General features: G+C 63.4%; 55 protein-coding genes and 1 pseudogene (1 of these 56 only partly in view). 22 read left to right on the forward strand and 34 right to left on the reverse strand.

The annotated features are described in order from the left end of the window. From SJI03_RS20260 to SJI03_RS20275, 4 genes and pseudogenes are all read left to right on the forward strand, one after another. A pseudogene (locus SJI03_RS20260) lies at nucleotides 1-456 on the forward strand (hypothetical protein); the annotation flags it as partial. A 38-nt stretch (nucleotides 457-494) separates the two neighbouring features. After that, nucleotides 495-947: a DUF3304 domain-containing protein gene (locus SJI03_RS20265; RefSeq protein WP_322428356.1), complete on the forward strand. Its 453-nt coding sequence runs from the start codon at nucleotides 495-497 to the stop codon at nucleotides 945-947. Nucleotides 948-1,218: 271 nt separating this feature from the next. Then, nucleotides 1,219-1,671, forward strand: a complete 453-nt coding sequence (locus SJI03_RS20270) for a DUF3304 domain-containing protein (protein WP_225242238.1) — start codon at nucleotides 1,219-1,221, stop codon at nucleotides 1,669-1,671. 87 nt (nucleotides 1,672-1,758) lie between these two features. Continuing rightward, complete coding sequence (locus tag SJI03_RS20275) at nucleotides 1,759-2,247, forward strand: DUF3304 domain-containing protein (RefSeq protein WP_322428357.1); 489 nt, start codon at nucleotides 1,759-1,761, stop codon at nucleotides 2,245-2,247. Nucleotides 2,248-2,387: 140 nt separating this feature from the next. Here the strand turns inward: SJI03_RS20275 and SJI03_RS20280 are convergent, their stop codons facing one another. The 3 genes from SJI03_RS20280 to SJI03_RS20290 form a co-directional block, all read right to left on the reverse strand. Then, a complete protein-coding gene (locus tag SJI03_RS20280) occupies nucleotides 2,388-3,242 on the reverse strand; it encodes an SIS domain-containing protein (protein WP_034750862.1) in 855 nt (284 codons plus the stop codon). 111 nt (nucleotides 3,243-3,353) lie between these two features. Then, on the reverse strand, nucleotides 3,354-4,826 hold the full coding sequence (gene zwf, locus SJI03_RS20285) for a glucose-6-phosphate dehydrogenase (RefSeq protein ID WP_034750861.1): 1,473 nt from the start codon (nucleotides 4,824-4,826) through the stop codon (nucleotides 3,354-3,356). A 193-nt stretch (nucleotides 4,827-5,019) separates the two neighbouring features. Further along, nucleotides 5,020-5,217: a hypothetical protein gene (locus tag SJI03_RS20290; RefSeq protein WP_158301271.1), complete on the reverse strand. Its 198-nt coding sequence runs from the start codon at nucleotides 5,215-5,217 to the stop codon at nucleotides 5,020-5,022. Between the two features lie 172 nt (nucleotides 5,218-5,389). On the opposite strand from SJI03_RS20290, the gene SJI03_RS20295 reads away from it, so the two are divergent. Continuing rightward, nucleotides 5,390-6,343 (forward strand): chemotaxis protein, encoded by a 954-nt coding sequence (locus SJI03_RS20295; protein ID WP_099379036.1) that lies wholly within the window; start codon nucleotides 5,390-5,392, stop codon nucleotides 6,341-6,343. Nucleotides 6,344-6,413: 70 nt separating this feature from the next. On the opposite strand, the gene SJI03_RS20300 is transcribed toward SJI03_RS20295, so the two are convergent. Next, entirely contained in the window at nucleotides 6,414-7,310 is an 897-nt protein-coding gene (locus SJI03_RS20300) for an SMP-30/gluconolactonase/LRE family protein (protein WP_099379037.1), read from the reverse strand. Between the two features lie 10 nt (nucleotides 7,311-7,320). Continuing rightward, the gene (pgi, locus tag SJI03_RS20305) at nucleotides 7,321-8,985 is read right to left on the reverse strand and encodes a glucose-6-phosphate isomerase (RefSeq protein ID WP_322428358.1); all 1,665 of its coding nucleotides are present in this window, start codon (nucleotides 8,983-8,985) and stop codon (nucleotides 7,321-7,323) included. A gap of 334 nt (nucleotides 8,986-9,319) precedes the next feature. Between pgi and edd the strand changes: the two genes are divergently transcribed. From edd to SJI03_RS20320, 3 genes are all read left to right on the forward strand, one after another. Then, nucleotides 9,320-11,233 (forward strand): phosphogluconate dehydratase, encoded by a 1,914-nt coding sequence (gene edd / locus SJI03_RS20310; protein ID WP_322428359.1) that lies wholly within the window; start codon nucleotides 9,320-9,322, stop codon nucleotides 11,231-11,233. Between the two features lie 3 nt (nucleotides 11,234-11,236). Continuing rightward, nucleotides 11,237-11,866, forward strand: a complete 630-nt coding sequence (gene eda / locus SJI03_RS20315) for a bifunctional 4-hydroxy-2-oxoglutarate aldolase/2-dehydro-3-deoxy-phosphogluconate aldolase (RefSeq protein WP_289903953.1) — start codon at nucleotides 11,237-11,239, stop codon at nucleotides 11,864-11,866. 62 nt (nucleotides 11,867-11,928) lie between these two features. Further along, nucleotides 11,929-12,441 (forward strand): Rhs element Vgr protein, encoded by a 513-nt coding sequence (locus tag SJI03_RS20320; RefSeq protein ID WP_322428360.1) that lies wholly within the window; start codon nucleotides 11,929-11,931, stop codon nucleotides 12,439-12,441. 8 nt (nucleotides 12,442-12,449) lie between these two features. On the opposite strand, the gene SJI03_RS20325 is transcribed toward SJI03_RS20320, so the two are convergent. From SJI03_RS20325 to SJI03_RS20435, 23 genes are all read right to left on the reverse strand, one after another. Then, nucleotides 12,450-13,481, reverse strand: a complete 1,032-nt coding sequence (locus SJI03_RS20325; protein WP_322428361.1) for a LytR C-terminal domain-containing protein — start codon at nucleotides 13,479-13,481, stop codon at nucleotides 12,450-12,452. Between the two features lie 13 nt (nucleotides 13,482-13,494). Continuing rightward, nucleotides 13,495-14,442: a type II secretion system F family protein gene (locus SJI03_RS20330; RefSeq protein ID WP_099379043.1), complete on the reverse strand. Its 948-nt coding sequence runs from the start codon at nucleotides 14,440-14,442 to the stop codon at nucleotides 13,495-13,497. Nucleotides 14,443-14,461: 19 nt separating this feature from the next. After that, a complete protein-coding gene (locus tag SJI03_RS20335) occupies nucleotides 14,462-15,436 on the reverse strand; it encodes a type II secretion system F family protein (protein WP_099379044.1) in 975 nt (324 codons plus the stop codon). A gap of 10 nt (nucleotides 15,437-15,446) precedes the next feature. Further along, on the reverse strand, nucleotides 15,447-16,814 hold the full coding sequence (locus SJI03_RS20340; RefSeq protein WP_077407738.1) for a CpaF family protein: 1,368 nt from the start codon (nucleotides 16,812-16,814) through the stop codon (nucleotides 15,447-15,449). A 64-nt stretch (nucleotides 16,815-16,878) separates the two neighbouring features. After that, entirely contained in the window at nucleotides 16,879-18,030 is a 1,152-nt protein-coding gene (locus SJI03_RS20345; protein WP_099379046.1) for an AAA family ATPase, read from the reverse strand. Between the two features lie 36 nt (nucleotides 18,031-18,066). Continuing rightward, a complete protein-coding gene (locus SJI03_RS20350) occupies nucleotides 18,067-18,585 on the reverse strand; it encodes a TadE/TadG family type IV pilus assembly protein (protein ID WP_099379047.1) in 519 nt (172 codons plus the stop codon). A 10-nt stretch (nucleotides 18,586-18,595) separates the two neighbouring features. Then, nucleotides 18,596-19,063 (reverse strand): TadE/TadG family type IV pilus assembly protein, encoded by a 468-nt coding sequence (locus SJI03_RS20355; protein WP_099379048.1) that lies wholly within the window; start codon nucleotides 19,061-19,063, stop codon nucleotides 18,596-18,598. 7 nt (nucleotides 19,064-19,070) lie between these two features. Further along, entirely contained in the window at nucleotides 19,071-20,618 is a 1,548-nt protein-coding gene (locus SJI03_RS20360) for a Tad domain-containing protein (RefSeq protein WP_322428362.1), read from the reverse strand. Between the two features lie 45 nt (nucleotides 20,619-20,663). Continuing rightward, on the reverse strand, nucleotides 20,664-20,951 hold the full coding sequence (locus SJI03_RS20365) for a hypothetical protein (RefSeq protein ID WP_035821256.1): 288 nt from the start codon (nucleotides 20,949-20,951) through the stop codon (nucleotides 20,664-20,666). Nucleotides 20,952-20,960: 9 nt separating this feature from the next. Further along, a complete protein-coding gene (locus SJI03_RS20370) occupies nucleotides 20,961-22,562 on the reverse strand; it encodes a type II and III secretion system protein family protein (protein ID WP_322428363.1) in 1,602 nt (533 codons plus the stop codon). Nucleotides 22,563-22,584: 22 nt separating this feature from the next. Continuing rightward, complete coding sequence (cpaB, locus tag SJI03_RS20375; protein WP_077407723.1) at nucleotides 22,585-23,433, reverse strand: Flp pilus assembly protein CpaB; 849 nt, start codon at nucleotides 23,431-23,433, stop codon at nucleotides 22,585-22,587. Further along, nucleotides 23,430-24,776, reverse strand: coding sequence for an ATP-binding protein (locus SJI03_RS20380; protein WP_199534438.1), 1,347 nt, complete (start codon nucleotides 24,774-24,776; stop codon nucleotides 23,430-23,432). The genes cpaB and SJI03_RS20380 overlap by 4 nt, the downstream gene beginning before the upstream one ends. A 31-nt stretch (nucleotides 24,777-24,807) precedes the next feature. Further along, nucleotides 24,808-25,428: a methyltransferase family protein gene (locus tag SJI03_RS20385; RefSeq protein WP_322428364.1), complete on the reverse strand. Its 621-nt coding sequence runs from the start codon at nucleotides 25,426-25,428 to the stop codon at nucleotides 24,808-24,810. 40 nt (nucleotides 25,429-25,468) lie between these two features. Continuing rightward, nucleotides 25,469-26,056, reverse strand: coding sequence for an A24 family peptidase (locus tag SJI03_RS20390; RefSeq protein ID WP_322428365.1), 588 nt, complete (start codon nucleotides 26,054-26,056; stop codon nucleotides 25,469-25,471). Continuing rightward, nucleotides 26,053-27,123: a phosphatase PAP2 family protein gene (locus SJI03_RS20395; protein WP_322428366.1), complete on the reverse strand. Its 1,071-nt coding sequence runs from the start codon at nucleotides 27,121-27,123 to the stop codon at nucleotides 26,053-26,055. The genes SJI03_RS20390 and SJI03_RS20395 overlap by 4 nt, the downstream gene beginning before the upstream one ends. After that, entirely contained in the window at nucleotides 27,120-27,293 is a 174-nt protein-coding gene (locus tag SJI03_RS20400; protein WP_081922552.1) for a Flp family type IVb pilin, read from the reverse strand. The genes SJI03_RS20395 and SJI03_RS20400 overlap by 4 nt, the downstream gene beginning before the upstream one ends. A 93-nt stretch (nucleotides 27,294-27,386) precedes the next feature. Beyond that, nucleotides 27,387-27,569: a Flp family type IVb pilin gene (locus tag SJI03_RS20405; RefSeq protein ID WP_035821247.1), complete on the reverse strand. Its 183-nt coding sequence runs from the start codon at nucleotides 27,567-27,569 to the stop codon at nucleotides 27,387-27,389. Between the two features lie 70 nt (nucleotides 27,570-27,639). Beyond that, on the reverse strand, nucleotides 27,640-27,786 hold the full coding sequence (locus SJI03_RS20410) for a hypothetical protein (protein ID WP_158300249.1): 147 nt from the start codon (nucleotides 27,784-27,786) through the stop codon (nucleotides 27,640-27,642). A gap of 254 nt (nucleotides 27,787-28,040) precedes the next feature. Further along, nucleotides 28,041-28,742 carry a response regulator transcription factor gene (locus tag SJI03_RS20415; protein ID WP_322428367.1) on the reverse strand — a complete coding sequence of 234 codons (702 nt, stop codon included), beginning with the start codon at nucleotides 28,740-28,742 and terminating at the stop codon, nucleotides 28,041-28,043. Continuing rightward, entirely contained in the window at nucleotides 28,739-30,406 is a 1,668-nt protein-coding gene (locus SJI03_RS20420) for a sensor histidine kinase (protein WP_322428368.1), read from the reverse strand. The genes SJI03_RS20415 and SJI03_RS20420 overlap by 4 nt, the downstream gene beginning before the upstream one ends. A gap of 150 nt (nucleotides 30,407-30,556) precedes the next feature. Then, nucleotides 30,557-31,537: a diguanylate cyclase gene (locus SJI03_RS20425; protein WP_416208775.1), complete on the reverse strand. Its 981-nt coding sequence runs from the start codon at nucleotides 31,535-31,537 to the stop codon at nucleotides 30,557-30,559. Next, nucleotides 31,534-32,160: a chemotaxis protein CheC gene (locus SJI03_RS20430; protein WP_099379055.1), complete on the reverse strand. Its 627-nt coding sequence runs from the start codon at nucleotides 32,158-32,160 to the stop codon at nucleotides 31,534-31,536. The genes SJI03_RS20425 and SJI03_RS20430 overlap by 4 nt, the downstream gene beginning before the upstream one ends. A gap of 2 nt (nucleotides 32,161-32,162) precedes the next feature. After that, nucleotides 32,163-32,531, reverse strand: coding sequence for a response regulator (locus tag SJI03_RS20435; protein WP_322428369.1), 369 nt, complete (start codon nucleotides 32,529-32,531; stop codon nucleotides 32,163-32,165). A gap of 206 nt (nucleotides 32,532-32,737) precedes the next feature. Here SJI03_RS20435 and rpiA point away from each other — a divergent pair, with 206 nt between their 5' ends. Then, nucleotides 32,738-33,415 carry a ribose-5-phosphate isomerase RpiA gene (rpiA, locus tag SJI03_RS20440; protein ID WP_322428370.1) on the forward strand — a complete coding sequence of 226 codons (678 nt, stop codon included), beginning with the start codon at nucleotides 32,738-32,740 and terminating at the stop codon, nucleotides 33,413-33,415. A gap of 36 nt (nucleotides 33,416-33,451) precedes the next feature. Here rpiA and SJI03_RS20445 read toward each other — a convergent pair whose 3' ends face one another. Both SJI03_RS20445 and SJI03_RS20450 read right to left on the reverse strand, forming a co-directional pair. Then, nucleotides 33,452-33,976 (reverse strand): DUF6622 family protein, encoded by a 525-nt coding sequence (locus tag SJI03_RS20445; protein WP_322428371.1) that lies wholly within the window; start codon nucleotides 33,974-33,976, stop codon nucleotides 33,452-33,454. Between the two features lie 178 nt (nucleotides 33,977-34,154). Then, a complete protein-coding gene (locus SJI03_RS20450; protein WP_034750797.1) occupies nucleotides 34,155-34,427 on the reverse strand; it encodes an oxidative damage protection protein in 273 nt (90 codons plus the stop codon). Nucleotides 34,428-34,647: 220 nt separating this feature from the next. Here SJI03_RS20450 and kdsA point away from each other — a divergent pair, with 220 nt between their 5' ends. Beyond that, a complete protein-coding gene (gene kdsA, locus SJI03_RS20455) occupies nucleotides 34,648-35,493 on the forward strand; it encodes a 3-deoxy-8-phosphooctulonate synthase (protein WP_071322452.1) in 846 nt (281 codons plus the stop codon). Between the two features lie 47 nt (nucleotides 35,494-35,540). Here kdsA and argA read toward each other — a convergent pair whose 3' ends face one another. Continuing rightward, entirely contained in the window at nucleotides 35,541-36,851 is a 1,311-nt protein-coding gene (argA, locus tag SJI03_RS20460; protein WP_046685875.1) for an amino-acid N-acetyltransferase, read from the reverse strand. Nucleotides 36,852-36,907: 56 nt separating this feature from the next. Between argA and hrpA the strand changes: the two genes are divergently transcribed. After that, nucleotides 36,908-41,128: an ATP-dependent RNA helicase HrpA gene (gene hrpA / locus SJI03_RS20465; protein WP_322428372.1), complete on the forward strand. Its 4,221-nt coding sequence runs from the start codon at nucleotides 36,908-36,910 to the stop codon at nucleotides 41,126-41,128. Nucleotides 41,129-41,332: 204 nt separating this feature from the next. On the opposite strand, the gene SJI03_RS20470 is transcribed toward hrpA, so the two are convergent. Then, complete coding sequence (locus tag SJI03_RS20470; RefSeq protein WP_099379061.1) at nucleotides 41,333-41,920, reverse strand: PRC-barrel domain-containing protein; 588 nt, start codon at nucleotides 41,918-41,920, stop codon at nucleotides 41,333-41,335. A 398-nt stretch (nucleotides 41,921-42,318) separates the two neighbouring features. On the opposite strand from SJI03_RS20470, the gene SJI03_RS20475 reads away from it, so the two are divergent. From SJI03_RS20475 to SJI03_RS20485, 3 genes are all read left to right on the forward strand, one after another. Further along, the gene (locus SJI03_RS20475) at nucleotides 42,319-43,524 is read left to right on the forward strand and encodes a PHB depolymerase family esterase (protein ID WP_322428373.1); all 1,206 of its coding nucleotides are present in this window, start codon (nucleotides 42,319-42,321) and stop codon (nucleotides 43,522-43,524) included. Between the two features lie 305 nt (nucleotides 43,525-43,829). Beyond that, nucleotides 43,830-45,044, forward strand: a complete 1,215-nt coding sequence (locus SJI03_RS20480; protein ID WP_322428374.1) for an MFS transporter — start codon at nucleotides 43,830-43,832, stop codon at nucleotides 45,042-45,044. A gap of 83 nt (nucleotides 45,045-45,127) precedes the next feature. Beyond that, nucleotides 45,128-47,161, forward strand: a complete 2,034-nt coding sequence (locus SJI03_RS20485) for a GNAT family N-acetyltransferase (protein ID WP_322428375.1) — start codon at nucleotides 45,128-45,130, stop codon at nucleotides 47,159-47,161. A gap of 52 nt (nucleotides 47,162-47,213) precedes the next feature. On the opposite strand, the gene SJI03_RS20490 is transcribed toward SJI03_RS20485, so the two are convergent. Continuing rightward, nucleotides 47,214-48,479, reverse strand: a complete 1,266-nt coding sequence (locus tag SJI03_RS20490; RefSeq protein ID WP_322428376.1) for a putative Na+/H+ antiporter — start codon at nucleotides 48,477-48,479, stop codon at nucleotides 47,214-47,216. Between the two features lie 206 nt (nucleotides 48,480-48,685). Between SJI03_RS20490 and imuA the strand changes: the two genes are divergently transcribed. The 4 genes from imuA to SJI03_RS20510 all read left to right on the forward strand — a co-directional run bounded on the left by imuA (nucleotide 48,686) and on the right by SJI03_RS20510 (nucleotide 52,426). Beyond that, nucleotides 48,686-49,396 carry a translesion DNA synthesis-associated protein ImuA gene (imuA, locus tag SJI03_RS20495; protein WP_322428377.1) on the forward strand — a complete coding sequence of 237 codons (711 nt, stop codon included), beginning with the start codon at nucleotides 48,686-48,688 and terminating at the stop codon, nucleotides 49,394-49,396. Next, nucleotides 49,326-50,813 (forward strand): DNA polymerase Y family protein, encoded by a 1,488-nt coding sequence (locus SJI03_RS20500; protein ID WP_322428378.1) that lies wholly within the window; start codon nucleotides 49,326-49,328, stop codon nucleotides 50,811-50,813. The genes imuA and SJI03_RS20500 overlap by 71 nt, the downstream gene beginning before the upstream one ends. Before the next feature lie 80 nt (nucleotides 50,814-50,893). Continuing rightward, nucleotides 50,894-51,598: a glutathione S-transferase N-terminal domain-containing protein gene (locus SJI03_RS20505; protein ID WP_322428379.1), complete on the forward strand. Its 705-nt coding sequence runs from the start codon at nucleotides 50,894-50,896 to the stop codon at nucleotides 51,596-51,598. Nucleotides 51,599-51,667: 69 nt separating this feature from the next. Continuing rightward, nucleotides 51,668-52,426 carry an alpha/beta hydrolase gene (locus SJI03_RS20510; protein WP_322428380.1) on the forward strand — a complete coding sequence of 253 codons (759 nt, stop codon included), beginning with the start codon at nucleotides 51,668-51,670 and terminating at the stop codon, nucleotides 52,424-52,426. Between the two features lie 76 nt (nucleotides 52,427-52,502). Here SJI03_RS20510 and SJI03_RS20515 read toward each other — a convergent pair whose 3' ends face one another. After that, the gene (locus SJI03_RS20515; RefSeq protein WP_035827997.1) at nucleotides 52,503-52,853 is read right to left on the reverse strand and encodes a hypothetical protein; all 351 of its coding nucleotides are present in this window, start codon (nucleotides 52,851-52,853) and stop codon (nucleotides 52,503-52,505) included. 222 nt (nucleotides 52,854-53,075) lie between these two features. On the opposite strand from SJI03_RS20515, the gene SJI03_RS20520 reads away from it, so the two are divergent. From SJI03_RS20520 to SJI03_RS20535, 4 genes are all read left to right on the forward strand, one after another. Then, nucleotides 53,076-53,534, forward strand: coding sequence for an Hsp20 family protein (locus tag SJI03_RS20520; RefSeq protein ID WP_035821223.1), 459 nt, complete (start codon nucleotides 53,076-53,078; stop codon nucleotides 53,532-53,534). A 268-nt stretch (nucleotides 53,535-53,802) separates the two neighbouring features. Beyond that, complete coding sequence (locus SJI03_RS20525) at nucleotides 53,803-55,317, forward strand: Do family serine endopeptidase (RefSeq protein ID WP_322428381.1); 1,515 nt, start codon at nucleotides 53,803-53,805, stop codon at nucleotides 55,315-55,317. Between the two features lie 31 nt (nucleotides 55,318-55,348). Then, on the forward strand, nucleotides 55,349-56,008 hold the full coding sequence (locus SJI03_RS20530; RefSeq protein ID WP_010400558.1) for a response regulator transcription factor: 660 nt from the start codon (nucleotides 55,349-55,351) through the stop codon (nucleotides 56,006-56,008). Nucleotides 56,009-56,010: 2 nt separating this feature from the next. Next, on the forward strand, nucleotides 56,011-56,016 hold the start of the coding sequence (locus SJI03_RS20535; protein ID WP_099379071.1) for an ATP-binding protein. The gene runs 1,329 nt beyond the window's last position; only the first 6 of its 1,335 coding nucleotides appear in the window; it begins with the start codon at nucleotides 56,011-56,013; the stop codon falls past the right edge of the window.

A 56,016-nucleotide genomic window follows, 5' to 3' on the forward strand; every position in this document is an offset into this window, starting at 1 on the left:
GATAAACCGCCTAAAGACGGCTTTTATAAACGCGTATATGAGCTCAGCCGAAAGACGGAAGCCGCGCAACTGAAACAGAAGAATGGCGAAGCATTGACGCCGGAAGAGGACGCACTGGTCAAGGAAGCGCAGTATGGCACTCCCTATCCGATCCGTACGGATGCCGACAGCGCCGACATGCGTAGCAGGCTGATCACCACGCAAACCTATACGCGGCGCGAGGGTGGCGGCTATATCTTGCGCCGAGGCTATTACCCGCAAAGTGGTTTCTTCCGGAAAAGCGTGCACGAGAAGGAACTGCAACGCATGCCGACGGCCGGCATCGAGGCGAAAGAAGCACCCGAAGAATTTGTGTGGAGCGAAAACTTAACACAGGATATTGCGCAAGCCAAAGCCGATGAAGAGATTTACCTGGCGCAGCAGCGCTATGCAACGCGGATCGAGGCGCTCGCATAGAGCGTGATTTCAGCGCGACTGGAGCCGAAAGGAAAATCATGAAATGGATTATTTATCTTGCCACTGCCTTGCTGCTGAGCGGTTGTGCTCTCAAGGCCCGGCAGCTTGAGGAAGCTAGCCCAAGTCCTACCGCGACGGCGCAGGTGGGTATCGTGAACCATACGGGCAAATATATTTATTCTGCGTCGGTGGATGGGGCGGGAGGGGGGAATATGGCCAGATGGGGGGCGGGGGGAGCAAATATTTGCTGCACATCGATTCCCCGTGTATGGCATCCAGGAATGAATGTCTTGGTGCGGTGGAATATGCCTGAAGGTCATACTGACGTCATTAAAGAAAAAATGGTCGAAATTGAAAAATATGACAGGCCAGGAGATATCTATATGCACTTTTTTGAGAATGATGAGGTGAGAGTTGTTGTGTCGAATGATGCAGGATATGGAAAAGATCATCCGATTCAACACACGGCTAATCCATCGACTAAAAAATGAATCCTTAGGATTAAAAGCACCACCTTCCAAGGCTATGATCCCTGTCGATGTTTTCTTAAAGCCAGACGTGCGTGATCAGCTAAAAAAATGCTCAAGGTACATGTGGCGTGGCGTCAGACGCACCGTGTAGCATAGCTGGCCAGCCAGTTGCGGCGGACGCGTCAGGGGGCGGATTACTTGTCCGAGCTCGACACGTTGCCCGACGATTTCTGGCAGGTGCGATCGGCTGCCTAGCTTTGCTCCTTCAACTGTTTTTTTTAAGAGGAAAACCATGAAATGGATGATTTATCTTGGCACTGTCTTGCTGCTGAGCGGTTGTGCCCTCAAGGCCAGGCAGGTTGAGCAAGCCGGCCCAAGTCCGACCGCGACGGCGCAGGTGGGTATTGTCAATCATACGGGGAAGTATATTTATTCCGCATCGGTTGACGGGGCGGGAGGGGGGAATATGGCCAGATGGGGGGCGGGGCTTGCCAATATTTGCTGCACATCCATTCCTCGTGTGTGGTATCCGGGAATGAAAGTCCGGGTGCGGTGGAATATGCCTGAAGGGCATACCGATGTTGTCAAAGAAAAAATGGTGGAAGTGGAAAAATACGATGAGCCGGGAGATATCTATATGCACTTTTTCCCCAATGACGAGGTGAGAGTTGTCGTGTCAAATGCTGGAGGGGGTGCAAAAACGCATCCTATTCTTCACTCCGGAAAACCTGCCACTATTCCTTGATGGGATGATCGATAAAATTTCTATTTCTGGGGCGCTTTCCAGTATTTTTTTCTTAATCGGTCGACGCTTGATCGATCCAATTAGCCATTGGTCTTATATAATGAAAATTATGAAACGGATTATTTTTTTTTCGGTGTTTTGTTTGCTGCCTTGTTGCTGAGCGCTTGCGGCCTCAAGACCAGGCAGCTTAAGGACACCGGCCCACGCCCTACGGCAGGGGCGCAGGTAGGTATCGTGAACCATACAGGGGAATATATTTACTCCGCATCGGTGGATGGGGCGGGAGGCGCCAATATGGCCAGATGGGGAGCGGGGGGAGCCGAGGTTTGTTGTACTTCTATTCCGCGAGTGTGGTATCCGGGAATGATGGTGCTGGTGCGGTGGGATATGCCGGATGGACTAAAACATATTATTAAAGAAAAAATGGTGGAAGTGGAAAAATACGATGAAACAGGAAGTATTTATATCCATTTTTTTCCAAACGACGAAGTTCGAGTTGTGGTTTCAATTTATCCCGGATATAGCACTGCTCATCCGATACGCCACTATGGGAAACCAAAGGATCCCAATTCTTAGACACGGATGGTGGGCTGATCTTTCGATGCAAAGGCTGCGCGTGTATCGGTTCCTGATGTGAGATCAAGGAAGAGATATCCTGGTTCGATGGAGACGTTTGGATACGGAGCGGCACCAGCGAGGCTGGCGCCGATCGGGGATCAGCCGATGAAGGAGTCGAACTGCATGTCGAATTCCTGCAGCGCCTTCTGTGCATTTTGCATTTTCTTGCGGAACTCGGGGCCCCGCTGCAGGGCCAGGCCCACGGCCAGCACGTCGATCACCACCAGATAGGCCAGACGGGCGGAAATCGGGGTGTAGGGGTCGGTGTTGAAGACCAGGTCGATCGGGATCAGCACGGTCGCCAGGTCGGCCAGCGGCGTGCCCGATGGGGCCAGCACGACGACGTCGGCGCCGCCGCGGCGCGCCAGTTTTACGGAGCGCACCAGGGCGGGGCTGTTGCCGCGCTGCGAGATGGCCACCAGGCAGTCGCCGCCGCGCAGCAGGGCCGCGGCGATGCTGTGGATGTTCGGATCGCTGTAGGCCACCGTCGGCACGCCCGAGCGGAAGAACTTGTGCTGCGCGTCGGCCGCCACGATGCCCGATGTGCCCTGGCCATAGAATTCGATCTTGCTGGCGCGTGACAGGATGTCGAGCGCGCGCTGGATCGCTTCCGGGTTCAGGTTGTTGCGCAGGTCGAGCAGGGTGTTGATCGAGCGGCTGCAGATTTTATTCACCAGGTCGGCCGCCAGGTCGTCCTGCGCCGGCTGCTCGTTCGCGCCCGGCATGGCCAGGGCCAGGCCCTGCGCCAGCTTCAGCTTGAATTCATGCCAGCCGTCATAGCCCAGGGTGCGGCAAAAGCGCACCACGGTCGGTTCCGACACCTGCGCGCTTTTCGCCAGCGCCGTGATGTTCTGGCTGACCGTCTGGTTAGGCTGGTCAAGCACGGCCAGCGCGACCTTCTTCTCCGACTTTGAGAGCGAATCGAGCTGGGTGCGGATGGAGTCAAGCAGCATTAAATTAGTCTTCTGATTTCGGGAAGCGGTGAAGCAGGGAATTCGCGGAGCACAGCTCCGCGCCTGCGTAACGGCCGTGCCTTGCAAGGCACGGCTCCTTGCCCTGCTAGATTAGTCTTCCGGCAGGGCTTCTTCACGCCACTGCAAGCCATCGCGGCCGATCAGGGCGCTGGCGGCCGCGGGGCCCCAGGTGCCTGCCGTGTACGGAATCGGCGCGCTGTCGTTCTGTTCCCAGTTGTCGAGAATCGGCTCGACCCATTCCCAGGCCGCTTCCAGTTCGTCGCCGCGCATGAACAGCGTCAGCTGGCCGCGCAGGACGTCGAGCAGCAGGCGCTCGTAGGCGTCCATGCGCGGGGTCTTGAACGATTCGCGGAAATCGAGTTCCAGTTCCGCCGGTTTCAAGCGCATGCCGTCGCCCGGGGTTTTCGCCATCAAATTCATGCGCAAGCCTTCGTCCGGCTGCAAACGGATCACCAGGCAGTTCGGCTGGAAGCTGGACGTCGGCTGGTTGAAGATCGAATGCGGAATCTGCTTGAAGCGCACGACGATCTCGGCCAGGCTGTCGGCCATGCGCTTGCCCGTGCGCAGGTAGAACGGCACGCCGGCCCAGCGCCAGGTGTCGATTTCCGCCTTCAGGGCAACGAAGGTTTCGGTGCGCGAATGTTCCGGCGCATCCGGCTCGTCGCGGTAGCTCGGCACGGTGGCGCCGTCGACGTGGCCGGCGCGGTACTGGCCGCGCACGATGTTTTGCGCCAGGGTGGTGGGCGTGAATTTTTTCAGCGAGCGCAGCACTTGCAGCTTTTCATCGCGCACGGCATCCGGCGCGATCGAGGTCGGCGGTTCCATGGCGACGATGCACAGCAGTTGCAGCAAGTGGTTTTGCAGCATGTCGCGCAGCGCGCCCGAGGTGTCGTAGTAACCCATGCGGTTGCCCACGCCCAGCTTTTCGGCGATGGTGATCTGCACGTCGGAAATCCATTCCCGGCGCCACAGCGGTTCGAACAGGATGTTGCCGAAGCGCAGGGCCAGCAAGTTCTGCACGGTTTCCTTGCCCAGGTAATGGTCGATACGGTAGATCTGCGATTCCTGGAATACCTTGCCCACTTCGGCGTTGATCTGCTTGGCGCTGGCCAGGTCGCGGCCCAGCGGCTTTTCCAGCACCACGCGCGAATTCGGCGTCACCAGGCCATTGTCTTCCAGGTTGTCGCAGATGAGGGCGAACAGATGCGGCGGCGTCGCCAGGTAGTACACGCGCGTCAGGTCGGCATCGCCGCGCAGTGCTTCGACCAGCGGCGCGTACGTGGCCGCATCGCTGGCGTTGAGCGACACATACACGATGCGCGCGCAAAATTTGCTCCAGGTGGCGGCATTCAGGGTGCTGGCCTTGATATGGGGACGCGAGTTGGTCTCTACCATCTTCAGGAAGGCATCCTGGCCGCTGTCCTGGCGGCCCACACAGATGATGCGCGCCGTCGGCGGCAAATCGTTCGCGACGTCGCGCGCATACATTGCAGGCAACAACTTGCGCATTGCTAAATCGCCGCTGCCGCCAAACAGGACCAGGTCAAAATCGGTAAGTGCCATAAGTGAGTGTCGTCGCAAAAGTAAAAGGGCCGGAGCGGGGAGAAAGCCGACCGGAAGTGCCAGTCTGTCGCTACTATAATCGGTGGTGTAAATTTACTACGTAGAACAGGCAATTGCAAGAAATTTTACTACATTCCATCCGCTGCCGTCGCCATTTTGCCCGGTATTCTTGCCAGTGATGCCAGCATGGCCATTATATGCCGTTCGCCGCTGCTGGCGCTGTGCCATGCTTCTTGCCTGGCTTTTCAAAGCAACCATGGTTGCCACGGAAATTTTCGATTCTCTCCGTCATCATTTGCGCTGTAGCAACAAGCAAATCAAGAAATGCTGTCAGGATCGCCGTTGGCAGCGTAAAGTAGCTTTGAAGAAAGTAAAAAACCGTATAATTCAAGATCAAATCGATAGCAACTATTGGTTGTAAGAAATTGTACGATACACACTGCACCGCTAGCGCCGGCCATGCCCCGAACCCGCCATCCGACGTCCATGCGACGTGCAGTCCGCATTGCCCGCAGCATCAGGGGCAGGCGACTTAACTTTACAAGACGGCTCAAGGGGACACAATGAATTCAATGCAGCAAGATGTCGATGAACGTACCAGCCTGACAGGCAATAACAAATTCGAACTGTTCCTGTTCAAGCTGGGCACCAGTGATCACTCGACCAGCCGCGAACTATTCGGCATCAATGTGTTCAAAGTCCGTGAAATCATGGAAATGCCGGCCATCACGGCCGTGGCCGGTTCGCACCCGCACATGCTGGGCGTGGTCAATATCCGTGGCCAGATCGTGCCCGTGATCGACTTGCCGATGGCGGTCGGCTGCAAGAGCAATGGTTTGAAGATCCTGATGGTGACTGAATTTGCCCGCTCGACACAGGCGTTTGCCGTGGAAGAGGTCGATGAAATCGTGCGCCTGGAATGGAATCAGGTACTGTCGGCCGAGTCGAGCGTCGGCGGCGGCCTCGTCACCAGTATCGCGCGCCTCGATGGCGACACGGACAAGACACGCCTGGCACAAGTGCTGGACGTGGAACAAATCCTGCGCAACGTGCTGCCGTCGGGCGACCCGGATGTGGACGAGAACAGCATCGGCCCGCAAGTGCGCTTGCCGGCAGGCGCCGTGATCCTCGCGGCCGATGATTCCTCGCTGGCCCGCTCGCTGATCGAAAAGGGCCTCGAAGCGATGGGCGTGCCTTTCATCATGACCAAGACGGGCAAGGAAGCGTGGGAACGCCTGCAGGCGATCTCGGCCCAGGCGGCTACCGAAGGCAAGACGGCGAAAGACAAGGTCGCGCTGGTGCTGACCGACCTGGAAATGCCGGAAATGGATGGCTTTACCTTGACGCGCAACATCAAGAACGATGGCCGTTTCTCCAACATTCCCGTGGTGATCCACTCTTCGTTGACGGGCTCGACCAACGAAGACCACGTCAAGGGCGTCGGTGCGGATGGCTACGTGGCCAAGTTCGTGGCGGCGGAATTGGCGGAAACCATCCGCAAGGTGCTGGCGCGTTAATCAGCTCGCTCGCATATGAAAAAGCGCCGGTACCCGCGAGGGTCCGGCGCTTTTTCATGCTGGCAAACGACTACGCCTGGTAAGCCGTCTCCGGCTGTCCCTCCACGTCCACGCGCACGGACAGCACGTGGCCCGTCAACGGGTAGTCGGCGATCTCGGCGTTTGACCGGTTGTGGCTGGCGCTGGTGATGTACAGGGTGCGCAGGTCGGGGCCGCCGAACGTCACCATGGTGGGGCAACGCACGGGCACGGTAATTTCGCCCAGCAGATGGCCATCGGGGGCGAAGCGCAAGATCTTGCCGCCTTCAAACATGGCCGACCAGTAATTGCCTTCGCTGTCGACGGCCGCGCCATCGGGGCGCCCGCCGTAATCAAATGCTTTCTTGTCCGTGGAAAAACGCTGGAACGGCTGCGGCGCGGAAATGGCACCCGTGGCCGCATCGAAATCGAAGCGGTCGATGCGGTGCGTGGTGGTATCCGAGTGGTACATGGTGCGCTTGTCCGGACTGAAACCCAGGCCGTTCGACACGGTCATGCCGCCCGACCAGACCTTGCGTACTTGTCCCTTTTCCAGCACGAACATTTCTGCAGCATCGGCGCTGCGCGGCTCGAAAATCGTGCCGACCCAGAAACGGCCGGCCGGGTCGACCTTGCCATCGTTGAAGCGCGTGGTGGCCATGTCGAACGGCGCCGGGGCGATTTCCGCCAGGCTGCCCGTTTTTGTATCGAGGTGGGCAAAGCCGCTGCGCAAGGCCACGATCAGGCCGCCGCCGGCGTTGATCGCCAGCGCCGACGGTTCCGTCGGCATGTTCCATTGCTCATGCTTGCCGCTGGCCGGGTGCAAGCGGTGCACGGCGCGGCCATCGATATCGACCCAGTACAGGGCCGCTTCCTTGCCATGCCATAGCGGGCATTCGCCCACTTGCATGGGCTTGTCGCTCACTACTTTGATTTCGTAAATATTCATCTATCTCTTTTTAATATGCGGCCTTGGCGGCTTTAGCCAGGGCAATCAAGCCATTGGTCGAGCTGTCGTGGTGGTCGGGACGGGCTTCGCCCGTCAGTTCGGCCTGGATTTTCTTGGCCAGCACCTTGCCCAGTTCCACGCCCCACTGATCAAAACTGTTGACGTTCCACAAGACGCCCTGCACGAAGGTCTTGTGTTCGTACAGCGCGATCAGGGCGCCCAGGGTGGTCGGGGTCAGCTGGTCCATCAAAATGGTATTGCTGGGGCGGTTGCCGGGGAAAGTTTTGTGCGGCACCAGCGCTTCGATCTCGCTTTCCGGCAAGCCTTGCGCCTGCAAATCAAGGCGCACTTCCTCGCCCGTCTTGCCTGTCATGAAGGCTTCCGACTGGGCGAAGCAGTTTGCCAGCAGGGCGTCGTGGTGGCCCGGCAAATCGTGCGTGGCGCGCAGGGCGGCGATGAAATCGATGGGCGTGATGTCGGTACCCTGGTGCAGCAGCTGGAAATACGCGTGCTGCGCATTCGTGCCGCAATCGCCCCAGATGACGGGGCCGGTAGGCACGTCGACGGGCACGCCATCCTTGGTGACGCGCTTGCCGTTGCTTTCCATGTCCAGCTGTTGCAGATAGGCGGCAAAGCGGCTCAAATCCTGGTGGTACGGCGCGATGGAAACGGAGCCGCAATCGAGGAACTGGCGGTTCCAGAAGCCCACCATGGCCAGCACGACGGGCATGTTCTGTTCCAGCGGCGCCTGGCGGAAATGCTGGTCCATCGCATGCGCGCCGGCGAGGAAATCGCTGAAATATTCAAAGCCGACGGACAGGGCCACGGCCAGGCCGATCGACGACCAGACGGAGTAACGGCCGCCGACCCAGTCCCAGAACGGGAACATGTTGTCCGGCGAAATGCCGAAGTCGACGATGGCTTGCGTGTTGGTCGAAACGGCCACAAAATGTTGCGCCAGATCCTTTTCTTCGCCTTCGAGCAGGAACCAGGCGCGCGCCGTGTTGGCGTTGAGCATGGTTTCAGCCGTCACAAAAGTTTTCGAGGCGACGATGAACAGGGTCGTTTCCGGATCGACTTTCGACAGGGTCGCTTCCATGTCGTGCCCGTCGACGTTGGAAACAAAGTGCATTTCCAGGCCCGGGTTGGCGTACGAGCGCAAGGCCAGGCAAGCCATTTTCGGACCCAGGTCCGAACCGCCGATGCCGATATTGACGATGTCGCAAATCGGTTTGCCCGTGTAGCCGACCCAGCTGCCATTGCGTACTTTGTCCGTAAACGTCTTCACGCGTTGCAGCACATCTTGCACGTCGGCATCGATATCCTGGCCATCGACGACCAGCTTGGTGCCGCGTGGCGCGCGCAAAGCCGTATGCAGAACGGCCCGATGTTCGGTAAGATTGATTTTCTCGCCAGTGAACATGGCTTCGCGCTGTGCTTCCACGCCGCGCTCGCGGGCCAGGTCCATCAGCAGCGCCATGGCGGTGGCGTCGACCCTGTTCTTCGAGTAATCGAGCAGCAGGCCGGCTGCATCGACCGTCATTGTCGAGAAACGTGCTGGATCTGCGGCGAACAGCTGGCGCAGATGCACGTCGCGCAGGCTGGCGCTGTGCGCTTGCAGGGACTGGAAACTGGCGGTGGCGGTGATGGCAGGAGTAGGTGCTGGCTGGCGCATGGCGGTCGGCTTGGGTGCTTGTCTCGGTTGAAAGGAGCGCGGCGCGTTCGTCGTGGCGAACAGCGGATCCGGCATTGGTATGAGAATAATACATCAGAAAAACGTAATTTCACTACAGTTTGTGCAGGCGCATGGCATTTTCAGCGTTTTTTCAGCGTTTTATCCGTGCTGCAATAGATAGGCACGCAAGACGGGTGGATGTGGCATGCTGTTGTTTTGCCTTGAAAGGTCGTGGAAAAATGGATTATTTCTGCCACTGGCCACTGTAAGAGTGCTTCTGCGCGACCATTTTGTAGTAAAATTTCACGAAATACTCATTTTTAAGGAAATCCATATGGCGCTGCATCCAGTAGTCGAATCCGTAACAGCGCGCATCATCGCGCGCAGCCGGCCATCGCGCGGCGCCTACCTGGCGCACCTGGATGCGGCCCGCATCCAGGGCGTGCAGCGCGGCGCTCTGTCGTGCACCAACCTGGCGCACGGCTTTGCCGCCTTTCCCGCCAACGACAAGCTGTCGCTGAAGGAATACAAGAAGCCGTCCGTGGCCATCGTGTCCTCGTACAACGACATGCTGTCGGCACACCAGCCGTTTGAAGGCTTCCCGCAAATTATCAAGCAAGCCGTGCGCGAAGTGGGCGCTGTCGCCCAGTTCGCCGGCGGCGTGCCTGCCATGTGTGATGGCGTGACGCAAGGCCAGCCGGGCATGGAACTGTCGCTGTTTTCGCGCGACACCATCGCCATGTCGACGGCCGTGGCGTTGTCGCACAATATGTTCGACTCGGCCCTGTACCTGGGCGTGTGCGACAAGATCGTGCCGGGCCTGTTGATCGGCGCGTTGCACTTCGGCCACTTGCCAGCCGTCTTCGTGCCGGCCGGTCCGATGACGTCGGGCCTGTCGAACCAGGAAAAAGCCAAGGTGCGCCAGCTGTATGCGCAAGGCAAGGCCACGCGCGAAGACTTGCTCGAAGGCGAATCGAAAGCCTACCACGGCGCCGGCACCTGTACCTTCTACGGTACCGCGAACAGCAACCAGATGCTGATGGAAGTGATGGGCTTGCACTTGCCGGGCGCCGCCTTCATCACGCCGAACACGCCGCTGCGCGATGCACTGACCGCCGCCGCCGCCCAGCGCGCCGCCGTCATCACGGCGCAAAGCGGCAGCTACTTGCCAGTCGGCCATATCGTCGACGAGAAATGTATCGTCAACGCCGTCGTGGGTCTGCTGGCCACGGGCGGTTCGACCAACCATACCTTGCACCTGGTGGCCATCGCCAAGGCGGCCGGCATCGTCATCGACTGGAACGATTTCAATGAACTGTCGGCCATCGTGCCGATGCTCACGCGCATCTACCCGAACGGCGACGCCGACGTGAACCATTTCCACGCGGCCGGCGGCACCGGTTACCTGATCCGCGAACTGCTGGACGCGGGCTTGCTGCACGAAGACGTCAGCACCATCCTGGGCCACGGCTTGCGCGCGCACTGCATGGAACCGTTCCTCGGTGAAGATGGCAAGGTATTCTGGAAAGATGCTCCGGCAGCCAGCGCCGACGAAAACGTGCTGCGCCCCGCCTCGAACCCATTCGCGCCGGACGGCGGCATGGTCCTGGTCGCCGGAAACCTGGGCCGCGCCGTGATGAAGGTCTCGGCCGTCAAGCCGCAGCACCGCACGGTCGAAGCGCCGGCGCTGGTGTTCAATTCGCAGGAAGAATTCATGGCCGCCTACAAGGCAGGATCGCTGGACCGCGACTTCGTTGCCGTGCTGCGCTTCCAGGGCCCGCGCGCCAACGGCATGCCGGAACTGCATGCGCTGACCCCGGCGCTGGCCAACCTGCAGGATGCGGGCCGTCACGTGGCGCTGGTCACCGATGGCCGCATGTCGGGCGCGTCGGGCAAGGTGCCTGCCGCCATCCACGTATCGCCTGAAATCCTCGCCGGCGGCCCGCTGGGCCTGGTGCGCGACGGCGACATCATCCGCCTCGACGCCTTTACCGGCGTACTGGAAGCGCTGGTGCCGGCCGACGTCTGGCACGCCCGTGCGCTGGTCACGGCCGACCTGTCGCCGAACCACGTCGGCATGGGCCGCGAGCTGTTTTCCATGTTCCGTTCCACCGTCAGCGCGGCGGAAGAGGGTGCCACCACCTTCGGCCTGCCGTCGCCGATTCCCACCACCGTCGCCTTGCACGACGCCGACAATGTCGGTGATACCGTACCGGGTTCCGATGAAGACTTTTTGGCTAGGAAATAAGAGATGACCATGACACTACTGGAAATTATGCGCACTTCGAGCGTGATCCCCGTGATTGCGATCGACGATCCTGAACACGCCGTACCGCTGGCGCGCGCGCTGGTGGCGGGCGGCATCCGCGTGCTGGAAGTGACCCTGCGCACCAAGCACGGCCTCGAAGCGATCCGCGCCATGTCGGCCGTGCCGGGCGCCATCGTCGGCGTCGGTACCTTGACCCGTCCCGAGGAATTCGCGCAGGCGCGCGATGCGGGCGCCGTGTTTGGCGTCTCGCCAGGCCTGACTTCCGCCCTGGTGGCGGCGGCGAAAAGCAGCGGCCTGCCCTTGCTGCCAGGCGTGATGACGCCAGGCGAAGTGATGGCGGCGCGTGAAAACGGCTTCCAGCAGCTGAAGCTGTTCCCTGCCGTGCCGGCGGGCGGCATCGGCATGCTCAACGCGATTTACGGCCCGCTGCCGGACATCACGTTCTGCCCGACGGGCGGCATCTCGCAAGAGACGGCGTCGCAGTTCCTGGCGTGCAAGAACGTCGCCTGCGTGGGCGGTTCGTGGCTGACGCCGAAAGACGCGATCGCGGCCGGCAACTGGGACCGCATCACGGAAATCGCGAAAGCGGCCAGCGGCCTTCGTTCGGTTTAAGCGGTACCCGCGCGGCAGGCTCTACGCTTGCCGCGCTTTTCCCCCTACTCATCATGCGAGTCTTGCGCCGCCCCCTCACCATCGGCGAAATCGCCATGGCCCGCAGCGTCTTCCAGGGCGCCATCGACTACGCGCGCGTGCGCGTCGTGCGCGGCTCCTTTCTACCGTTCGGCTTGCAGGACCAGAACACGGCGATGACGCCGCGTGGCAGCCTGTACTTCATGCCGGCCCAGTACCGTGACGATTTTTCCCGCGAAGGCAACAGCGGCAAGCTGTTCTTCATCCACGAGATGGTGCATGTGTGGCAGTACCAGCTCGGCTACAGTGTGCTGCTGCATGGCGTGCTGCTGGCGCTGTGCGGCGGCTATATCCGGCAGCGTGCCTACCGCTACGACGCGCAGGCGGGCGGCGTCCTGTCCGACTTCAACATGGAACAGCAGGGCGATATCATCGCCCACTATTTCGGCGCGCGCCAGCTGGGCATTCCCGCCTATGTGGCGAAGCTGCCTCAGCTGCAGGAGATCCTGCAAGGCTTCCTGATCAACCCTGCCGACCGTCGCTTGCTGCCGCGCTGATTTCACCATTACGGCGCCAGGTTCGATGCCAGGCGCACGTCTGGCGCGCGCAGGCTGGCCGCCGCATCCTTGCCCAGCAATAAACGCAGGTCGGCACCCGCGCCGATGCCGCTGTCGTCTGCCGCCTGCAGCTGCGGCATGCCGCCCAAGGCCAGGGCCAGGGTGGCTGCCGCCTGCGCATGGCCGGGCCGGTAGACGATGCTGCTGGCCTGGACCATGTATGGCCGCTGGTTGCCCAGCCGCAGCACGCTGATGCCCATGCCACCCAACATGCCGCGCATGCGCGCCGCCATCCCCGTTGTGCCATTGCCGTTGATGACTTCCAGCCGTGGCAGCGCTGCCGCCGTCGCCGGCGCCACCGGTTTTGCCGGGGCTGGCAAGGCGACGCGTGCCGCCACGGGACCATCGCGCCAGCTCAGCGCAAAGATATTCGGCTGCAATTGCGTCAGCTGCAGGCGGCTGGCCGGCGCCGCTGGCACGGGCGCCGGCGCGAGGTCGGGCGCGATGGCGTCCGCGGTGGCATCGACTGTGACTATGCTGCGCGCCAGCGCCGCGATGGCCAGCTCCAGGTTGGCGCGCGCCGGCTGCTGGCCGTTGTCGAGCTGCAGCGACTGGCGCAGTACGCTGGCCGCCTGCGCGTAATCGCCCTGCAGGTACAGCACGTAGCCGAGGTTGTTGTAGGTCCTGGCCGTCGGCGCTTCTTGCGCCAGCGCCTGCAGCATGCTGCGCGCCGTTTCCAGCTGGCCCAGTTGCGCGTGCAGCACCGCGGCGCCATTGCGTGCATCGGCCGAACCGGGCTCAAGCAGCAGGGCTTCGCGGTACGCCGCCAGCGCCGCGCGCGAGTCGCCCACTTCCTGCAGACGCTTGCCCAGCTTGCAGAACGCGGCGGTGCGGGTGGCGGGGCTGTCATCGATGCGCGTCTGGAGCGGCGCAACATGGCTGCCTTGACTGCCCTGGCTGGCGGGGCCGGGCAGGTGGCCGCAGGCGGGCAGCAGGCCCGCGCAGGCGAGCATGAGCATCAGGGTGGTGTGCTGTGACATGGCGGTTCTCCGGTCAGTTGCCGCTGCCCATGCTGGGCAGGAGCACGCGGTAGATTTGCAGGAAGGCTGGTCCCATCAGGACGACCAGCAGCGACGGGAAGATGAAAAAGATCAGCGGGAACAGCAGCTTGAGGGCGATCTTCGCCGCTTCTTCCTCGGCCATCTGGCGACGTTTGGTGCGCAGCTGGTCCGACTGCACGCGCAGCGAGGCGGCGATGCTGGTGCCGAAGCGCTCGGCCTGGATCAGCATGGCCACCAGCGCGTCGACATCCTCGACGCCCGTGCGCAGGGCCAGGTTGCGCAGGGCCCGTTCCTTGGTGTTGCCGGCGCGCAGTTCCAGCATCACCAGATGCAGTTCTTCGGCCAGCACGGTGCTTTTCAGGGCGATCTCGGCCGCCACCCTGGCCAGCGCCGCATCCATGGCCAGGCCCGCTTCCACGCACACCGTCATCAAGTCCAGCGCATCGGGAAAGCTTTCAAAGATATCGCGCTGGCGCCGCTTGATCATTTGCGCCAGGACAATATTGGGCAGGTAGTAGCCGATGGCGGCCACGATCAGCAGCCAGAACAGGAGAGCTTTGCCCGCCATCTGGCTGCCCGAGGCGCTCAGTCCCAGGAACAGCAGCAGGGGCAGGCCGATGGCCAGCATGGTCTTGGCGGAAAAGAACAGGATGGGCGCCGACGCCTGGCGCAGGCCGGCATTCATGAAGCGCCGGCGCATCACGGAGCCTTCCCAGCCCTGATCGGGCAGCGACAGTTTGGCCAGCGGGCCGCTCAGGCGCACCATGCGCGCCAGCCAGGGGCTGGGCGCGGATGCGCCAGGCGCTGCCGCGCTCTTGCCGGTGGCGTTGTCCATGCGCTGGCGCATGGGATCGGGGGCGAAGCTGCGCATGGCCACCAGCACGCTGCCGAAGACGGCGATGAAGAGCAGGGCGAGAAAGGCGAAATGGACGGGGTTCATGAGGATTCTCCTTGCGGGCTCAGACACGGATGCGGATGATATTGCGCATGACCAGGACGCCGCATACCATCATCAGCAGGGCGCCGACCAGCATCTTGCGTCCGCCCGGATCGACGAACAGCATTTCCAGGAACTGCGGATTGGTCAGGTGGATCATGGCCGCCGCGCCGAAGGGCAGCAGCGACAGTATCCAGGCCGACAGCCGGCCTTCGGCCGACAGCACGCGCACCTGTCCCAGCAGCTTGATGCGCTCGCGGATGATGCGGCTGATGCTGTCGAGCAGCTCGGCCAGGTTGCCGCCCGTTTCGCGCTGGATCAGCACGGCGATGACGAAGTAGCGCAAGTCCGTGCTGGGCACGCGCGTGGCCAGGTTCATCAGGGCGTCCTGCATGGCGATGCCGAAATTGACTTCGTCGAAGGTGGCGCGAAATTCCACGGCCAGCGGTGCGTTCATTTCATCGCCGACCATTTTCAGGGCCGTGGGGAAGGCGTGGCCGGCGCGCAGGGCGCGCGCCATCAGGTCCAGTGCATCGGGCAATTGCTGCTCGATGCGCTGCAGGCGCTTGGCCTTGGCGCGCAAGACCACCAGCAGCGGCAGCAGGGCCGCGCCGGCCACCAGCGGCAGGCGCAGCAGCCACGGCACGCTGAAGTAGCTGAGCAGCAGAAACGCGGCGCCGGCCGATGCCAGCATCACGCCGGCGAAACTGGCCACGCTCCAGCTCAGGCCCGACTGTTCCAGCAGGCGGTCGAGCGCATGCACGCGGGGCACGCTGAGCAGCACGCGCTGCAGGGCCGGGGTGTCGCTCAGCAGGCGCTTCTTGATCATCGAACTGCCCGCGTCGCCATGCGCGCCGGCCGACATGATGCGCAGGCGGCGCGCGACCCGTTCCGCTTCCGGGCCGCGCGACGTGTTCCACGCCAGGTACAGTCCCTCGATCAGCAGCACCACGGCGATGAAGGTGAGGATGGCGAATACGTAGTAGAGATAGTCCATGATGCTCCCCTTAATGGTACTGGCGGGCGGGATCGAACAGGGTTTCCGGCAGGCTGATGCCGAAGGCGCGCAGGCGTTCCAGGAAATGCGGCCGCACGCCGCTGGCATGGAAATGCCCCTGCACCGTGCCGTCCTCGCCGATGCCCGTCTGGCGGAAGGTGAAGATTTCCTGCATTGTGATCATCTCGCCTTCCATGCCCGTGATTTCCTGGATCGAGATGATCTTGCGCTTGCCGTCCGTCAGGCGCGCCACCTGTACCACCACGCTGATGGCGGAACTGATCTGCTGGCGCATGGCTTTCACGGGCAGGCCTGCCGAGGCCATGCTGATCATGTTTTCCAGCCGCGTCAGCGCGTCGCGCGGGGTGTTCGCGTGGATGGTGGCCATCGAGCCTTCGTGGCCCGTGTTCATGGCGCCCAGCATGTCGAGCGCTTCGGCGCCGCGTACCTCGCCCAGGATGATGCGGTCGGGGCGCATGCGCAGCGCGTTGCGCACCAGCGCCCGCTGCGTCACTTCGCCCTTGCCCTCGATGTTCGCGGGCCGCGTTTCCAGGCGCACCACGTGCGGCTGCTGCATCTGCAGTTCGGCCGCGTCCTCGATGGTGACGATGCGTTCGGCCGTGCTGATGAAGCCGGAAATCGCATTGAGCATGGTGGTCTTGCCGCTGCCCGTGCCGCCCGAGATCAGGATGTTGACCTTGGCCTTGCCCAGCGCCTGCAGGGTGGTGCTCATTTCCTCCGTCAGGCTGTGCTTGAGCATCAGGTCGGCCAGGCGCAGGGGCTGGGCAGAGAAGCGGCGGATCGACATCACGGGGCCGTCGATGGCCAGCGGCGGGATGATGGCGTTGACGCGCGAACCGTCGGGCAGGCGCGCATCGACCATGGGGCTCGATTCGTCGATGCGCCGGCCCACGCGCGAGACGATCTTGTCGATGATCTTCATCAGGTGGGCGTCGTCGGTGAAGCAGACGTCGCTCAGCTCCAGGCGCCCATGGCGCTCGACATACACCTGGCGGTAGGTGTTGACGAGGATATCGGACACGCCGGGATCGGCCAGCAGCGGTTCGAGCGGGCCGAAGCCGAGCACCTCGTCCTGGATGTCGCGGATCAGCGAGCGCCGTTCCAGCTCGTTGATCACCACATTGTCTTCTGTGAGCACGTCGCTGACGAGGATTTTCAGCTCTTCGCGGATCTGCTCGCGCGACAGGCGCTGCATGCCTTCCAGGTCGACGCGGTCGAGCAGTGCCTGGTGGGTGCGGTGCTTGAGTTGCTGGTAGCTGTGGCTGGCTGCGCCCTGGTGCGCGGCATCGTCATTCAGACTGGCGTCATCCTGGGCATAGCCCAGGCGGTCCCGCAGGGTGAGTTTTTCGGCAGTCATGGTCGGTCTCCGGTGAATGTGGGGGATCAGGCGCGCTGTAGGGAATCAAGCGCGCTGTAGCGAATCAAGCGCGCGCCAGCAGCCGCGAAACCCAGCCTTGCGCGGCGGGCGGGGTTTCGCCGGCCAGGCTGGCGGCCAGTTCCTGCAGGGCGCGCGAGACGGGATTGTGCGACGCCAGCTTGAGGATGGGCACGCCCTGGCTGACGGAGGCCGCCACCGCCTCGTAGTGGTTGGGGATGGATTTGTAGACGTGCTTGCCATACGCCGCTTCCAGGTCGGCCACGCGGATGTTGTCGCTGCTGGCATAGCGGTTCAGGATCAGGCGGATCTTGTCTTCGCGGTAGCCGAGGCCGCGGAACACGTCGAGCAGGCGCTTGCCGTCGCGCACATACGGCAAGGTTGCCTGCAGCACGGGGAAGATCAGGTCGGCCCGGTCCAGCGCACGCACGCTGACGGGGTCGAGGCCGCGTCCCACGTCGAGCACGATGTAGTCGTACTGGCTGCGCGCCAGCGTCAGCAGCCGGTCGATATGGTCGGCCTCGACGTCGGCCGCATGGGCGGGATCGTCGGCGGCGGCCAGCACGCTGTAGGCAGGCGTGATCTGGATCATGCTGGCGCTGAGCAGCGAGGCGTCGAGGCGCACGATCTGCTGCGACAGTTGCGACAGGGTGGTTGCCGGCTTGTGATCCGAGACGAACAGGGCGGCATCGCCGAACTGCAGGTTCAGGTCGAACAGCGCCACCTTGCGCTGTTCGCCGGCGGCCAGCGCGTAGCCGAGGTTGGCGGCGATGAAGGTGGCGCCGCTGCCGCCCTTGCACGAGACGAAGGCCAGCACCTGGCCCTTGCGCGTGACTTGCTTGTGCAGTTTTTCCTCGATGCGGCGCAAGGCGGCGCACAGGGCCGCGTCGTCGTCCGGCTGCAGCACTTCGCGCACGCCGGCGCGCATCGAGCGCAGCAGGAATTGCGGGCTTTGCTGCGGACACTGCACGATGATGGCCAGGCTCGGATAGCGCCCGCCCAGCAGTTCCAGCTGTGCCAGCTCCGCCTCGCCCGTCTGTTCCTGCTCCAGCAGCAGCAAGTCCGGCGTGAGGCCGTTGTCGAAGACATCCGGTATGCTCGCCAGCAGCGCGACGCGGTCGGCCGCGCTGCGTTCGCGCAGCAAGCGGGTGAGCCGCTTGAGCTGGACTTCATTTTTCGAGACGATGACGATATTCACGTGGTACTCCCCGGTAAAGGCGTTCGGTAAAGGCGTTCAGTTGATCTGGAAGCCCAGGCTTTCGGCGTGCATGACCACTACCGAGGCGGGCACGGCGATATTGAGAAAACCGAACAGGCTGACCATCGGCGTATAGCTGACGTTGTCGATCGATACGCGCACGCTGTCGATGCAGCTGGCCGTGCGCGTGTTGTCGCCGCAGGCCGACAGGTTGTCGCCCGGGTCCAGCGGCGGCAGGGTCACTTCGGCGCCGCTCTTGTTCAGGTAGCGGATGGTGATGTTGGCGGCCGTCAGTTCCGGCGCGGCCGGCAGGGCCGTGCCGCCGAACAGGGCCAGCGTCTTGATGGCGTCGGTCTGGTCGATCCAGCGCACCACCGCTTCGCGCGCGGCGCGGCGGCTCACTTCCTGCACCGTGTTGTACAGGAACAGCATGCGGCCAAATTCGAGGATACCGAACAGCAGGGTGAAAAACAGCAGCGCTACCAGGGCGAATTCGACGGCGGCGGCGCCGCGCTGGCGGCCAGTGCGGAGGGCAAGTGGAAGGCGGTGGCGCATGGCGTTCTCCTTACAGCATGTAGCGCATGGTGGTGCGCGGCGACAGCGGCGTGGCATAGCTGCTGGCCGCGCCGATCACGAAGGGCAGGTACTGGCCCACCGACAGCGTGTAGTTGACGACTTCGACGCGGATGCCGCCCGGCGCCGTGCCATCGGTGCAGCTGCTGTCGTTGAAGCTCGCGTCCAGGCAAGTCACTGTCACGTTGGCCGTGGTGAAGTCGCTGATGCCGGCGCTGAGGGCCGCATCGACCACCGTCTGCCTGGCCGCCGGCACGCCCTGCGAGGCGATGCCGGCCTTGGCCTTGACGGACATGTTGCGCGCCGCGTCGCGCGTCGCCTTGGTCAGCGCGTCGTAGTACCAGAAGGCGCGGCCGAAGCCGAAGATGCCGGCCAGCAGGGTGACCAGCAGGGCCAGCACGATGCCGAATTCGACGGCGGCGCCGCCGCGCTGGCTGAGAGGGGAAAGGGGGATGCGCATGGCCGCCTCACTTGTAGAGTTTGATTTCGGAATTCGGCACGGGCTCGATCAGGCCCGCGAACTCGACGTCGAGGCGCGCGCCGCCGCTGAAATCGGCCTTCATCGTCATGAAGAATTTGCCGATGCCCACAGCATCCATGGCGCCGCACGAGGCCGGCCCCACGGGTGCCGTGCGGCAGTCGACCAGCACCACGTTGAGGATGCGCCGGTTGTTGCGGCCCGGATGGGCAGCCGAGGGCGCCTGGAACGTGGGGCCGCTGGTCTGGTTGTACGGCGAAGGCGGCGTACTGGCAGGAAAGCTTGCGCCGGGGCTGACGGGGTAGCTGGCCGTGTCGAAGTAGGTCGCCTTGGCCGTGCTGTACATGGGGTTGGCATTGGCGTCCGCGACGCTATACGCCGTGCCGGCCTTGGCCGGGGTGGCGCCGTTGCTTTGGTAGGCAGGGCCGTAGGACCACAGCACGCCATAGCCGGCGAACTGCGCCTGGGCCGCCGTCACGGGCGTCGTGAAGGTCGGCGGCAGGCGGTAGTTCGGCTTGCTGCCGGACAGGCTGACCGATTGCTGGCTGGGCAGGGTGCTGGCGCCCGGTTCCATCCAGCCGGTGGGCGGCGAGTTGGCGGCGCTGGCGACGCAGGGCGATGAGCCGCCCTTGCAGGGATATTCCTTGATGTTGGTATCGGGGGGCGCCGTAGCGGGGTCGCACACGGATGGCCCGCTGTAATCGTCGAAGCGCGAATTGAGGGCCGCTGCGATCTTGCCGGCGCTCAAACCCGTGTTCGTGTAGACCTTGCCCGAGCCGCTGCTGACGACGGCGCTGCTGCCCGTGCACATGAACGGCGCTGTGGAATTGGCGCTGGCATGCGATGCGTCGCAGGCGCCAGGGGGCGCGTCGACAGGGTTGATCAGGTAGGGATCGGACGGGCCGCCCAGGGGATTGAGACCGAACAGGTTGTAGGTGACGCCGCGGCGGAAACCGAATTCCAGCAGTTCCGTCAGACCCGTGCCGGCCGGCGCGGCCGGATACGTGTATTGCGCCGTCTTGTTGGCCGGATCGACGGCGCACACGCCGATCGGCGTGACGTCGTTGACGAAGCGGCCCGCCACCGCCACGCCCGAGGTGCTGGTGCTGGCGATGCCGGCGATGCCCATCAGGTAGGTGGCGAAAGTCTTGCTGCCCGTGTCGACGCGGATGAAGGTCTGGCCCTGGGGACTGGTGCGGGCGCTGGCGCCGGACGACCAGGGGCCATCCGGGCTGGGGCCGAAGCTGATGTTGGCGGCCGTCAGCGTCAGCGTGGTGGAAAAATCGTAGCGGTTCTTTTGCGCGATGGAGATGGCCTTGGCCTGCGCATTGTCGATGCCGGTGGCGCTTTGATTGAGTTCCACGGCGCCTGCCAGCGCCGAGCTGTCGGCGCCGTTCTGCAGCTCCGTCTTGGCGATGTACAGGTGGCCCAGGTCCAGCACCAGACCGCCCATGGCAAACAGCACCACCAGGGTCAGCCCCAGCACGATGGCGATCGCGCCCTGCTGCTTGTCGTGCCTGCGAAATGCGGTGTTCATGGCTGTCTCCTGGTGGCCTGGGGGGGGGTATCGCGGGACTGGCGCCTACTGGCGTCCGCCCACGCCGATGGTGAAGACATTCGGTTGCGGTTCCGGCGCCGCGAACGATTTCTGGTAGCGCTGGTAGGCGCTGGCGCCGGCCTTGCCGTCGATGCCGCTGACGGGGTTGGCATTGCGGTAGGCGTCCGGGTACATGATCTGCTGGGCCTTGAGCAGGGCCACCGATTCGCCGAAGTGCGAATCGAGCACGGGCGTGGTGGTGGCGGTGCAGCCGGCCAGCAGCGACAGCAAAGACAACAGGGCGGCGCAAGGCAGGCGATGTGCGGTTTTCATGGTGTTCTCCTATTTGAGGTCGAAGCCGGCGGCAGGCTGGGGCGCGGCCGCTTGCGGCGGCATGGGGGCCGCTGGTGCTGGTTCCTGTGCCGCTGCGGGCGCCGGCGCGCTGCCCTCCATTTTTCCCTGCATGAACATGTCGCCGCGCGTCGGCTGGATGTAGCCGTCGGTGGGCAGCTTGTAGTCGGGCGGCAGCGGCTTGACCAGGTGCGGCGTGATGATGAAGACCAGTTCCGAGCGGTCCGTCTGGAAGTCCGTGCTGCGGAACAGGGCGCCCAGCACGGGCACTTCGCCCAGGCCTGGCAGGGCCTTGATATTGCTGGTCACGTTGTTCTTGATCAAGCCGCCGATGGCGAAGCTCTGGCCGTCGAACAGCTGCACCGTGGTGGTGGCGCGCCGCGTCGTAAACGAAGGCAGAACGGCCGTGGCCGAGATGCCGGTGGCGGTGATGCCGATGCCGTCCTTGTTCAGGTCCGACACTTCCGGCGCCACCTTCAGGTTGATGCGTCCCCCTTCGAGCACTGTGGGCGTGAATTTCACGGCCACGCCGAACTCCTTCTCTTCCAGCGTGATGGTGGGCACGCCGCCATTGTTGGTCTGGCTGACGGGGATGAAGATCTTGCCGCCGGCCAGGAAGCTCGCCTCCTGGCCGCTGATGGCCATGATGTTCGGTTCGGCCAGCACCTTGATCAGGCCATCGCGTTTTTGCGCGTCGAGGTTGAAGAAGTTGTTCTTGCTGGCGCCGCTCAAGCCGCTGGGATTGTTGCTGAGCAGGCTCGACAGCAGCGAATATGACCAGCTGCCGATGGTCTTGTTGATGCCCAGGCTGGCGCCCAGCTGGTCGACCAGCACCTTCGACACTTCGGCCACCTTCACTTCCAGCATCACCTGTTGCGGCGCGGCGATCGACAGCAGGTTGATCACGCGCGGCGTGCCCGCATCGGGCGCCGCTGCTGGAGCGGCGGCGCCCGCGGCTGGCGCGGCGCCCGAGGAGGCACCGCCGCTGCGGCTGCTGCGCTGCACATAGGCGTTGGCCAGCGACAGGGCCTGGTCGGCCTTGACGACATCGCTGACCATGCCCGACAGGATCAGGGTGTCGCCCGCTACCGTGACGTGGATCTTTTCGTTCGGCAGCAGCTCGGCCATGCGTGCCTGCAGGCTGCTGCTGTCGATGCCGACGGCCAGGTCGATGATGGTGGCGTCATTGCTCTTGTTCCACAGGATCAGGTTGGTGGTGCCGACGGAGCGCCCCAGCAGGTACACCTCGTTGGGGTTGAGCAGGATGACGTCGGCGATGCGCGGATCGCCGACGGACATGCGGCTGGCGGCGAACGGCAGGCGCATCAGGGTCGACTTGCCTTCGGCCAGGCTCATTTGCGGCGCCATCTCGGTGCGGCCGGCGCGCGATTCGCTTTGCGGCGGCGTGGACTTGGGACGGACGGCTGCCCGGCTGCTCCTGGCGGTGCCCGCTTCGGCGGCAACGGCGGTGGCGGTGGCGGCCGTGGCGGCGACTGGCTCGGCATGCGCCCGGGGCGCCAGGGCGCCGATGGCGGCGATGGCAAGCGCCAGGTGCAGGCCCCGGATGCCGCTTGCTGTGCGATATGTACTCATGGCTAGGCTCCTCTGGTGCAGGTTAGAATTGTTGGGAGCTGCGTTCCAGCCCCTTGATGACATCGACGCGGGGACCGGCCTGTGGCGCAGCTGCGGCTGCAGGACGGCGGCGGGGGAGCGGCTTGGCTTGCACCATGGCGGCGGGGGCTGCCATGGCGACTTTTTCATCGAGCAAACTGGACTTGGTGGCGCCTTCCGTGTTGACGGGCTTGTCCTCGACCTGGTTGCGCAGCACCAGCGACAGGGTGCCCACGCTGCGCGCCAGGTCGAGTTTTTCCGCCTGCTCCGGCGTCAGCTCCAGGGTCACGGCGTTGACCACCTTGGGTTTGGTGTCGTCGCGGCTCGATTCCTGGGCGATGGCCAGCACGAGGATGCGTTCGAGCACGATCTTGGAAATATTCGGATCGCGGTCCGGCGTCTTGCGCGCCCCTTCGCCCTGGGTGTTGACGAGGATGTCGACGAAGTTGCCGGGCAGGGCGAAGCCGGCCACGCCCACCACATCGTTGACGCGCACGGTCATGGCACGCTTGCCCTCGGCGACGACGGCCGACAGGCCGCCTTGCGTGCCGGGAGGCGCCAGCTTGCCTTCCATGATCGGTTCGCCGTGCTGGATGCTGGTGCGCGTGACGCGCGTTTCCAGCAGTTTCGGATCGTTGATGGCTCCTGGCGGCAGTGCGTTCGATGGCCAGTCCACCATGCGCACCATGTCGGGCGTGAGGCGCGCCCCCAGGCTGATGTCGACCTGGGCCACGGCCACCTTGTTGATGTTGCCCGAGGCTTGGGCATTGATCCAGCGCGCGGCCACGATGACCGCGGCGAACGCCAGGATGACCGCAATGGCCATCATCGTCAGTGCGCGTGCGTTTCTCATTTTGCTTCCCCTTTGTGCTGGACCGCTGCCGGTCCGTTATGTGTGCTTGCAAGGTCGTCATCGCTGCCGAAATAGTTTTTCCATGCCCACAGCAGCACTTCCGGATTCAGTTGCGCCGCGTGGTCTTCATAGCGCGCCTGGTCGCACACCTGCGCCAGGATGTCGCGCGGATAGCAGGCCAGCAAGGGCCGCTGGTGCTGGTTGTGCAGGTGCAGCAGGTAGGTGTAGGAGGCTTCGTCGAAGTTGATGCCCAGCTGGGCGCAGGTGCTGCGGAACACGGCCAGGTAGTGGTAGGCGCTCAGGGGGCCCACGTGGATCTTGTAGCCGATGCGGCGCAGGAAGGAGTCGTCGGCCAGGTGCTGCGGCGCCAGGTTCGACGAGAACACGACGATGACGTCGAAGGGCACGGGGAATTTGTAGCCCGTGTGCAGCGACAGATAATCGATGTGGCGCGCCATCGGCACGATCCAGCGGTTCATCAGCTCCACGGGCGAGCAGCGCTGGCGCCCCAGGTCGTCGATGATGAAGATGCCGTTGTTGGCCTTCAGGTGCGGCGGCGCCTGGTACAAGCGGGTGCCCTGGTCGAATTGCAGGTCCAGCATGTCGAGTGTCAGCTCGCCGCCCGTCAGCACCGCAGGGCGCTCGGCGCGCACCCAGCGCGGGTCGGATGGCACGGCGCCGCCGCGCGACAGGGTGTGCAGCATGGGGTCGAGGAAGGGCAGCACTTCGCCGTCGACCATCACGGCATGAGGCAGGGCGATGGCGCCGCTGAGCAGGCCGTTCAGGCGTTCGGCCAGGTAGCTCTTGCCGCTGCCGGCGGGGCCGTGGAAGAACAGGGCACGCCCGGAATTCATGGCCGCGCCCAGCTGGTCGAGCACGGCCGAACTGGCCACCACGTCGCGGAACTGGCGCTGCACGTCGTCGCGCGTGACCTGCATGTCGGCCACGCTTTGCGCCAGCACCTGGTTGCTGTAGTCGGCCAGGGTGACGGGGGCGGGACCGCTGTAGGCATTGCGGCGCATGTATTCGGCGGCGCGCAGGCGGCCCTGGTCGCCCAGCAGGTAATACAGGTCGGCGTCGGTGCCATTGCCGCCGTTGCGGCGCGCTTCGCACAGTTTTTCGGCGCGCATGAAGGTGAGCAGCGGTTCGAGCACGCCGGCGCCCAGTTTCACGTGCGTCGACAGGGCGGGCAGGCCGATCTGGCCGCGCAGGAAGAGTATCTTGACCAGCAGTTCGACCAGGAACAGGAAGGGCAATCCCGTTTCCTCGACCGTGCGTGGCGCGCGCCGGGCCGCCGGCTCGATGCCGCCGCCGTCGCTGCGTTCTGGATAAGTGTCAGGCATTCTGGATACTCCTCGCTTGGGTGGCCGGTGATCAGAAAATGAAGGGCAGCAGGCGGTACTTCACCTGGCGCATGTAGACGCGATAGCGCACGTCGGTGGACAGAAAGCGTTCTTCGCGCAGCAAACGCGCCACCAGCATCAGCATGGCCAGCACGTACACGGCGCCATTCGCGGGCGAGGTATTGGCCAGCAGGTAGCCGCTCAGGGAAATCAGGTAGCTGGCATACAGCGGATGGCGCACCACGCGGTAGGCACCGCCCGTCTTGATCTCGCGCTGCGCCGCCACCAGGCCGAAGCTGCAGTTCAGCGACAGCAGGCCGGCGATCTGCAGCAGGCTGCCGACGGCCAGCAGGTAGCGCGCGCCGGGCCAGATGGCCATGTCGGAGGGCGACAGCAGGAAGGGCGCGAAGGTGGCGCCGATGGCCAGCAGCCAGTCGCCCGCATCGGTGGAGACGCTGACGGGGGCCGAGCGCACGACGAAGAACAGGGCAGCCAGGGTTTCGGCGGCGCAGAACAGCAAATAGCTCCAGTCGCCGCCGTGCAGGTAGCCCACCACGTGGGCACTGGCGAAGAACGTCCACAGGCAAGCCATGGCGATGCTGGTGAACAGGCTGGCGTGGCGCGAGTGGCAGAGGGTGGCGAGGGTGTGCATGGTCGGATCCTGTGGTGGCTGGTCGTCGGAGCGGCGCGTTTCAGCGCAGGCTCCACAGATGGTTGTATTGCAGGAACACCTGCAGCGCGGTGCCGCTGGCAATGGCGAAGGCGTAGGCCAGCTTGCCTGTGGCTGGCGGCGGTTCGGCGATCGTGGCGGCACCGCCGGCAAGGCTGTGCAGCAGCGCACCCAGCATCATGTGGTAGGTGTTGCGCAGCACCAGGCGCAGGCGGCGGCCTGCCAGCGCGGCGGCCAGGGCCAGCACGCCGCCGCACAGGAAGGTCAGCAGGGCCGCTTCCAGCACCGCATCGGGACCGAGGAAGGCGCCGCACATGGCCATCAATTTGACGTCGCCGGCGCCCAGGGCGCGCAGTAGGTACATGGGCAGCAGCAGGGCCAGTCCGGCAGCGGCGCCGGCCAGTGCCTGCAGCAGTCCCAGGCCGCCGAAGGCGGCGTCGAACAGGCCGGCGCCGGACGGCACGAAGCTGTTCAGGATCAGTCCCGCCAAGGTGCCCCACAGCACCAGCAGGTTGGGGATGCGGCGCGTGCGCAGGTCGTGCCACAGCGCGGCAGCGAGCAGGGTGCCCAGCACGGCCAGGCACAGCAGCATGGGCAGGCTGGCGCTCATGATGTCAGTCCTCCCTTGCTCATGCAGGGCGCCGTGGCCATGTGCATGTTGGGGGCTGCGGCCTGGCTGCCCAGCAGCCGTCCCACCAGCTGCCACACCAGCGCCGCGCCGGCCGCACCCACATAACCGTCGAGCGCATAGTGCCAGCCCAGGTGGATGGAGCCAAGCAGGATCAGCACGGCGAAGGCGGACAGGGCGAACCCGGCGGCGCGGCTGACTTTCCAGCCCATGATCGCCATCAGCACGGCCGTGGCCACATGCATGCTGGGCATGGCGGAGATGCCCAGTTCGCCGTTCGTGCCCTTGCTTTGATAGCCTTGCCACAGCATGTCCTGCACTTGCAGGGCCCAGACAGGGACGTGCTGGTTGGCGTCATGCAGGTAGGCCATCAGCGGCGCATACGGGTCGCTGGCGTGCAGGTGGCCGTAGTAGCAGGGGCCGACCGAGGCAAACAGCACGGCCAGTATGCTGCCCAGGGCGATCCAGGTCAGCGCAAAGCTGAGCAGGAACTGCATGCGCAGCAGCGGGCGGCGCGTGTCGAGGATGAGCCAGTACAGGATGGCGTAGAACAGGAAGAACCAGAAGTGGTAGCTGAAGTTGAGCAGGCCCGTGACGAGCGGGTGGCCCAGCAGCGGCTGCAGCCTTTCCCATGGGGCCTTGCCGCCATGCAGCGCGATGTCCCAGGCGGACAGGCTGGCATCCCAGGTGTACGGATGCAGGCGGGGGATGGCGGCCTTGAAGACGGTGAAGCTGGAGGCGAAGACGGGGATCAGCAGCATGGCCGGCAGCGCGTGCAGCAGGCGCTCGTTGCTCAGGTAGCTGCGCAGATCGTGGTACAGATAGTGGCACAGGCGGTGCGGGCGTTTCACCACCATGACGTGGATGGTGTAGCCGCACAGGATGAAGACGGGACCCGTGAGGATGGCCACGAGGAAGCCGGCCAGCACGTTGAGGGTATCCGAGGCGCTGGGCAGGCCGCCGGCCAGCAGTGCCGCCGCGGCGGCATACAGCAGCACGATCAGCAGCAGGGCGCGGTGGGTGCGCAGCGAGGCGCGCAGGGTATTCATGACAGGGCCAGGACCACTTGGTCCTTGACGTAGACAAACAGCAGCCGGACCTGGTCACCGAGCAGGGTGATCGTGATCACCAGCACTGCCGCGATCAGGCTCGCCAGCAGCGCGTACTCGATCGCCGTGACGGCGGACTCGTCGGATAAACGGCTGAAGAGAGATTTCACGATGGGCCTCTGATAGGTGAGCAGGAGAAATGAGCCTGTGGCGTTGACCTGGCGGTAACCGGACTGGCGACGTGCCAGCCCGGAGTACCGTGTTCAGGCGGCAGCGGTGTTGGCGGAGGTGAGCTTGGTGCCGATGGTGCTGAAGGTTTTTTTCAGCTGCGTGCCGACGATGGTGACGGCAGCGATGATCACGACGGCAATCAGGGCGGCGATCAGGCCGTATTCGATTGCGGTGACGCCATCTTCTTCGCGGATAAAGTTTTTGATGAGGTTCATGACAACTCCTGGTGGTGGTTAAGGTACAGCGGTGGGTAAAACGGCATGGCAGCGTTGCTTCCTGGCGTACTCATGGGCTCTCGCCCAGTGCCAGCAGTCCGATGATGCAGACCACCGCCATGAGGGCCGCCACCAGGGCATAGCGGTAGAACGCAGCCTTTTCCTTGCCCTGCAAATAGGTGATCAGGGCTGTCGGAAGAAACTTGTCAAAGCGCATGCTGTGCTCCGTGTTGTGGTGGGCCGCGCGGTGATTTGCACTCCGGTAAATCCACTATAGAAGTCGGCACCTTGATCTACATCAGAAGAACATCCTTTTATTGCGGGGAGGAACTGCTTGTTTTTTTCGTGACAATTGTCATGCTTGAGTTTGGCGCGCGCAGGGGCGCGGCGAGGCCGCGCCGGTGGCGGGCGAAGGGGGCGGCGGGGAGGAAGGGCGCGGCCGTGCGGTGGCCGTGCAGGGGGATGGCGGCGTCAGGCGCCGGGCGGCAATTGGCCCAGCTGGTGCTTGGTGGCGTAGGCGTACAGTTCCAGGCGGTTGTACACGCCCAGCTTGCGGTAGATCGACGTCAGGTGATTGCGCAAGGTGTGTTCGGAGATAAACAGCTGGTCGGCCAGCAGCTTGGCCGGCGTGCCGCTGCCGTGCACCAGCGCGGCGATGATCTTTCTTTCCTTGAGGGTCAGGCTGGCGACGGCGATGGCTTGCGCCGAGCCGCCGCCGGGCTGGGTCAGCTGCGTCAGCATGCGTCCCAGCATCGCGTGTTCCAGCCACAGTTCGCCCTGGTAGACCTTTTCGATGGCCTTCAGGACCATCTCCGCCGGCGCATCCTTGCTGACGATGCCGCGCGCGCCTTTCAGTACCGTCTGGTCCAGGATGGCCTGGTCGTGGCTGGCCGTCAGCACCAGCACGCGCGTGCCGCCGCACTGCGCCAGCGCGGGCAGGATGGCCAGCGAGCTGATGCCGCCCAGGTCCAGGTCCAGCACGATCACATCCGGTTGCAGTGCCTTCGCCTGCTCCAGCGCCTCGGCGCTGTCGGACGCCGTGGCGACCACGCGCATGCCCGAGTGCTCGCCGCCGATCAGCCGCTCCAGGCCCCACAGCATGGTCTTGTGATCGTCCACCAGCATGACGCTGATGACATGTCCGGCCGGTGGCATGTGGCGTAAGTCATTCATATGGGGATCTCGATCTGTACGGAGGTGTTGCCCAGCATGCCATGTGTGACGCGGGCGGTGCCGCCGAGGGCGGCGGCGCGCTCGGCCAGCGAGTCGGGCAGGAAGTCGGGGACGTGCGCGGCGGCGCATTCGTTGTCGATGCTGATGTGCAGCGCGCCCTGCACGCAGGTCAGCTTGACGGCGCCATGGCGTGCCGACGTATGCTTGCGGATATTGCTCATGCCTTCGTTGACGATCTGGAACACCTCGGCCGCCAGGCGGTCGTTGATGTGCAGGTCGCCTTCGATGTGCAGGGCGATGTCGATGCCATAGAACTCGCGGATCTGCGTGGCCTGGCGGCGCAGCGCGACCAGCAGTTCCGGCTCGCTTTGCACCTGGCCGTTCTTGAACGTGCGCGCATAGCTGCGCAGGTCGGTGATCACCTGGCCCGACATGATGATCAGTTTTTCCAGCTCGGGCAGCAGCGGGTTGCCCGGCGTGGCTTCGTTGCGCAGGGCGGCCAGGCCATGGCGCAGGCCGATATATGGCTGCACCGCCGTGTCATGCAGGTCGCGCGCGATCTTTTCGCGCTCGCGCGAGGCCGCCTGCGACGCCAGGCGGTCGAGCAGGTCGATGTTTTCAATGACGGGAAACGCCTGCGCGCCTATATGGCTGAGAAACAGGGCGTCCGTCTTGCTCATGCTGGTGGCGGACACGATGAAGATGCGGCCTTTGCCATTGCGCAAGGGCAGCGGCGCGCTGATGAATGCGTGTGCCTCGAGCAGTTCGGCCAGGCGGGCGCCTGCCGCGTCGTCATGCCGCAGCCAGCGCCCGCTGTCGGGTTCGAGCATGCGCGCGCCGCCGATCCACGGCAGCCAGCGCCCGGCGGGCTGGTTGTACAGGGCGATCTTGTCATAGGGGAAAGCGAGCAGGGGGCTGGCCGCGTCGTCGCTGAGGAGCGAACTCGTATGCACGACGCCCGTGCCCGTATGAATCACGCTGCGCAGCGACCAGACCCGCGTGCCCTTGTCCTGCATGATCAGCAGGCAACTGCGGCCGTTGAAATAACTGCGGGTCTTTTCCAGCACCGAGGTGATGGTCTGGTCGACGCCGAAGCGGGGATTGGACAGCTGGCTGACATCGCGCAGCAGCGCCAGGTGGCTGCGCTGGGTGATGGCCGAGCCGCCCCAATAGGCGATCATGTAGCCGAGCGCCAGCAGGAAGGTGGTGCGCAGCAGCAGGCGCGACAGTTCCGCATCCGTTTCGCCGAACAGGGCGGTGGCGGCAAACAGGCCGGCCGAGGCCAGGGTGACGCGCGCGCCTTCCTCGAAGCCCCGCTGGAACGACGAGGTGAGGATGGCAAAGAAAAAAAACAGGAAGAATAAATTGTTGTGGCTGCTGGTGGAAAACACGATCAGCGCATACCAGGCCACGTCCAGCCAGTACAGCAGTATATCTTCCGGCAAGCTAAGGCCCAGGACGGCCAGCACATACAGCAGCAGGCTGTGCATGGTGTAGGCGGAAAAGATCAGCCAGGTGATCTTGGTCAGCTTGCCGGCGCTTTCGGGGTCGATGAACAGGGTCAGCAAGGTGGCGCTCGACAGCAGCAGGCGCATGCCGTTCACCATGGTCGTATCCATGCCGGCGCCCGGCAAGCCGGATCTGAGGGGAGGATCGAGATTCACAAGCGCTCCTGGCCATGTCCCGCATGGGTGGGCCATGCGCAGGGATAGATACCACAGATAAATTCTTGTTGTTGTTGCTGCAATCAGTAACGAGTCTACGCACACGCCGTAAAGATGTCTACAGGAATCCTTTGCCTTGTGTTGCTTTTTTTATAGCGGCTGCACCATCACGCGGTTGCGCCCGGCGCCCTTGGCCAGGTACAGGGCGCGGTCGGCGGCGCCGATCAGGGCGGAGATGGCCAGCGGCTGCTGCGGTTGCTGCGTGGCGATGCCGATGCTGACCGTGATGTGCTTGACCTCATTGCCCGTCTTGGCATGCGGAATGCGCAGGTCCGCCGCATGCTGGCGGATCGCCTCGGCCATGCGCAGCGCCTGCGCCGCGTCCGTGTCGGGCAGGATGGCGGCAAACTCTTCGCCGCCATAGCGGGCCAGCAAGTCGGTCGGGCGCTGCAGCATGGCGGCCAGTTCGGCCGCCACGCGGATCAGGCAATCGTCGCCCTGCTGGTGGCCGTAATGGTCGTTGTAATCCTTGAAATGGTCGATGTCGATCATCAGCAGCGACAGCGGGCTGCTGGTGCGCATGGCGCGCCGCATTTCCTTCTCGATCGCCACGTCGAAGTGGCGGCGGTTGGCGATGCCCGTCAAGCCGTCGGAAAAGGTTTGCGAGCGCAAGACCATGGTCTGTTCGCGCAGCAGCTTCTCGCGTCCCACGGCGATGGTGACATCATTGATCTGGATCAGGCAGTGGCGCGGCGAACCGGGTAAATTGATCGGCGTGACGGCGATGGCTTGCTGCATGCGTTCCTCGCCATCGCTGCCGCCCGTGGCCGCGCCATGCGTGTACAGCGCAAACGGCGCCTTGTGCAGGGTTTGCGACAGCAGCGACTGGAAATTGTCGCGCAGGGCCTGGGTGATGGCCGAATCGATGCGCTTGTGCCGCATCTCCGGGAAGACGGCGAAGAAATCCTGGCCCAGCACGGCGTTGGCCGGGTGGGCCGAGTGGCGCGCCATCCAGCGGTTCCACAGCACGATGCGGTGCTCCTCATCGAGCACGATGGCGCCCAGGTTCACGGCGCCGAGTATGCTCTCGAGCAGGGCGAGTCGGTGCAAGGCATCCGGCATGATCGTCACGCCTGTCCCAGCACCTTGGCCAGGTAGCGGCTGACTTGCTGTTTCAGATCGTGCAGGGCGGACAGGTCGAGCACGAAGGCCACATAGCCATGGATCTGGTGCTTGGACAGCACGAAGTCGATATGCAGCATCAGCACGACGGCCTCGTCATCCTGGCCGCCGAACGAGGACAGGATTTCCGCGCTGGTGCCCACGTGGTACAGGGGCAACGAACCGTGCAGTTCGCTGTCGAACAGGTTGGCCAGGGTCCCCACGCAGGAGTTGAGGATGATGTTGCCGATCTCGCTCATCGCCTCCTGTTCCATCTCCGTCAGTTCCTGCAGCGGCATGGCGTCGCCCACCATCAGGCGCACGATTTCCAGGCTCTTGTCTTCCGGGAACATCAGGATGGCTTCGGTGGCAAACGCGCCATCGTAATGCTGGCTGACGCCGCAGATGCGTTCGCCATCCTTCTTGCTGCCCAGCAAGGCGGCCGCGTCGGCACGGTTCAGGAAGGTGATCGACGGCACCGACATGGTGACTTCTTCATTCACGATCTCGCTCATGGCCGCCGCCGCGTGGCCCACCCCGATGTTGAATATCTCTACCAGGGCGTCGTTCTCTAGTTCGGAGAGATTGATCATGCTCACAGTCCCAGTGATTCGATCAGCTGGTGGATGCGCGTTTCCGTGATCGGTTTTTCCATGAAGCCGACTTTCATTTCGCTGGCGCGGTTGCGGGTGGCGTTCTGCACATTGGCCGTGACGAGAATGATGTGCGTCTGCGGGCACAGCGCGCGCAATTGCTCCGCGGCCGCGATGCCGCCCATGCCGGGCATGTTGACATCCAGTAGTATCAGCACAGGGGTGACGGTCTTGACTTTTTCCAGGGCTTCCTCACCCGTCGCAGCCTCAATCACTTGCCAGTCGGCGTGTTTGCTGAGGATGAATTGATGCGACATCAAACGTGAAACCCGGCTGTCATCGACAACAAGTACCTGTTTACTGTGATTCATGTGCTATTCCTGAAACGTCATATCGGTGTATCGTTCCATTTTCGCATATTTTAGAGGGCATAGAGTGTAATTGGGTGCGCAATTGCCCTAGGGCAAGGTTTTCCCGTTTAGCTGTTGTATCGCGTCATCTCGTCGGTCATGATGGCCGGTTGGCCAGGCTGGCAATCCGTTAAAATAGCGCCATTCCTCACTTTAGCCTGAATGCCATGACCCAAGACGAATTGAAACAAGCCGTAGCCCGTGCCGCCATCGCCTATGTGGTGGAGGGTGAAATCATCGGTGTCGGCACCGGTTCCACCGCCAACTTTTTCATCGATGAACTGGCCAAGATCAAGGACAGCATCAAGGGCACGGTCGCGTCGTCCGAAGCGACGGCCGCGCGCCTGGCAGGCCATGGCATTCCCGTCTTCGACCTGAACGATGTCGAGTCGATCGCCGTCTACATCGACGGCGCCGATGAAATCACGGCCAGCGGCGCCATGATCAAGGGCGGCGGCGCTGCATTGACGCGTGAAAAGATTGTTGCTTCCGTAGCGAAACAGTTCGTCTGCATCGCCGACGGCTCCAAGCTCGTCGATACCCTGGGTGCCTTCCCGCTGCCGGTGGAAGTGGTGCCGATGGCCCGCGCCGCCGTCTCGCGCCAGCTGGCCGCGCTGGGCGGCACGCCCCGTTTGCGCCTGAAGGCCGGCAGCACGGAAGCGTTCATTACCGACAATGGTGGCGAAATCATCGACGTGCAGGGCTTGCAGATCGCCGACCCGGTGGCGCTGGAACAGCAGATCAACCAGATCGTCGGCGTCATCGCCGTTGGCCTGTTCGCCGTGCGCGGCGCGAATGTCTGCCTGCTGGGCATGCCGGAAGGCGTGCGTACTCTGGCATATTAAGGTGATAGCCGGTGCTTGCCGGCTTCCACACCTGTCTTACACGGCGGCCCCTTGCGGGCCGCTTGTCATATGTGCCTGGCGGTACACGGCCACGGTGCGCAGCAAGCCGCCGAGGAAGATGCCGCTGAAGCAGCCATAGGCGAGGCAGACGGGCATCATGAAGCCGGGCGCATGGGCATAGGCCGGGGCGATGGCCAGGGTCACGGCGACCGCATATTTCATGCAGAAAATGCTCATCATCAGGACCAGCGGTACCCAGCTGCCGGGACGCTGCACGCTGCCCCGCGCGGGAATGGCCACGATGGCGTCTGTCCTGGTCAACGACCATGCCAGCACCGCGCCGGCCAGGGCGCCTGCTGCCCAGGCGAACGGCGCCACACCGGCCAGGCCGAAGCTGCCATGTACGCCGCTCAGCGACAGGGCCAGCATGACCAGGGGAATGATGCACAGCTTGCGCAAAGTCACTTCGCGTGCGCGGCTGGCCAGCACGCCCCGGTACACGAGAAAGCCCAGGATGGCCCAGACGTAGAGGGGAGTGTGGCTGAAGATTTGCTGCAACATGGTGTCCGCCTTGGAATGAGGTTGTCGATGGACGTACTGTGCCAGCGGGCGGCGTGGGCGGCGAGCGGTGTGCGACGAAACGGGGAGGCAGTGCCGTGAAACGGCGGGGGAGGGCGTGAAACGCAGGTGCAGCGAAGGTGAAACTGCCCGTGACGTGGTCACGGGCAAGCGGTAACACTTATTCCGTTGGCGGCACGTAACCCATGGCCGCATCGGCGCCATCGCCGAAGAAATGTTTTTCCATCTGCGTGGCCAGGTATTTGCGGGCGCGCGCGTCGGCCAGGTTCAGCCGGTTCTCATTGACCAGCATGGTCTGGTGCTTGAGCCAGGCAGCCCACGCTTCCTTCGACACGGATTCGTAAATTTTCTTGCCCAGTTCGCCCGGGTACGGCGGGAAATCCAGTCCTTCGGCTTCCTTGTTGAGTTTGATGCAGTGGATCGTGCGGGCCATCTGTGCTCCTGAATCAGTGTAGAGATAAAGCGTGATTATAAGGCACTTTGCGCCTGTCCTCGCGGGGCCGTCGCGGCCTGGCGACACGCCGTTTGCCGTGCCCTTGCGCTGGATCAAATTTGATCTGCGCCGCCCTAGCTAGTAAGATGCCTTATCGCGCCAGCCGCTGGCTGCGCCTCTTCCAACCCAGTAGTAACAATTAACCAATATGGAATCCCCTATGGCCTCAGTGAAAGTCAATGGCATCGATGTCAGCAATGAAGGCAGCTTTGTGCTGTTTGGCGGCATTAATGTGCTCGAATCGCGTGATCTTGCCATGCGCGCCTGCGAAGAATATGTGCGCGTGACGCAAAAACTGGGCATTCCCTATGTGTTCAAGGCCAGTTTCGACAAAGCCAACCGCTCCTCGATCCATTCCTATCGCGGTCCGGGCCTGGAAGAAGGCATGCGCATCTTCCAGGACGTCAAGGCGGCGTTCGGCGTGCCCGTGATCACCGACGTGCATGAGCCATGGCAGGCGCAGCAGGTGGCCGAAGTGGTCGACGTGCTGCAATTGCCCGCCTTCCTGGCGCGCCAGACGGACCTCGTCGTGGCCCTGGCGAAAACCGGTAAAGTGATCAACATCAAGAAGCCGCAATTCCTCAGCCCTGGCCAGATGGCCAATATCGTCGAAAAATTCAAGGAAGCGGGCAATGATCAATTGATCCTGTGCGACCGCGGCACCTGCCTCGGCTACGACAACCTGGTGGTCGACATGCTGGGCTTTGGCGTCATGAAGAAAACCTGCGACGACCTGCCCATCATCTTCGACGTCACGCATGCGCTGCAGCAGCGCGACCCCGGCGGCGCCGCGTCGGGCGGCCGCCGCCAGCAGGTGGCGGACCTGGCCCGCGCCGGCCTGGCCGTCGGCATTGCCGGCCTGTTCCTGGAAGCCCATCCTGATCCCGACAACGCCCGCTGCGACGGCCCCAGCGCCTTGCCGCTGGACCAGCTGGAGCCATTCCTGGCGCAATTGAAGGCGCTCGATGACCTGGTCAAATCGTTTGCGCCGCTGAATATCAAGTAATGATATTTTAGTAAGGAAAAAGCCCGGCATGCCGGGCTTTTTCAGTTTTAGAGTGTCTTGATCAACACTTGGGATTTGCGCTGCCAGTTATACATATGCTGGCGGTCCTTCGGCAAATCGTCGACGGTGGCCGGCACGAAGCCGCGTTTCTTGAACCAGTGCGAGGTACGCGTGGTCAGCACGAACAGCTTGTTCAGGCCGGCGGCGCGCGCGCGGTTTTCCATGTGTTTCAGGATGCGCTCGCCGTCGCCCTGGGCTTGCACTTCCGGGTTGACCGTCAGGCATGCCATTTCCGCCATCTTTTGCGCAGGGAAAGGGTACAGGGCGGCGCAGCCGAAGATCACGCCATCGTGCTCGATGACGGAGAAATAATCGATTTCCCGCTCGATCAGCTCGCGGCCCCGCTTTACCAATGTGCCGTCCGCTTCCAGCGGTTCGATCAGCTTGATGATGCCGCCCACGTCTTCGATGGTGGCCTGGCGCAAGCTTTCCAGATTTTCATGGCTGATCATGGTGCCCACGCCATCATGGGTAAACAATTCCAGCAGGGCCGAACCATCCATCGAGAAGGGCACGATGTGCGAGCGCTCGACGCCGTTGTGGCATGCCTTGACGCAATGTTTCAGGTAAAACGCCGTGGCGTCCGGCAAGAAGCCCGCCATCAGTACGGCTTCGGCCTGGTGCGACGACAGTTCGCGGATTTCCACGCCCGTGGCGTCTTCCATCATCGGTGTTTCGGTAATGAAAATCAGCTTGTCCGCATGCAGGGCGATGGCGGCGCTGCAGGCCACGTCTTCCATGGTCAGGTTGAATGCTTCGCCGGTCGGCGAAAAGCCCAGCGGCGACAGCAGCACCAGGCCGTCCGAACCGAGGATGGAATGGATGGTTTCGGCGTCGACCTTGCGCGTGATGCCCGTCAGTTCCAGGTCCACGCCATCGATCACGCCCAGCGGGCGCGCCGTGATGAAGTTGCCGGAAATGATACGGATGGCTGCATGCGACATGGGCGTGTTCGGCAAGCCCTGGCTGAACGCGGCCTCGATATCGAGGCGCAGCTCGCCGGCGGCTTCCTTCGCGCATTCCAGCGCGGCGATGTCGGTGATGCGCACGCCATTGTGGAAGCGGCCTTCGACGTTACGCAAGGCCAGTTGTTCCGCCACCTGCGGCCGCGAGCCGTAGACGACGGTGACATTGATGTCCAGCGCATGCAGCAGGGACAAATCATGGGCCAGCACCTGCAGCGCCCCGGCGCTGACGAGTTCACCGGGGAAGGCGACCACGAAGGTCTTGCCGCGAAAGGCGTGGATGTAGGGCGCGACGGAGCGCAGCCATTGGACGAATTGGGTAGGGTTTTCCATTAAGCGCATTATAATTCGCTGCGCGATGTGCGCGCTTAAAATACCTGTAAAAAACAATGTCTTCAGCCAGCAATAAGTCTTCCCCTCCTTCCAACGTTGCAAATGTGCCCGCCAGCGGGGATGTTTCCGCGCCTGCAGGCACGCCTGCGCAGGGCCGCCAGCGCCCGCCCGTGAGCCAGCAAAGGCCGCAGGCGCCGCGCGCGGAGCAGCCGAAAGTACAACAGCGGCAGCAACAGCAGCAGCGATCGGCAGAGGGCAAGCCCCAGGCCGCGCGCCCGCCGCGCGAGGGGCAGGAAAGCCGCGAGAGCCGTGACGCAGCCCGCGCCGCGCGCGAGGCGGAAAAGGCCTTCCGCAATCCGCTGCCGCCGATTACGTATCCGGAAGACTTGCCCGTCTCGGGCCGGCGCGCGGAAATCGCCAAGGCCCTGATGGAAAACCAGGTCATCATCGTCTCGGGCGAGACGGGTTCCGGCAAGACGACGCAGTTGCCGAAGATTTGCCTGGAACTGGGACGGGGCCAGAAGGGCATGATCGGCCACACGCAGCCGCGGCGCATCGCCGCCTCGTCGACGGCCAAGCGCATCGCGCAGGAACTGGGCACGCCGCTGGGCGAAACCGTGGGCTTCAAGGTGCGCTTTACCGATACCCTGAGCCGTGGCGCGTCCGTCAAGCTGATGACGGACGGTATCTTGCTGGCCGAGACGCAGACCGACCCGTTGTTGAAAAACTACGACACCATCATCATCGATGAAGCGCACGAACGCAGCCTGAACATCGATTTCCTGCTTGGCTACCTGAAACAGCTGCTGCCGCGCCGGCCTGACCTGAAAATCATCATCACCTCGGCCACCATCGATGCGGAACGCTTCTCGCGCCATTTCGGCACGCCGGAAAAGCCGGCGCCCGTGATCGAAGTGTCGGGCCGCCTGTACCAGGTGGAAGTGCGCTACCGTCCCGTCGAGCGCGAGCAGGTGGCCATGCCTGGTTCGGGCGCGAACGCCGACAAGCCGGGCCAGCGCACGGCCGCAGCGCGCGAAAAGCGCGACCTGATGGATGCCGTCGTCGATGGCGTGGAGGAACTGTGCCGCATCGGCTCGGGCGACGTGCTGGTGTTCTTGCCGGGCGAACGCGAAATCCGCGACTGCGCCGAAGCGCTGCGCAAGCACCATCCGCCGCATGTGGAAATCCTGCCCCTGTTCGCCCGCCTGTCGGCCGAGGAGCAGGAGCGCGTCTTCAAAACCAGCAATGCGCGCCGCATCGTGCTGGCCACCAATGTGGCGGAAACCTCGCTGACCGTGCCCGGCATCCGCTACGTGGTCGACGCGGGTCTGGCGCGCGTGAAACGCTACAGCTACCGCAATAAAGTGGAGCAATTGCAGGTCGAGCCGATTGCCCAGTCCGCCGCCAACCAGCGCGCCGGGCGTTGCGGCCGCGTGGCCGATGGCGTCTGCATCCGTTTGTACGAAGAGCAGGATTATTTGCTGCGCCCGAAATTCACGGAGCCGGAAATCCTGCGCTCCTCGCTGGCGGCCGTCATCCTGCGCATGAAATCCCTACACCTGACGGACGTGGAAACCTTCCCCTTCATCGAGCCGCCGCTGGCGCGCGCGGTGGCCGATGGTTATCAATTGCTGCAGGAACTCGGTGCCGTCGATGAGGTCAATCAACTCACGCCGCTGGGCAACAAGCTGGCCAAGCTGCCGCTCGACCCGCGCGTGGGCCGCATGATCCTGGCCGCGCTCGATAACGCGTGTTTGACGGAAGTGCTGATCGTCGCCTCGGCCCTGTCCGTGCAGGATCCGCGCGACCGCCCGATGGAACACCAGCAGGCGGCTGACGAGGCGCACAAGAAGTTTGCCGATGAAAAGTCGGAATTCCTCAGCTACCTGAAAATCTGGCGCTGGTTCGAATCGGCCATCGAGCACAAGAAAACCAACCGCCAGTTGCAGGATAATTGCCGCACGAATTTCCTGTCGCAGATGCGCTTGCGCGAATGGCGCGACGTGCATTCGCAGCTGTTGACCATCGTCAAGGAGCAGGGCTGGCGCCTGAACGAAGCGCCGGCCACCTACGATAACCTGCACATGGCTTTGCTGACCGGCTTGCTGGGCAATATCGGTTTCAAGGGCGAGGACGAGCCGGGCGCGGGCTACCTGGGCGCGCGCGGCATCAAGTTTCATATCTGGCCCGGTTCCTCGCTGCTGAAAAAGCCGGGCAAGTGGATCATGGCGGCCGAGCTGGTCGACACGACGCGCCTGTACGCGCGCTGCGTGGCGCAGATCCAGCCCGAGTGGCTGGAAAAGGTCGGCGAGCATTTGCTGAAGAAATCGTGGGGCGAACCGCGCTGGGAAAAACGCTCGGCGCAGGTGACGGCATCCGAACGGGCGACCTTATATGGCCTGGTGGTGTACAGCCAACGCCGCATCAACTACGGCAATTTCAACTTGCCGGAAGCGCGCGAAATCTTCATCCGCGACGCGCTCGTCGGCGGCGACTTCGACACGCGCGCGCCGTTCTTTGCGCACAACCATAAATTGATCAAGGACATTGAAAACCTCGAACACAAGTCACGCCGCCTGGACGTGCTGGTCGACGATGAACTGATCGCCGCTTTCTACGATAAATTGGTGCCGGCGGACGTGTGCAATGGCGCCGGTTTCGAGAAATGGCATAAAGAGGCCACGCGCGAAAACCCGAAGCTGCTGTATCTGAACCGCGAAGAGCTGATGCGCCACGAGGCGGCCGGCGTGACGACGGACCTGTTCCCGAAAACCATGTCCGTGACGGGCCTGGAAATGGGCCTGACCTATCACTTCGAGCCGGGCAGCGTGCGCGATGGCGTGACCTTGAGCGTGCCCCTGTATGCGCTGAACCAGTTGCCGCGCGAGCGCTGCGAATGGCTGGTGCCGGGCATGCTGAAGGAAAAAGTGCATCTGCTATTAAAATCGTTGCCGCAAAAGCTGCGCCGCCACTGCGTGCCGCTGCCCGACTATGCGGCCAAGTTCTGCGAGCGCGTGCATGCAGCGGGCGTGTTTGGCCGCGGTGACCTGATCGACGCCATCATTCTCGACATCCGCACGCAGATCACCATCAATGTGCTGACGACGGATTTCAAACCGGAAACCCTGCCTGCCCATCACTTCATGAATTTCAAGGTGATCGATGAGCACGGCCGTCAGCTGGACATGGGCCGCAACCTGGCCACCCTGCAAGCGGAATTCGGCGGCCAGGCGCGCCAGAGCTTCCAGAAACTGGCCGAAGTGTCGGGCGTGTCCGGTACGGGCACGCCCGGTGCCAAGGTGGCGGGCGCGCAAGTGGCGTCGCGGCTGCAAGCGCAGGGCGCCAGCGCGGCAGCAGGCAAGGGCGGTGCGCCAGCCAAGGGCGCAGCCGCTGCCGCGCCGGCATCGCCGAATGCCACCGTCTCGCAACACATGGGCTTGACGGCCTGGACCTTCGGCGAATTGCCGGAATTGCTCGAAATCGTGCAAGGCAAGCTGACCCTGATCGGCTTCCCCGCCCTGGTCGACAAGGGCACGCATTGCGACCTGGAAGTGTTTGATGATCCGACCGTGGCCGCCCGCACGCATAAAATCGGTTTGCGTCGTTTGTTCGCGCTGCAAATGAAGGAGCAGATCAAATACGTCGAGAAAAGCATTCCCGGCCTGCAGCAGATGGGCATGCAATTCATGGCCCTCGGTTCGCAGGAAGAGCTGCGCGAGCAAATCATCAACAAGGCGCTCGACATCGCCTGCCTGCAAGATCCGCTGCCGCTGGACGCCGCCTCGTTTGCCAAGCGCCAGACGGAGGGCAAGTCGCGGTTGGTTCTGTTGGTGAATGAAATTGCCCGCCTGCTGTCGCAAGTGCTGACGGAATTCCACGGCTTGCCGAAGCGGCTACAAAATATTCCCGCAGCGGCGGCCACCGATATCCAGGCGCAGCTGCAGGGCCTCGTGCATAAACGTTTCCTGACGGAAAACGAGTACACGCAGCTGGCGCATTTCCCCCGCTATTTGAAGGCGATCAATGTGCGCCTGGAAAAACTGCGGGCCGACCCCGCGCGCGATATCAAGCTGATGGCCGAATGGCAATCGGCCGCCGCGCCGTATCTGCGCCAGACCAAGGACCGCCAGGCTGGCAAGAACACGGACCCGAAACTGGTCGACTTCCGCTGGATGCTGGAAGAGCTGCGCGTGTCGCTGTTTGCGCAGGAATTACGGACGCCGATGCCGGTGTCTGCCAAGCGCCTGCAGAAAGTATGGGAGTCGATGCAACGGTGATGGCACCTCTATAAACCTACTGCGCAGCTCACTATCGCGTCGGCGTTGCTCACCGGCTCGGCGCCCCCGTACAGAGTACGGTTGCGCTACTCAACGCGATATTGAACTTGCTCGCTATGGTTTCTAGAGGCGCCTTGACGCTAACGATGGGCAGCAACATGCTCCGCTAATCCATCCTACCCGACCTACGTTCCACCTGATCTCTCAAGTGCGCTTGTTGAGATCATCATCATCGCCGAGCGCTGAGCGCGAGCCGCCCTGGCTGCTGCCCGTGCCGGCGCGGCTGCCGCTCATGGAGGTGCCGGACAGGCTGCCTTCGCTGCCCGCTTGCAGGCTGGCGCCGCTGCGCAGGTCGCTGCCGGATGGCATGCGGCTACCTGCCATGGCGCCGCTGCCGTAGCGCGTGCCGCTGCCATAGAACGCTTCCATCTGCAGGTTCCACGCTTCACTGCCCATGTCGGGCCAGTTGTTCTTGTCGAAACCGGGGGCATCCTTCAGCAGGTCCTTGTCGACGTTGAGCAGGAAGCGCTTGTTGACGGTGTCCAGGGTCAGGCGCTCCCAGGGCACGGCAAACAGCTTGTCGCCCATGCCCAGCATGCCGCCGAAGGACAGCACGGCATAGGCGATCTGGCCGGTGCGCATGTCGAGCATGATTTCCTTGATGTCGCCCAGTTCCTCGTCGTTGTGATTGTAGACATCGTCCCCGATCAGGGTATCTGCCCCCATCAGGGCCGGCCCCGGGCCGTCGTGGTTGCGGTACATGCCCAGGATATCGCGATCCAGATAGCTCATGGTGTTCTCTCCTCGTGTGAAGTGCTGATCAAACATCCAGAGTAAGCATACGCACCAGGTCGCGCTTGATCTGCCTCAATGGTGCTAAGTAACCCCCAATAAATTATTATGATTTCTGACTTCCATAACCGGCGCTCTGCGGCGTTGCCCGCTGCTAGCAGTGCTCGCACTGCGTCGCAGTGGGCGCCTTGCATAGCATCCGGTTCTGTTCGTCATAAATTCACAATAATTTCCTGAGGATTACTTAGCGGCACTTTATCGGTGTGCAACCGTACGGTGTGGTCAGCCAATTGCGGTACTCTATGCGTTCTACGGAGGAGGCCGCACATGCTGACGATGCAACGATGCAGAGGGATGAACTTGCGGTACGCTCCACTACGACACGCGCGCCGCTTGTCATGGTAAAGCCCGCCACCAAGTGGCTGCGTGGGCTTTTGCGCGCCGGCAAGGCGCAGCAGCGCACTGCCACCAAGCTGGCGAAGGTGCTGTTCGGCCCCGTGCCGGCCAAGCCCAAGGCTAAATCCAAACCCCGTGGCAAGACCGTGGTCAAGGCCGTGGTCAAGACCAGGCCGCCGCCGCGCGCCAGGCCTGCCAGCGGCGCCGTGCCCGCCCTGGCACCCTTTGCCACGCCCCTGTCGCCACCGCGCGTGCGCAAGCGAACGGCGCCCCCGCCGGGCAAGTGGCTGGCCGCCCACTATGCACCGTTGCCTGAACTCGGTCAGTTGCCGGGCCGGCGCCTGCCATATTTCCTGTACTTGCCCGAGAAGGCGCCAAGCGCCGCCATGCGCAGCCGGGGCCGGCCGCTGTTGGTGATGCTGCATGGCTGCGAACAGAGCGCCACGCAGTTTGCCGAAGGCACGCGCATGAACCGCCTGGCCGAACGCAAGGGCTATGCCGTGCTGTATCCGCAGCAATCGCTGCGTTCGCATGCGCGTCGTTGCTGGAAGTGGTACGACAAGCTGACGCAGGAGGGTGGCGGCGACGTGCGCCTGATCGTCGGCGCCATCGAGCAGGTGGCGGCCCGCTATGCGATCGACCGCGCGCGCATCTATATCTGCGGCATTTCCGCCGGCGCCGGCATGGCGCATATCGTGGCCCTGAACCATCCCCATCTGTTTGCCGCGCTGGGCCTGCATTCCGGGCCCGTGTTTGGCGCCGGGCATAACCTGATCGGCGCGCTGGGCGTGATGCAGCATGGCGCCAGCGCCCGTGCCGACGCGGCCATCGATGAAGTGCTGGCGCGCCAGCCCGCGTTTCCCCGCCTGCCCACCATCCTGCTGCAAGGGCTGGCCGACAAGGTGGTGCGTCCCATTAACCAGACGCAGCTGGTGCGCCAGAGCGTGCGCGTCAACCGCTTGCCGGTTGATACCGTGGTGACGGCGCAGCGTTTGCCTGGCGGCGCGGCGGGCGGACGCAATCCGGCCCATGCGTATGGGCTGCACGATTATCAGGTGGGCAAGGATGTGCTGCTGCGCGTGGCGCAGGTCGAGCACCTCGAGCACGCGTGGAGCGGCGGCGACGCCAGTCTGCCATTCAACGACAAGGCCAAGCCCGACGCCAGCAAGATGCTGCTCGATTTCTTCGCCAGCCACCGCCGCCGGTAAGCCAGCGTGCTGCGCGCCGCAACGGTGCGCAGGTACTGGTACGCATCGTTTTCCTTTCTCCCGTACGGCTGCTGCCGCGCGCCGGCACGCTGGCGGTGCCCTTTCCAGCGCAGATTCCAAATGCCGCAGCACCATGAATTTTGTAAAGTGGTATTGTTGCGGTATTTAAAAATAACAAAATCAGGCGCTAAAAATACTAATTGGTATACAATTGGTACACGTTTTCAGTGTGATCCGTGTCTGCCGTCCCATGCCCCGACGACTGGCATGCACTGACGGCAGCCACCCACGTTACGGAACGCGCCATGTCCATCAAGTCCAAACAGTTGCTGTGGTTTTTTGCGTTTTTTCTCGTCTTTGAACTGAATATTTATTTGTCGAACGACATGATCATGCCGGCCATGCTGGGTATCGTCGGCGAGTTCCAGGCAGAGGAAAAATTCGTCCCCTTGTCCCTGAGCCTGTATCTGCTGGGCGGCAGCTCGCTGCAGATTTTCCTGGGGCCGCTGGCCGACACCATCGGCAAGCGCAAGCTGGTGTTGACTGGCAATACCTTGTTCCTGCTGGCCACCTTGGCCGTGCCATTTTCCGCCTCGATCGAGCAATTTCTCGCCGCGCGTTTCATCCAGGGCATGGGCTGCTGTTTCATCTTCGTCGGCTATGCCATGATCCATGAACTGTTCGACGACATGGCGGCCGTCAAGCTCAGCAGCATCCTGTCGAGCACCACCATCCTCGCGCCCCTGGCCGGCCCCATCCTCGGCAGCGCCATCATCAGCCGGCTGGACTGGCGCTACGTCTTTTTCCTCTCGGGCCTGCTGGCGCTGCTGTCCCTGCTGGGCCTGTGCAAGACCATGCCGCGCGCGGCGCCCAAGGTCACGCGCCTGGACCTGGCCGCCATCGTGCGCAGCTATGTCGCCATTTTCAGCAACGGGCGCTTCATGTTCGGCATGTTCACGGCCGGGCTGGCCACCGTGCCCCTGACGGCCTGGATCGGCTTTTCGCCCCTCTTCGTGCTGCAGGAAATGGGCGCGTCCTACGCCACGTATATCGCCCTGCAATGCGTGATTTTGTCCGGTTTCGTTCTCAGCAGCATCGCCATCCAGCGTTTGCGCCAGGATTTCCCGCTCGTGTCCCTGCTGCGCCTGGGCGGGCTGATCGCGGCCGCCGGCATGCTGGGCGCCGGCGCGGGTCGCCATCACGTCGACGTGTTTGCCGCCTGCATGTTTGTCTATTCCATCGGCTTCGGCCTGTTCAACGGCGCCCTGATCCGCAGCGCGATTACGGCCAGCAAGGAATCGATGACACTCACGACGGCCGCGATGAGCTTGCTTTACTGCATTTATCTGTCCGCCTGGCTGCAGCTGTACAACGTGCTGTGCCAGCGCTTCGGCTATGCGCTGGAAACGTATGCGCTGCTCAATATCCCCGTCATCGTGGTCATCGCCGCCTGCCTGCTGCTGTTTGCGCGGGGTATGGCGGGGCGCCGGGAAAGCGAGGTGCTGCTGGCCCGGCACTGATGGCGCAGCGATGCGCATGTTGTCGACCTTGTTTTACCTCCTGCGAAGTTCATTGACACTCTCCTGCGGAAAATGGTGCGCCCATGAAAATAGATGACCTGGCCTCGAAACACGATCAAGCAAAGATTTTCAACCTGGAATACGAGTTTCGCATCAACCGGCTGAAACTCGATTACATCACCCTGGCCGATGTCCGGCCCCCCGGCATTGATCTGGAACGACTGGCCGTGGAGCACCAGGCGGGCATCGCGGCCCTGCGCAGCTTTGTCGCCCTGAACTTCAACCATTTCAATGCGGCAAGCTGTTCCTCGCTCAGCTGCATCCCCACGCGCGCGCTGGGTGACGACGAGCGCTACCTGCACCGCATCTGGATGGGCGGACCATTGCCGGACATCGCCTGTGAGGCGATCGGGCAGTGGGGCGCGGCGCTCGACGACGTGCGCTACAACGGCGGCGCGCCGTACGTCTCCATTCTGTGGGTGTGGGATGCGCAGCAGCTGCGCGATGACGAGCGCTTCAGCCCCACGGGCGGCACCGGGCGCTACACGATAGGCCGCTACGCCATCGGCGGCACGACCCTGCATATCAACTCGCTGCGCGCGCTGGCGCTCGATTTCGCGCCGGCCCGCTTCGATATCCTCGATACCCTGCATACGCAGCGCTACTTCGCCACCTTGTCCGATTATTTTCGCATCCTCATCATGTGCGAATACGGCGGCATGTATATGGATGTCGATACGATCCCGCACAATCCGGCGACGATTTTCCTGATGAAGCCGGAAGTGCCCGATTATTTCCAGCGCAACGCCGATGACAGCGAAGAGCGCCGGCATGTCAGCTGGATGAATTTGTTTCTCGATGAAACGGGCATGCTGATCGCCAAGAAGAACGATGCCGCGTTGCGCGTGATCCAGCGCAATGTGAACCTCGCGTATGCGGGCATCGCTGCGCAGATTCCCCGTTCCTGCCCGCAATTCGAGGCGCAGCTGTTTGGCCAGTTCTATGCCGAATGGAAGAAAAACCTGGGCGTGACCCTGCTCAGCCATGCCGAGTTCTACCAGCGCTATTGCGTGCTGTATGACGGCGCGCGCGAAGCGGTGGCGGGCGGCATCCGCGGCATGCGCTTGCTGGACGATATCATTACCGACATGCACATCCCCTTGAGCGACGAGGAGCGGCGCGCATATGCGCGCTGCGTGGCGCGGCTCGATGAAATCGCTTGGCAGCTCGACGATCCTTTGAGCCTCGTCAATATCGTCGACGTGTTCGATATCGAGGAAGTGCCGCGCATGGCGTATGCTGCCCAGTTGCGGGCGGACATCGACCACTTTCACTATTACTCGGTGCTGTCGGACGACCCGCAGCTCGACCGCGTGAATGCCGTCTTTTGCCGTTACCTGCTGGCCCACCGCTCGCAGCAGATTGCCGCCGGCAACTTCTGGCGCCCGACCGTGGGCCGCCACGGCAGCCGCATGCCGGCCACCAGCGATGCCGCCCCGCCAGGTGACGAGGCGCAGGCGGGCCTGCTGTCGCATGCGCCGCTCACACTGGTGGCGGGAGAACTGCTGGGCGACGAGGCGAAGAACCGCATGGCCAAATTGCTGTTTGCCACCAGTTACCTGGAATACTGTTCCTTTGGGAATAAATTGAATCTGCAGTTAGTCGAACTGCAGCGGCGGCAAAATATCGATCCGTATCTGGCGCACATCCACGGCTTGCATGACGAGGACGGGCGTTTCATCGGCTTTTTCACGGCCGCGACGATGGACGAGTTCCAGGCCTGCGGCGCCGTCTCGTATTACCGCGATGACATGAAGGCGCTTGACGATGCGTATGACGCCTTCGTGCTCGCGCATGCGCGCGCCGACGACTGTTTCGTCAGCAGCCTGGCCATCGACGAGAAATACCGGGGCCAGGGCTTGTTTCGGCAAATGTTCCATGAAATCCGCGACCTGGCCAGCCGCAAGGGCTGTGAGCGCATCACTTTGACGGTGTGGGAAAAGAGCGAAGCGCTGCAAGTGTATCTGCACAAGGGTTTTCGCAGCGTGGGCACGTTCGATTATGCCTACAGCCTGTTCTATGACCGGCTGCATTTTTTGGTGTATGAAGGTAACTGAGGAGGGCAATTGAGGGAAACAGGGGCGGCCGGCAGCCGCCCCGCGATGCAGCTTACAACGCCAGGAAGGCCAGGCCCGCCACGGCCGTTGGCAGCAGCGCGCCGGCCAGCAGGCCGACGGCGCCGATCGATTCATCCTTGAAACCGCGGCGCAGCAGGGCCACGCCGGCCGGGTTCGGCGCGTTGGCGATGACGGTCAGGCCGCCGCCGGCCACGGCGCCAGCCATCAGCATGTATTTTGCTTCGTCCGTCATGCCGACGATCAGCGAACCGAGGTAAGTGAGGGCCGCATTGTCGGTAATGGCCGTCAAGCCCAGGGCGCCGAAGAACAGGGCCAGCGGCTTCAGGCTGGAAACGATGGGCTGCAGCCACCATTGCTGCATGCCGCCCAGTACCACCAGGCCGCCGAGGAAGAAGCCGACCAGCAAGCCTTCCTTGAGGATCAGCGGGCTTTGATAGCGCTCATACGCCTGCACGAAGCCGAGGAAGAACAGGAACAGGCCGATGAACAGCACGGGATGGTGCGCCAGGGTGACCACGCCGGCCAGCACGATCATGTGCACCAGGCTGACGGCCAGCGGCACTTTCGGCGCTTCCACTTCACCGGCTTTCGGCTTGATGTCGGAAGTGTTGCTGTGCAGATATTTGCGCAGCAAGATGCTCACGCCCGTGGCGTTGATCAGCACGGCGATGGCGGCCTTCCAGCCGAAATGGCTGGCCATGAAGGCGCTATCCCAGTTCCACGTGGTGGCCACCATCAGCACGGGCGGCGCTGCGTACGAGGTGAGGGTGCCGCCGATGGAAACATTGACAAACAGCACGCCCAACGCGCCGTATTTCAGCCATTCGGGGATGCCCGGGCGGAAGATTTGCGGCGCCAGCATCAGCGCGGCCAGGGTCATGGCGGCCGGTTCCGTGATCAATGAGCCCGTCAGGGGCACGAGCGCCAGGCCCAGCCAGACGAGGGCCAGTTCCGTGCGCAGCGGCATCACGCGCGCCACGCTTTTCAACAGGCGCTGCACGGCGTCGAGCACGGGGCGCGAGGCGGCCACGACCATGACGACAAAGACGAACAGCGGCTCCGTGTAATGGCGCGACTCGGCATACTCGATGGCCGCATCGCCGCCCGAGACAAAGGCCATGATGATGATCAAGATAAAGGCCCAGAAGCCGAACACGACTTCCACTTCACCCAGCAAATGCAGCAGGCCCGCATGGCGGGGATGGCGCCTCGATAATGTTTCAAACGACTTGGCGGCGAAGGTGTGGATGAGCGCAAGGCCGAAGACGATGGCGCTGATGATTTGGATGGTGGTCAAATGCGTTTCCTTATGGACGGAGGAAGCCGCCCGGTGCATTGCCGAGCGGTAAGGAGAGTGCTTATGGTACAGCAATCGATGCCAGAAACGGGGTTTTTCGGACATGGCGGAGCGGCCTCCGGGCAGGCGCTGCGCAGATAAGCCTTGCCAAAAGCAGGACCGGATAGTACTGTATATGCATACAGTATTCATCTTCATATTCAATTATGCAACATTCTCAATTGATGGCCTCGCCGGAAGCCTTGCACCCGTCCTTATGGCGCGCATCGCAGCTGGGGCAGGGCGCCACGCGCTGCCTGGACACGGGCTTTGCCGCCCTGTCCGCGCAGTTGCCCGGCGGCGGCTGGCCCAGCGGCAGCCTCATCGATCTGCTGGTGCAGCAGCCAGGTAGCGGCGAATTGCGCTTGCTGGCGCCCGCGCTGGCGCAGCTGCCGGGCTTGCCTATCGTGCTGCTGCAGCCGCCCCATCCGCCGCAGGCGCTGGCCCTGGCGGCGCAGGGACTGGCGCCGTCGCAGCTGCTGTGGCTCAAGAGCGCCGGCAGCAAGGATGCCCTGTGGGCGGCGGAAAACATCTTGCGCAGCGGTAGTTGCGGCGCCTTGCTGTTCTGGCAGCCGCACGTGCGCGCCGACAGCCTGCGCCGCCTGCACCTGGCTGCGCAAGGAGGCAATACCCTGTTCTGCATGCTGCGCCCCTTGCACGGCGCGCAGGATGCGTCGCCGGCGCCGCTGCGCCTGTCCGTGCGCCCGGCCGCCGGCGGCATCGAGATCGGCTTCATCAAACGCCGGGGACCGCAGCGCGACGCGCCCCTGTTCCTGCCCCTGCAACCTCCTTCATTATTGCCACGCCATGCGACTCTGGATCGGCCTGTGCCTGCCCCGGCTTCCGCTCGAAGTATTTTGCCCGCGCTGGTCGGCTGACAGCCTTGGCGTGGTGCTGGAGCAGGAGCAAGTGATGGCCCTGTCGCCGCTGGCGCGGGCGGCCGGTATCCGGCCGGGCATGCGCCGCGCCGGCGCGCTGATGCTGGCGCCGCAGGCGCGCCTGCACGAGCGCTCGCTTGAACTGGAAGCGCAGGCGCTGCAGGCGGTGGCGCTGGCGCTGCTGCAATACTCGCCGCTGGTGGCGCAGGGCGAGGAAGCGACCCTGCTGGTCGATGCGGGCGCCAGCCTGCGCCTGTTTGGTGGCGTGCGCGCCCTGTGCCGGCAGATCGCGGCCAGCTTGCGCGCGCTCGGCTACACGGCCCAGCTGTCGTGCGCCCCCACGGCGCGCGGCGCCTGGCTGCTGGCGCGCGCCGGCACGCGCCGGGGCCGCGTGCTGGGCATGGCCAGCCTGGTGCGCCGTCTCGACGGCCTGCCGTGCGCCTTGCTGCCGCCCGCGCGCGCCTATCTGGACTGGTTCGAGGGCATCGGCTGCCGCACCCTGGGGCAGTTGCGCCACTTGCCGCGGCCCGGCTTGCAGCGCCGCTGCGGCGGGGCCTTGCTGGACATGCTCGACGACGCGCATGGCCACAGCACGGAACTGTTCGTATGGCTCGAAGCGCCGCCCACGTTCCGCGCCAGCCTGGAATTGTTCGACCGCGTGGAGCACGCCGACGCGCTGCTGTTCGGCGCGCGCCGGCTGCTGCAGCAAATGACGGGCTGGTTGTGCGCGCGGCAATTTTCCGTCGAGCGCATACAGTTGCTGCTGGCGCACGAGCGGGGCAGGGTGGCGCGTCCGCCCACCGTCATCGACCTGGCGCTGGGCGAGGCCGTCTGGCGCGACGAGCACCTGGTGCGCCTGCTCAAGGAGCGCCTGGCGCAGCTGGTGCTGGACGCGCCCGTGATCGGCCTTACTCTGGAAGCGCTGCAGGTGCAGCCGATGGCGCCGCCCAGCGATACCCTGTTCCCCGAACCGGGCGGTACGCCGCAGGAGCGCCAGCGCTTGCTGGAATTGCTGGTGGCGCGCCTGGGGAGCGACAATGTCTTGCAGGCCGCGCCGCGCGCCGATTACCGTCCCGAGGCGGCCAACCAGTGGCTGCCGTTGCCGGCCAAGCCAGGCGGCAGGAACACGGTGCCCGACTTGCCGCCCGGCTTGTCCGGCATGCCCCGTCCCGGCTGGCTGCTGGCCCAGCCTATCGCCCTGCTGATGCGCGAGCACCGGCCGTTCTATGGCTCGCCCCTGAAAATGGTGTCTGTCGCCGAGCGCATCGAGGCAGGCTGGTGGGGCCAGTCGCAGGCGCGCGATTATTTCATCGCCGAAGGCCTCGACCACGCCCATTACTGGGTCTACCGCGAACGCATCGCAGGCAGCGGAGAAGACGCCGCGCCGCGCTGGTTTTTGCATGGCTTGTTTGGCTGAATGCGCTGTCCTGCTGAAACTGCCATGCTTGGCTATACTTGCTCTCTTGCCCCGCGTCAACCATCTCAATAAGGATTCCCATGTCCCAACTTTCCGACTTCCTCATCACCCAAAAATGGCCTGCCCGGCATCCGGAACGCCTGCAGCTGTACTCGCTGCCGACGCCGAACGGCATCAAGGTTTCCATCCTGCTGGAAGAGCTGGGCCTGGCGTACGAGCCGCACCTGGTCAGCTTCGAACAAAATGACCAGCTGTCGCCCGCCTTCCTGTCGCTCAATCCGAACAACAAGATTCCCGCCATCCTCGACCCGGACGGTCCCGATGGCAAGCCGCTGGCCCTGTTCGAGTCGGGCGCCATCCTGCTGTACCTGGCCGAGAAAACGGGCAAGTTCATCCCGCAGGACGCGGGCTTGCGCTATGAAACGATCCAATGGCTGATGTTCCAGATGGGCGGTATCGGCCCCATGTTTGGCCAGGTGGGCTTCTTCCACAAATTTGCCGGCAAGGACTATGAGGACAAGCGGCCGCTGGAACGCTATATCGGCGAGGCCAAGCGCCTGCTGAGCGTGCTCGAGCAGCGCCTGCAGGGCCGCGACTGGATCATGGGTAGTCAGTACACGATTGCCGACATCGCCATCTTCCCGTGGGTGCGCTGCCTGGTGGGTTTCTATGGCGCAGGCGATCTCGTCGGTTTCAGCAGCTTCCCGAATGTGCAGCGCGCGCTGGACGCGTTTCTGGCCAGGCCAGCCGTCATCAAGGGTGTCGACATCCCATCGCGTGGCTAAAACAGCTGTGGCCGGCCGGCGCTACAATGCGTCATCGGCCGCCCTGTGCGGCAGCTTTGATCTGAGACAATGAAATCCACCCGGCAAGATTTTCCCGGTGCGCACGGCCATGTGCTGGCAGCGCGCCTCGATGCGCCCGACGGCGCCATCCGCGCCTACGCGCTGTTCGCCCACTGTTTTACCTGCGGCAAGGACGTGCTGGCCGCGCGGCGTATCGCGCAAGGTTTGACGCAGCACGGCATCGCCGTGCTGCGCTTCGACTTCACGGGACTGGGCGCCAGCGAGGGCGAGTTCGCCGCCACCAATTTCTCGTCGAATGTGGACGACCTGGTCGCCGCCGCCGATTTCCTGCGTGCAAAACATGCGGCCCCGCAATTGCTGATCGGCCATAGCCTGGGCGGCGCCGCCGTGCTGGCTGCCGCGTCGCAAGTGCCGGAAGCGATCGCCATCGCCACCCTGGCCGCCCCGAGCACGCCCGCCTACGTGACGCGCATGTTCAGCGCGCACCTGGAGCAGATCGCCGCGGAAGGCGAGGCGCTGGTGCAGCTGGAAGGGCGGCCCTTCCGCATCCGCCAGCAATTCGTCGACGACGCGGGCAGCCACAGTTTAAAAGAGCACATCGCCGGCCTGCGCCGCGCCCTGCTGGTGATGCACGCACCGAACGACACGACGGTGAGCCTGTCGAACGCGATGGAGATCTTTACGGCAGCCAAGCACCCGAAAAGCTTCGTTTCGCTCGACGATGCCGACCATTTATTGACGGGGCGCGATGACGCCGCCTATGTCGCTAATGTGATTGCCGCCTGGAGCGCGCGTTATATCAACTAAGCTGAACTAAGCGGTCGCCCATGAAAAACGCCGTACCGGCAAGATGCGGGTACGGCGCAGATGGGGAGAAAACGGCTTAGTCCTCGTCGAATTCTGCCGAAAGATCCTTCCAGCCTTTACTGATTGCAAAGGCGGAAAATTCCTCGGGCGCTTCCAGGACGATCAGTTTCTTGTCTTGCAGGCCAAGGTCGCCATGACCGAAGTCGGGGCCCACGTAGCCGAGGCTGCGCAGGCGGGCCAGGATGTGGCCGACCAGGGTCTTGTCCTTGTAGGCGCCCGCTTCGAGCGGGGCGGCGAAATCGACGTAGACGTCGATGATGCCGTAGCCTTCGTCGAAGATGCGGATGGCCTTGATGTCGTGGGCACGGCCGGAGCCGTCGGTGGCCTTGAAGGGGCCGCTGAGCTGGATGTCGGTGTCATTATTCATGCCGCCAGCATACACCAAAAGCCGGCACCGCATGGGGGACGCCATGCAAAATCCCCCTGGATGGGCCATGTAAAAATTTCTTACAAATTCTTCGCCGTCTGGGGCGCTTTTCGCCAATTTCAAGGCCTTGAAAGGGCGTTGACAGGCCGTATATCGGTAACAGGCGGATGCTCACGGTGAGATCCGCCCCTCTTATCGCTTCATTTGAAAAGGATAGTTATCATGCGTACTTTTGACCTTGCTCCCCTGTATCGTTCCGCCATTGGCTTTGACCGCCTGGCACAGCTGCTCAACGAACAGCGCGCCGATGCGCAACCGAGCTACCCCCCATACAACATCGAACTGGTGTCGGAAGACAAGTACCGCATCGTGATGGCCTTGGCCGGCTTCTCGCGCGAAGAGATCGACATCATCACGGAACGCGACTCCCTGCACGTCACGGGCCGCAAGCAGAAAGATGGCGTCGAGCGCACGTTCTTGCACCGCGGCATCGCTGCCCGCGATTTCGAACAGCGTTTCCAGCTGGCCAACCATGTGAAGGTCACGGGCGCCACGTTTGAAAACGGCATGCTGACCATCGATCTCGTGCGTGAAGTGCCGGAAGCGCTGAAACCGCGCAAGATCGAGATCGGCAGCGGCGGCGATACCGTCAGCGTGCTGGAACAGCGCCAGGCAGCCTGATCTGAGCCGAGCTGACCCCGGCGCCCCTCGGGCGCCCAGGTAGGCTCTTTCCATGCAGTAAAATACTGGCCGGTTGATCCGGCCAGTGTCACGTCCGGAGCCCGCTCGGGTACTCCTTGATCGCCATGCAACCTGCGTGCGGCAGGCAAGATTAAACCCTGCTTAAAGGCGCAAATGCTTGTTTCCAAATGGAAAAATGTTAAGCACCGCCTAAGACTCGTGGCCCACTATTGCATACATCAAAATCTCATTGAATGAGGAGCAATTCATGGAACAGCAAACGAATACCGCATCCCTGAAAATCAAACGCACCGTAGCCGCGCTGGCCGCGATCGGTGTGCTGGGCGCCGGCGGCGCCATGGTGGTGCATCAGAACAATGCCGGCGCGAATGCCGCAGCGGCCGCCGCCGCAGCACCCGTGGCCGCCGCTGTCGCGCCTGCCGCGGCCTCGCCGCTGGTAGCCTTGCCCGACTTTAGCCAGATCGCCGCGCGCAACAGCCCCGCCGTGGTGAATATCAGCGTCACGGGCAGCACCAAGGTGGCCTATGACCCCTCGGCCCAGGCCGGCAATGACGACTTCGGCAACGACCCGTTCCTCGAATTTTTCCGCCGCTTCCAGGGGCCGCAAGGCGGCCAGCGCGGTGGCCGCGACGTACCGACGCATGGCCTTGGTTCCGGCTTCATCGTCAGCCCGGACGGCATCATCATGACGAATGCCCACGTGGTGCGCGATGCGCGCGAAGTGACCGTCAAGCTCAACGACCGCCGCGAATTCCGCGCCAAGGTGCTGGGCACAGATCCGAAGACCGATATTGCCGTATTGAAAATCGACGCTAACAATCTGCCCATCGTGCCGCTCGGCCATTCGAGCGACCTGAAAGTGGGCGAGTGGGTGCTGGCCATCGGCTCTCCTTATGGCTTCGACAGCACGGTGACGGCCGGCGTGGTCAGCGCCAAGGGCCGCTCCTTGCCGGACGACAGCAATGTGCCCTTCATCCAGACGGACGTGGCGGTGAACCCCGGCAATTCGGGCGGTCCGCTGTTCAACACGCGCGGCGAAGTGGTCGGCATCAATTCGCAGATCTACAGCCAGACGGGCGGCTTTCAGGGCTTGTCGTTCGCCATCCCCATCGACCTGGCCGGCCGCATCAAGGACCAGATCGTCGCCACGGGCAAGGCCAGCCATGCCAAGCTGGGCGTGACGGTGCAGGAAGTCAACCAGGGCTTTGCCGACTCGTTCAAGCTGGCCACGCCGGAAGGCGCGCTGGTGGCCAATGTGGAGCGGGGCAGCCCGGCTGACAAGGCGGGCCTGAAGTCGGGCGACGTGGTGCGCAAGGTCAATGACCAGCGCATCATCGGCTCGGCGGACTTGCCGGCGCTGGTGGGCACGTCCTTGCCAGGCGACAAGATCAGCATGGATGTCTGGCGTGACGGCAAGATCGTCAGCCTGACGGCGACCCTGGGCAATGCGGCCGACAAGGTGGCCGAAGTGGCGAAGAGCGACAGCGCAGCCGGCAAGGTAAAGCTGGGCCTGGCCCTGCGTCCGTTACAATCGGATGAAAAACGCGAGGCGGGCATCAGCGCCGGCCTGCTGGTGGAAGACGCGGGCGGCGCCGCCGCGAATGCCGGAGTGCAGCCGGGCGACGTGCTATTGTCGGTCAATGGCCGTCCCGTCAACACGGTCGAGCAGGTGCGCGACGTGGTGGAAAAATCCGCCAAGTCGGTCGCCTTGCTGATCCAGCGCGGCCCCGACAAGATATTCATTCCAGTACGCCTGGGTTGAACACACGAGTAACGAGATAGAGAGGCAAACCATGCGCTTATTGCTGGTAGAAGACGACACGATGATCGGCGAGGTGGTGCTCGACTTGCTGCGCGCCGAGCATTACGCGGTGGACTGGGTCAAGGATGGCGACATGGCCGACACGGCCCTGCAGACGCAGACCTATGACCTGGTGCTGCTGGACCTGGGCTTGCCGCGCAAGGATGGCCTCGACGTGCTGCGCTCGATGCGTTTGCGCAAGCTGGACACGCCCGTGCTGGTGGCCACGGCGCGTGACGCCGTCGAGCAGCGCATCGCCGGCCTCGACGCGGGCGCCGACGATTACGTGCTGAAACCGTATGACCTCGACGAATTGCTGGCGCGCATACGTGCCCTGCTGCGGCGCGCCTCGGGGCGGCCGGAACCGATCTTCGAGCACCAGGGCGTGAGTATCAATCCGCTGACGCGCGAAGTGATCGCCGAGGGCCACCCGGTCAACCTGTCGGCGCGCGAATGGGCCGTGCTGGAAGCGCTGATCGCCCGTCCCGGCATCGTGCTGTCGCGCGCGCAGCTGGAAGAAAAGCTGTACAGCTGGAAGGATGAAGTCAACAGCAATGCCGTGGAAGTGTATATCCATGGCTTGCGCAAGAAGCTGGGCAGCGACTTGATCCAGAACGTGCGCGGCCTTGGCTATATGGTGCCCAAGGCATGAGGATGAAG

Source organism: Janthinobacterium sp. GMG1, from assembly GCF_034427795.1.
Taxonomy (GTDB): Bacteria; Pseudomonadota; Gammaproteobacteria; order Burkholderiales; family Burkholderiaceae_D; genus Janthinobacterium.

Excerpts from the sequence above, each read along its gene's own strand:
- SJI03_RS20265 (WP_322428356.1), top strand. The coding sequence starts at position 495 with ATGAAATGGATTATTTATCTTGCCACTGCCTTGCTGCTGAGCGGTTGT.
- SJI03_RS20270 (WP_225242238.1), top strand. The coding sequence starts at position 1,219 with ATGAAATGGATGATTTATCTTGGCACTGTCTTGCTGCTGAGCGGTTGT.
- SJI03_RS20280 (WP_034750862.1), bottom strand. The coding sequence starts at position 3,242 with ATGCTGCTTGACTCCATCCGCACCCAGCTCGATTCGCTCTCAAAGTCG.
- zwf (WP_034750861.1), bottom strand. The coding sequence starts at position 4,826 with ATGGCACTTACCGATTTTGACCTGGTCCTGTTTGGCGGCAGCGGCGAT.
- SJI03_RS20295 (WP_099379036.1), top strand. The coding sequence starts at position 5,390 with ATGAATTCAATGCAGCAAGATGTCGATGAACGTACCAGCCTGACAGGC.
- SJI03_RS20300 (WP_099379037.1), bottom strand. The coding sequence starts at position 7,310 with ATGAATATTTACGAAATCAAAGTAGTGAGCGACAAGCCCATGCAAGTG.
- pgi (WP_322428358.1), bottom strand. The coding sequence starts at position 8,985 with ATGCGCCAGCCAGCACCTACTCCTGCCATCACCGCCACCGCCAGTTTC.
- edd (WP_322428359.1), top strand. The coding sequence starts at position 9,320 with ATGGCGCTGCATCCAGTAGTCGAATCCGTAACAGCGCGCATCATCGCG.
- eda (WP_289903953.1), top strand. The coding sequence starts at position 11,237 with ATGACCATGACACTACTGGAAATTATGCGCACTTCGAGCGTGATCCCC.
- SJI03_RS20325 (WP_322428361.1), bottom strand. The coding sequence starts at position 13,481 with ATGTCACAGCACACCACCCTGATGCTCATGCTCGCCTGCGCGGGCCTG.
- SJI03_RS20330 (WP_099379043.1), bottom strand. The coding sequence starts at position 14,442 with ATGAACCCCGTCCATTTCGCCTTTCTCGCCCTGCTCTTCATCGCCGTC.
- SJI03_RS20335 (WP_099379044.1), bottom strand. The coding sequence starts at position 15,436 with ATGGACTATCTCTACTACGTATTCGCCATCCTCACCTTCATCGCCGTG.
- SJI03_RS20340 (WP_077407738.1), bottom strand. The coding sequence starts at position 16,814 with ATGACTGCCGAAAAACTCACCCTGCGGGACCGCCTGGGCTATGCCCAG.
- SJI03_RS20350 (WP_099379047.1), bottom strand. The coding sequence starts at position 18,585 with ATGCGCCACCGCCTTCCACTTGCCCTCCGCACTGGCCGCCAGCGCGGC.
- SJI03_RS20355 (WP_099379048.1), bottom strand. The coding sequence starts at position 19,063 with ATGCGCATCCCCCTTTCCCCTCTCAGCCAGCGCGGCGGCGCCGCCGTC.
- SJI03_RS20360 (WP_322428362.1), bottom strand. The coding sequence starts at position 20,618 with ATGAACACCGCATTTCGCAGGCACGACAAGCAGCAGGGCGCGATCGCC.
- SJI03_RS20365 (WP_035821256.1), bottom strand. The coding sequence starts at position 20,951 with ATGAAAACCGCACATCGCCTGCCTTGCGCCGCCCTGTTGTCTTTGCTG.
- SJI03_RS20370 (WP_322428363.1), bottom strand. The coding sequence starts at position 22,562 with ATGAGTACATATCGCACAGCAAGCGGCATCCGGGGCCTGCACCTGGCG.
- cpaB (WP_077407723.1), bottom strand. The coding sequence starts at position 23,433 with ATGAGAAACGCACGCGCACTGACGATGATGGCCATTGCGGTCATCCTG.
- SJI03_RS20380 (WP_199534438.1), bottom strand. The coding sequence starts at position 24,776 with ATGCCTGACACTTATCCAGAACGCAGCGACGGCGGCGGCATCGAGCCG.
- SJI03_RS20385 (WP_322428364.1), bottom strand. The coding sequence starts at position 25,428 with ATGCACACCCTCGCCACCCTCTGCCACTCGCGCCACGCCAGCCTGTTC.
- SJI03_RS20390 (WP_322428365.1), bottom strand. The coding sequence starts at position 26,056 with ATGAGCGCCAGCCTGCCCATGCTGCTGTGCCTGGCCGTGCTGGGCACC.
- SJI03_RS20395 (WP_322428366.1), bottom strand. The coding sequence starts at position 27,123 with ATGAATACCCTGCGCGCCTCGCTGCGCACCCACCGCGCCCTGCTGCTG.
- SJI03_RS20405 (WP_035821247.1), bottom strand. The coding sequence starts at position 27,569 with ATGAACCTCATCAAAAACTTTATCCGCGAAGAAGATGGCGTCACCGCA.
- SJI03_RS20410 (WP_158300249.1), bottom strand. The coding sequence starts at position 27,786 with ATGCGCTTTGACAAGTTTCTTCCGACAGCCCTGATCACCTATTTGCAG.
- SJI03_RS20415 (WP_322428367.1), bottom strand. The coding sequence starts at position 28,742 with ATGAATGACTTACGCCACATGCCACCGGCCGGACATGTCATCAGCGTC.
- SJI03_RS20430 (WP_099379055.1), bottom strand. The coding sequence starts at position 32,160 with ATGATCAATCTCTCCGAACTAGAGAACGACGCCCTGGTAGAGATATTC.
- SJI03_RS20435 (WP_322428369.1), bottom strand. The coding sequence starts at position 32,531 with ATGAATCACAGTAAACAGGTACTTGTTGTCGATGACAGCCGGGTTTCA.
- rpiA (WP_322428370.1), top strand. The coding sequence starts at position 32,738 with ATGACCCAAGACGAATTGAAACAAGCCGTAGCCCGTGCCGCCATCGCC.
- SJI03_RS20445 (WP_322428371.1), bottom strand. The coding sequence starts at position 33,976 with ATGTTGCAGCAAATCTTCAGCCACACTCCCCTCTACGTCTGGGCCATC.
- SJI03_RS20450 (WP_034750797.1), bottom strand. The coding sequence starts at position 34,427 with ATGGCCCGCACGATCCACTGCATCAAACTCAACAAGGAAGCCGAAGGA.
- kdsA (WP_071322452.1), top strand. The coding sequence starts at position 34,648 with ATGGCCTCAGTGAAAGTCAATGGCATCGATGTCAGCAATGAAGGCAGC.
- argA (WP_046685875.1), bottom strand. The coding sequence starts at position 36,851 with ATGGAAAACCCTACCCAATTCGTCCAATGGCTGCGCTCCGTCGCGCCC.
- hrpA (WP_322428372.1), top strand. The coding sequence starts at position 36,908 with ATGTCTTCAGCCAGCAATAAGTCTTCCCCTCCTTCCAACGTTGCAAAT.
- SJI03_RS20470 (WP_099379061.1), bottom strand. The coding sequence starts at position 41,920 with ATGAGCTATCTGGATCGCGATATCCTGGGCATGTACCGCAACCACGAC.
- SJI03_RS20475 (WP_322428373.1), top strand. The coding sequence starts at position 42,319 with ATGGTAAAGCCCGCCACCAAGTGGCTGCGTGGGCTTTTGCGCGCCGGC.
- SJI03_RS20480 (WP_322428374.1), top strand. The coding sequence starts at position 43,830 with ATGTCCATCAAGTCCAAACAGTTGCTGTGGTTTTTTGCGTTTTTTCTC.
- SJI03_RS20485 (WP_322428375.1), top strand. The coding sequence starts at position 45,128 with ATGAAAATAGATGACCTGGCCTCGAAACACGATCAAGCAAAGATTTTC.
- imuA (WP_322428377.1), top strand. The coding sequence starts at position 48,686 with ATGCAACATTCTCAATTGATGGCCTCGCCGGAAGCCTTGCACCCGTCC.
- SJI03_RS20500 (WP_322428378.1), top strand. The coding sequence starts at position 49,326 with ATGCGACTCTGGATCGGCCTGTGCCTGCCCCGGCTTCCGCTCGAAGTA.
- SJI03_RS20505 (WP_322428379.1), top strand. The coding sequence starts at position 50,894 with ATGTCCCAACTTTCCGACTTCCTCATCACCCAAAAATGGCCTGCCCGG.
- SJI03_RS20510 (WP_322428380.1), top strand. The coding sequence starts at position 51,668 with ATGAAATCCACCCGGCAAGATTTTCCCGGTGCGCACGGCCATGTGCTG.
- SJI03_RS20515 (WP_035827997.1), bottom strand. The coding sequence starts at position 52,853 with ATGAATAATGACACCGACATCCAGCTCAGCGGCCCCTTCAAGGCCACC.
- SJI03_RS20520 (WP_035821223.1), top strand. The coding sequence starts at position 53,076 with ATGCGTACTTTTGACCTTGCTCCCCTGTATCGTTCCGCCATTGGCTTT.
- SJI03_RS20525 (WP_322428381.1), top strand. The coding sequence starts at position 53,803 with ATGGAACAGCAAACGAATACCGCATCCCTGAAAATCAAACGCACCGTA.
- SJI03_RS20530 (WP_010400558.1), top strand. The coding sequence starts at position 55,349 with ATGCGCTTATTGCTGGTAGAAGACGACACGATGATCGGCGAGGTGGTG.